This window comes from Serratia bockelmannii (assembly GCF_008011855.1).
Classification (GTDB): Bacteria; Pseudomonadota; Gammaproteobacteria; order Enterobacterales; family Enterobacteriaceae; genus Serratia; species Serratia bockelmannii.
This window is the reverse complement of record NZ_VOUX01000033.1, coordinates 1,133,453-1,190,551: the sequence shown is the minus strand read 5'-3', so window position 1 is coordinate 1,190,551 and position 57,099 is coordinate 1,133,453. Positions and strand designations below refer to the sequence as shown.

General features: G+C 57.9%; 55 protein-coding genes and 1 tRNA gene (2 of these 56 only partly in view). 30 read left to right on the top strand and 26 right to left on the bottom strand.

The features are described 5' to 3' along the window. Positions 1-225 carry the end of an ABC transporter ATP-binding protein gene (locus FOT55_RS22150; RefSeq protein WP_147824029.1) on the top strand. 564 nt of this gene lie to the left of the window's left edge, so only the last 225 of its 789 coding nucleotides appear in the window; its start codon lies beyond the left edge, outside the window; it ends in the stop codon at positions 223-225. Positions 226-258: 33 nt separating this feature from the next. Here the strand turns inward: FOT55_RS22150 and FOT55_RS22145 are convergent, their stop codons facing one another. From FOT55_RS22145 to puuR, 5 genes are all read right to left on the bottom strand, one after another. Next, positions 259-1,212 carry a siderophore ABC transporter substrate-binding protein gene (locus tag FOT55_RS22145; protein WP_147824028.1) on the bottom strand — a complete coding sequence of 318 codons (954 nt, stop codon included), beginning with the start codon at positions 1,210-1,212 and terminating at the stop codon, positions 259-261. A 55-nt stretch (positions 1,213-1,267) separates the two neighbouring features. Beyond that, a complete protein-coding gene (locus FOT55_RS22140; RefSeq protein WP_141967723.1) occupies positions 1,268-3,256 on the bottom strand; it encodes a ligand-gated channel protein in 1,989 nt (662 codons plus the stop codon). A gap of 244 nt (positions 3,257-3,500) precedes the next feature. Continuing rightward, positions 3,501-4,496, bottom strand: coding sequence for an ABC transporter permease (locus FOT55_RS22135; protein WP_147824027.1), 996 nt, complete (start codon positions 4,494-4,496; stop codon positions 3,501-3,503). Then, entirely contained in the window at positions 4,493-6,004 is a 1,512-nt protein-coding gene (locus FOT55_RS22130) for a sugar ABC transporter ATP-binding protein (RefSeq protein WP_147824026.1), read from the bottom strand. Before FOT55_RS22130 ends, FOT55_RS22135 begins: the two co-directional genes overlap by 4 nt. Positions 6,005-6,159: 155 nt before the next feature. After that, on the bottom strand, positions 6,160-6,717 hold the full coding sequence (puuR, locus tag FOT55_RS22125) for an HTH-type transcriptional regulator PuuR (protein ID WP_025303528.1): 558 nt from the start codon (positions 6,715-6,717) through the stop codon (positions 6,160-6,162). Between the two features lie 395 nt (positions 6,718-7,112). Between puuR and FOT55_RS22120 the strand changes: the two genes are divergently transcribed. Both FOT55_RS22120 and FOT55_RS22110 read left to right on the top strand, forming a co-directional pair. Further along, the gene (locus FOT55_RS22120) at positions 7,113-8,531 is read left to right on the top strand and encodes a glutamine synthetase family protein (RefSeq protein WP_060433627.1); all 1,419 of its coding nucleotides are present in this window, start codon (positions 7,113-7,115) and stop codon (positions 8,529-8,531) included. 535 nt (positions 8,532-9,066) lie between these two features. Next, positions 9,067-10,434 (top strand): APC family permease, encoded by a 1,368-nt coding sequence (locus FOT55_RS22110; RefSeq protein ID WP_025303526.1) that lies wholly within the window; start codon positions 9,067-9,069, stop codon positions 10,432-10,434. Between the two features lie 71 nt (positions 10,435-10,505). Here FOT55_RS22110 and sbcB read toward each other — a convergent pair whose 3' ends face one another. The 3 genes from sbcB to FOT55_RS22095 all read right to left on the bottom strand — a co-directional run bounded on the left by sbcB (position 10,506) and on the right by FOT55_RS22095 (position 12,473). Beyond that, positions 10,506-11,933 (bottom strand): exodeoxyribonuclease I, encoded by a 1,428-nt coding sequence (gene sbcB, locus FOT55_RS22105; protein WP_025303525.1) that lies wholly within the window; start codon positions 11,931-11,933, stop codon positions 10,506-10,508. Between the two features lie 90 nt (positions 11,934-12,023). After that, complete coding sequence (locus FOT55_RS22100) at positions 12,024-12,212, bottom strand: DNA polymerase III subunit theta (protein WP_025303524.1); 189 nt, start codon at positions 12,210-12,212, stop codon at positions 12,024-12,026. A gap of 54 nt (positions 12,213-12,266) precedes the next feature. After that, entirely contained in the window at positions 12,267-12,473 is a 207-nt protein-coding gene (locus FOT55_RS22095) for a hypothetical protein (protein WP_025303523.1), read from the bottom strand. A 258-nt stretch (positions 12,474-12,731) separates the two neighbouring features. On the opposite strand from FOT55_RS22095, the gene FOT55_RS22090 reads away from it, so the two are divergent. Then, positions 12,732-13,841, top strand: a complete 1,110-nt coding sequence (locus FOT55_RS22090; RefSeq protein WP_147824230.1) for an SDR family oxidoreductase — start codon at positions 12,732-12,734, stop codon at positions 13,839-13,841. A 34-nt stretch (positions 13,842-13,875) separates the two neighbouring features. On the opposite strand, the gene FOT55_RS22085 is transcribed toward FOT55_RS22090, so the two are convergent. Further along, a complete protein-coding gene (locus FOT55_RS22085; protein WP_033643785.1) occupies positions 13,876-14,622 on the bottom strand; it encodes a S24 family peptidase in 747 nt (248 codons plus the stop codon). Positions 14,623-14,797: 175 nt separating this feature from the next. On the opposite strand from FOT55_RS22085, the gene FOT55_RS22080 reads away from it, so the two are divergent. The 10 genes from FOT55_RS22080 (at position 14,798) to araD (ending at position 25,249) form a co-directional block, all read left to right on the top strand. Continuing rightward, positions 14,798-15,565: an N-acetylmuramoyl-L-alanine amidase gene (locus FOT55_RS22080; RefSeq protein WP_025303521.1), complete on the top strand. Its 768-nt coding sequence runs from the start codon at positions 14,798-14,800 to the stop codon at positions 15,563-15,565. Positions 15,566-15,659: 94 nt separating this feature from the next. Continuing rightward, positions 15,660-16,727 (top strand): FUSC family protein, encoded by a 1,068-nt coding sequence (locus tag FOT55_RS22075; RefSeq protein WP_089181126.1) that lies wholly within the window; start codon positions 15,660-15,662, stop codon positions 16,725-16,727. Between the two features lie 160 nt (positions 16,728-16,887). Next, entirely contained in the window at positions 16,888-17,205 is a 318-nt protein-coding gene (gene tmaR / locus FOT55_RS22070; RefSeq protein WP_004935612.1) for a PTS system regulator TmaR, read from the top strand. Between the two features lie 354 nt (positions 17,206-17,559). Then, complete coding sequence (locus tag FOT55_RS22065) at positions 17,560-18,627, top strand: zinc-binding dehydrogenase (protein WP_147824025.1); 1,068 nt, start codon at positions 17,560-17,562, stop codon at positions 18,625-18,627. A 135-nt stretch (positions 18,628-18,762) separates the two neighbouring features. Next, complete coding sequence (locus FOT55_RS22060; RefSeq protein WP_015378502.1) at positions 18,763-19,680, top strand: ABC transporter substrate-binding protein; 918 nt, start codon at positions 18,763-18,765, stop codon at positions 19,678-19,680. Between the two features lie 54 nt (positions 19,681-19,734). Beyond that, complete coding sequence (locus FOT55_RS22055; protein WP_147824024.1) at positions 19,735-21,225, top strand: sugar ABC transporter ATP-binding protein; 1,491 nt, start codon at positions 19,735-19,737, stop codon at positions 21,223-21,225. Then, positions 21,222-22,211, top strand: coding sequence for an ABC transporter permease (locus tag FOT55_RS22050; RefSeq protein ID WP_033655114.1), 990 nt, complete (start codon positions 21,222-21,224; stop codon positions 22,209-22,211). Before FOT55_RS22055 ends, FOT55_RS22050 begins: the two co-directional genes overlap by 4 nt. A gap of 8 nt (positions 22,212-22,219) precedes the next feature. Next, positions 22,220-23,707, top strand: a complete 1,488-nt coding sequence (locus FOT55_RS22045; RefSeq protein ID WP_147824023.1) for an FGGY-family carbohydrate kinase — start codon at positions 22,220-22,222, stop codon at positions 23,705-23,707. Further along, the gene (locus FOT55_RS22040) at positions 23,694-24,563 is read left to right on the top strand and encodes an L-ribulose-5-phosphate 3-epimerase (RefSeq protein WP_147824022.1); all 870 of its coding nucleotides are present in this window, start codon (positions 23,694-23,696) and stop codon (positions 24,561-24,563) included. The genes FOT55_RS22045 and FOT55_RS22040 overlap by 14 nt, the downstream gene beginning before the upstream one ends. Next, entirely contained in the window at positions 24,557-25,249 is a 693-nt protein-coding gene (gene araD, locus FOT55_RS22035) for an L-ribulose-5-phosphate 4-epimerase (RefSeq protein WP_033632583.1), read from the top strand. The genes FOT55_RS22040 and araD overlap by 7 nt, the downstream gene beginning before the upstream one ends. Positions 25,250-25,255: 6 nt before the next feature. Here the strand turns inward: araD and FOT55_RS22030 are convergent, their stop codons facing one another. After that, positions 25,256-26,260: a LacI family DNA-binding transcriptional regulator gene (locus tag FOT55_RS22030; RefSeq protein WP_147824021.1), complete on the bottom strand. Its 1,005-nt coding sequence runs from the start codon at positions 26,258-26,260 to the stop codon at positions 25,256-25,258. A gap of 495 nt (positions 26,261-26,755) precedes the next feature. On the opposite strand from FOT55_RS22030, the gene FOT55_RS22025 reads away from it, so the two are divergent. The 6 genes from FOT55_RS22025 to FOT55_RS22000 are packed head-to-tail and all read left to right on the top strand — an operon-like array spanning position 26,756 to position 31,436. Beyond that, positions 26,756-27,706, top strand: a complete 951-nt coding sequence (locus tag FOT55_RS22025; protein ID WP_147824020.1) for a CBASS oligonucleotide cyclase — start codon at positions 26,756-26,758, stop codon at positions 27,704-27,706. Beyond that, positions 27,703-28,194 carry an HORMA-1 domain-containing protein gene (locus FOT55_RS22020; protein ID WP_147824019.1) on the top strand — a complete coding sequence of 164 codons (492 nt, stop codon included), beginning with the start codon at positions 27,703-27,705 and terminating at the stop codon, positions 28,192-28,194. Before FOT55_RS22025 ends, FOT55_RS22020 begins: the two co-directional genes overlap by 4 nt. After that, complete coding sequence (locus tag FOT55_RS22015; protein WP_147824018.1) at positions 28,191-29,093, top strand: ATP-binding protein; 903 nt, start codon at positions 28,191-28,193, stop codon at positions 29,091-29,093. The genes FOT55_RS22020 and FOT55_RS22015 overlap by 4 nt, the downstream gene beginning before the upstream one ends. Before the next feature lies 1 nt (position 29,094). Continuing rightward, positions 29,095-30,261, top strand: coding sequence for a hypothetical protein (locus tag FOT55_RS22010; RefSeq protein WP_147824017.1), 1,167 nt, complete (start codon positions 29,095-29,097; stop codon positions 30,259-30,261). Then, positions 30,258-30,800, top strand: coding sequence for a 3'-5' exonuclease (locus FOT55_RS22005; RefSeq protein WP_147824016.1), 543 nt, complete (start codon positions 30,258-30,260; stop codon positions 30,798-30,800). The genes FOT55_RS22010 and FOT55_RS22005 overlap by 4 nt, the downstream gene beginning before the upstream one ends. 21 nt (positions 30,801-30,821) lie before the next feature. Beyond that, entirely contained in the window at positions 30,822-31,436 is a 615-nt protein-coding gene (locus FOT55_RS22000) for a hypothetical protein (protein WP_147824015.1), read from the top strand. A 312-nt stretch (positions 31,437-31,748) separates the two neighbouring features. On the opposite strand, the gene FOT55_RS21995 is transcribed toward FOT55_RS22000, so the two are convergent. The 9 genes from FOT55_RS21995 to FOT55_RS21955 all read right to left on the bottom strand — a co-directional run bounded on the left by FOT55_RS21995 (position 31,749) and on the right by FOT55_RS21955 (position 40,357). Next, positions 31,749-32,507, bottom strand: coding sequence for an ankyrin repeat domain-containing protein (locus tag FOT55_RS21995; protein WP_187181964.1), 759 nt, complete (start codon positions 32,505-32,507; stop codon positions 31,749-31,751). 408 nt (positions 32,508-32,915) lie between these two features. Next, positions 32,916-33,665: a glycosyltransferase family 2 protein gene (locus tag FOT55_RS21990; RefSeq protein ID WP_060433605.1), complete on the bottom strand. Its 750-nt coding sequence runs from the start codon at positions 33,663-33,665 to the stop codon at positions 32,916-32,918. 103 nt (positions 33,666-33,768) lie between these two features. Continuing rightward, positions 33,769-34,848 (bottom strand): LPS export ABC transporter permease LptG, encoded by a 1,080-nt coding sequence (gene lptG / locus FOT55_RS21985; protein WP_025303508.1) that lies wholly within the window; start codon positions 34,846-34,848, stop codon positions 33,769-33,771. Next, positions 34,845-35,915 (bottom strand): LPS export ABC transporter permease LptF, encoded by a 1,071-nt coding sequence (gene lptF / locus FOT55_RS21980; RefSeq protein WP_060433600.1) that lies wholly within the window; start codon positions 35,913-35,915, stop codon positions 34,845-34,847. Before lptF ends, lptG begins: the two co-directional genes overlap by 4 nt. Positions 35,916-35,943: 28 nt before the next feature. Further along, positions 35,944-36,510, bottom strand: a complete 567-nt coding sequence (locus FOT55_RS21975) for a YtfJ family protein (RefSeq protein ID WP_033651912.1) — start codon at positions 36,508-36,510, stop codon at positions 35,944-35,946. Between the two features lie 20 nt (positions 36,511-36,530). Continuing rightward, complete coding sequence (locus FOT55_RS21970; protein ID WP_025303505.1) at positions 36,531-37,400, bottom strand: hypothetical protein; 870 nt, start codon at positions 37,398-37,400, stop codon at positions 36,531-36,533. Next, on the bottom strand, positions 37,397-38,734 hold the full coding sequence (locus FOT55_RS21965) for a lipopolysaccharide biosynthesis protein (protein WP_004935553.1): 1,338 nt from the start codon (positions 38,732-38,734) through the stop codon (positions 37,397-37,399). Before FOT55_RS21965 ends, FOT55_RS21970 begins: the two co-directional genes overlap by 4 nt. Positions 38,735-38,806: 72 nt before the next feature. Beyond that, the gene (locus FOT55_RS21960; protein WP_025303504.1) at positions 38,807-39,601 is read right to left on the bottom strand and encodes a nucleoside/nucleotide kinase family protein; all 795 of its coding nucleotides are present in this window, start codon (positions 39,599-39,601) and stop codon (positions 38,807-38,809) included. A gap of 30 nt (positions 39,602-39,631) precedes the next feature. After that, positions 39,632-40,357 carry a nucleoside/nucleotide kinase family protein gene (locus tag FOT55_RS21955; protein WP_060433596.1) on the bottom strand — a complete coding sequence of 242 codons (726 nt, stop codon included), beginning with the start codon at positions 40,355-40,357 and terminating at the stop codon, positions 39,632-39,634. Positions 40,358-40,728: 371 nt separating this feature from the next. Here FOT55_RS21955 and FOT55_RS21950 point away from each other — a divergent pair, with 371 nt between their 5' ends. Continuing rightward, positions 40,729-41,460 carry a nucleoside/nucleotide kinase family protein gene (locus FOT55_RS21950; RefSeq protein ID WP_025303502.1) on the top strand — a complete coding sequence of 244 codons (732 nt, stop codon included), beginning with the start codon at positions 40,729-40,731 and terminating at the stop codon, positions 41,458-41,460. Between the two features lie 68 nt (positions 41,461-41,528). Here FOT55_RS21950 and spt read toward each other — a convergent pair whose 3' ends face one another. Genes spt through FOT55_RS21930 form a run of 4 tightly spaced genes read right to left on the bottom strand, consistent with a single transcriptional unit; the run spans position 41,529 to position 45,630 of the window. Then, complete coding sequence (gene spt / locus FOT55_RS21945) at positions 41,529-42,701, bottom strand: serine palmitoyltransferase (protein WP_147824014.1); 1,173 nt, start codon at positions 42,699-42,701, stop codon at positions 41,529-41,531. After that, positions 42,688-42,948, bottom strand: a complete 261-nt coding sequence (locus tag FOT55_RS21940; protein WP_015378483.1) for an acyl carrier protein — start codon at positions 42,946-42,948, stop codon at positions 42,688-42,690. Before FOT55_RS21940 ends, spt begins: the two co-directional genes overlap by 14 nt. 31 nt (positions 42,949-42,979) lie before the next feature. Further along, positions 42,980-43,894: an NAD-dependent epimerase/dehydratase family protein gene (locus tag FOT55_RS21935; protein ID WP_025303500.1), complete on the bottom strand. Its 915-nt coding sequence runs from the start codon at positions 43,892-43,894 to the stop codon at positions 42,980-42,982. After that, positions 43,891-45,630, bottom strand: a complete 1,740-nt coding sequence (locus FOT55_RS21930) for a fatty acyl-AMP ligase (RefSeq protein WP_038629655.1) — start codon at positions 45,628-45,630, stop codon at positions 43,891-43,893. The genes FOT55_RS21935 and FOT55_RS21930 overlap by 4 nt, the downstream gene beginning before the upstream one ends. Before the next feature lie 738 nt (positions 45,631-46,368). Between FOT55_RS21930 and FOT55_RS21925 the strand changes: the two genes are divergently transcribed. The 3 genes from FOT55_RS21925 (at position 46,369) to psrA (ending at position 49,081) form a co-directional block, all read left to right on the top strand. Further along, positions 46,369-47,493, top strand: a complete 1,125-nt coding sequence (locus tag FOT55_RS21925; RefSeq protein ID WP_147824013.1) for an N-acetyltransferase — start codon at positions 46,369-46,371, stop codon at positions 47,491-47,493. Between the two features lie 219 nt (positions 47,494-47,712). Then, positions 47,713-48,078: a diacylglycerol kinase gene (locus tag FOT55_RS21920; RefSeq protein WP_004935528.1), complete on the top strand. Its 366-nt coding sequence runs from the start codon at positions 47,713-47,715 to the stop codon at positions 48,076-48,078. A 103-nt stretch (positions 48,079-48,181) separates the two neighbouring features. Next, positions 48,182-49,081 carry an L-proline-binding transcription factor PsrA gene (psrA, locus tag FOT55_RS21915; RefSeq protein WP_046896395.1) on the top strand — a complete coding sequence of 300 codons (900 nt, stop codon included), beginning with the start codon at positions 48,182-48,184 and terminating at the stop codon, positions 49,079-49,081. Here the strand turns inward: psrA and FOT55_RS21910 are convergent. Beyond that, positions 49,056-49,862 carry a substrate-binding domain-containing protein gene (locus tag FOT55_RS21910; protein ID WP_147824012.1) on the bottom strand — a complete coding sequence of 269 codons (807 nt, stop codon included), beginning with the start codon at positions 49,860-49,862 and terminating at the stop codon, positions 49,056-49,058. The genes psrA and FOT55_RS21910 overlap by 26 nt on opposite strands. Before the next feature lie 26 nt (positions 49,863-49,888). Continuing rightward, complete coding sequence (tcuC, locus tag FOT55_RS21905; protein ID WP_147824011.1) at positions 49,889-51,184, bottom strand: MFS transporter; 1,296 nt, start codon at positions 51,182-51,184, stop codon at positions 49,889-49,891. Positions 51,185-51,622: 438 nt separating this feature from the next. Here tcuC and FOT55_RS21900 point away from each other — a divergent pair, with 438 nt between their 5' ends. The 3 genes from FOT55_RS21900 (at position 51,623) to FOT55_RS21890 (ending at position 53,916) form a co-directional block, all read left to right on the top strand. Then, positions 51,623-51,976 carry a type II toxin-antitoxin system RelE/ParE family toxin gene (locus tag FOT55_RS21900; RefSeq protein ID WP_025303493.1) on the top strand — a complete coding sequence of 118 codons (354 nt, stop codon included), beginning with the start codon at positions 51,623-51,625 and terminating at the stop codon, positions 51,974-51,976. 4 nt (positions 51,977-51,980) lie between these two features. Beyond that, on the top strand, positions 51,981-52,283 hold the full coding sequence (locus tag FOT55_RS21895; RefSeq protein WP_016927038.1) for a helix-turn-helix domain-containing protein: 303 nt from the start codon (positions 51,981-51,983) through the stop codon (positions 52,281-52,283). Positions 52,284-52,707: 424 nt separating this feature from the next. After that, positions 52,708-53,916 (top strand): aldose 1-epimerase family protein, encoded by a 1,209-nt coding sequence (locus FOT55_RS21890; protein ID WP_043143093.1) that lies wholly within the window; start codon positions 52,708-52,710, stop codon positions 53,914-53,916. Between the two features lie 73 nt (positions 53,917-53,989). Here FOT55_RS21890 and FOT55_RS21885 read toward each other — a convergent pair. Next, positions 53,990-54,065 (bottom strand) — tRNA-Asn (locus FOT55_RS21885). Between the two features lie 456 nt (positions 54,066-54,521). Here FOT55_RS21885 and FOT55_RS21880 point away from each other — a divergent pair. From FOT55_RS21880 to livM, 3 genes are all read left to right on the top strand, one after another. After that, entirely contained in the window at positions 54,522-55,640 is a 1,119-nt protein-coding gene (locus FOT55_RS21880; RefSeq protein WP_016927040.1) for a branched-chain amino acid ABC transporter substrate-binding protein, read from the top strand. Positions 55,641-55,765: 125 nt separating this feature from the next. Continuing rightward, a complete protein-coding gene (locus FOT55_RS21875; protein WP_147824010.1) occupies positions 55,766-56,680 on the top strand; it encodes an ABC transporter permease subunit in 915 nt (304 codons plus the stop codon). 10 nt (positions 56,681-56,690) lie between these two features. Continuing rightward, a protein-coding gene (gene livM, locus FOT55_RS21870; RefSeq protein ID WP_147824009.1) for a high-affinity branched-chain amino acid ABC transporter permease LivM crosses the window boundary here: on the top strand, positions 56,691-57,099 show its 5' end (the start). 878 nt of this gene lie beyond the right edge of the window; the window shows 409 of its 1,287 coding nt (coding positions 1-409); its start codon is at positions 56,691-56,693; its stop codon lies beyond the right edge, outside the window.

The following is a 57,099-nucleotide window of genomic DNA, read 5'->3' as shown; positions in this document are numbered from 1 at the left end:
ATCGTGACGGTGGTGGTGGTGCATGACATCAACATCGCGCTGCGTCACGGCGACCACGTGCTGATGCTGCAGGATGGCGATCTGATCGCCGATGGCGCGCCGGATCAGGTGATTACGCCGCAGAGCCTGGCGCGGGTCTACGGCGTGCGCGGGCGCATCGAGCGTTGCTCGCAGGGCACGCCGCAGGTGCTGATAGACGGTCTGGTGAACCAGCCGACGATTTAACCCAAGAAAAAGCCCGGCATCGCCGGGCTTTCTTTATCGCGCAGCGTGGTTTAGGGCCTCGCTCACGCGTTCGACGACGTGCTGGGCGGTGACGATGCCGCCGGACAGATACACCTCGGCTGCCGGCAGGTAGACCACCTGGCCTTTTTTCACCGCCGTGGTTTTCTTCAGCGCGGTGCCGGTGAGGATTTTCTGCGGTGCCACCGCGTTCGGCTGCCCGGTCGCGGCGTCTCTGTCGATGACGAACAGCCAGTCCGGATTCAGTTTGGCGACCTGCTCAGGTGTCAGCTTGTTGCCGCGCACGTCTTTTTCGTCGGACTGCAGCGCGGACGAGAAGCCGAGGGCGTCATAGACGAAGCTGAAACGGCTCTTGGGCGCGTAAGCGCTGATCTTGCCGCCGGAGAACAGCACCACCAGCCCACGCCCGGCCTGGGTGGCCTGTGGTTTGACTGCGGCGATCTGCGCATCCAGCTTATCGATCGCCGCCTGCGCCTGTTGCTGCTTATCGAACAGCTCGCCCAACTGCAGGGTGCGCTGTTTCAGGCTGCCCAACTGATCCTGCTGATCGACGGACATGTTCAGCGTCGGTGCCAGCGCGTTCAGCTCGTCATAAGCTTTGGACGCCCGGCCGGCGATCAGGATCAGGTCCGGCTTGGCGGCGCGCAGCACGGCCATATCCGGTTCGAACAGGGTGCCGGCATTGAGGTATTTGTCATCCTGATAGCGCTTCAGGCTATCCGGCAAGTTCTTGCGGTTGCCGGGCAGCGCCAGCGGTTCGACGCCCAGCAGCTGCAGCGTTTCCAACGACGCGTAATCCAGCACCACGATGCGCTGCGGGTGCTTCTTCACCTCGGTGCTGCCGTTCAGGTGCTGGACGTTGACGGTGGCCGGGGTAGCGGCTACCGGCGTATCGGTTTTGCTGTGGCAACCCGCCAGCGCCATTGCGGCCAGCAGGGCGATCATCAGGGGGGAGCGGCGTAATCTCATGGAGCTTCCTCACGGTGATGGAATGAAAAGGGCGCGCAGTGCGCGCCCAAGGGCATCAGAAGTTGTAGGTCATGCCGACGGTGTAACGGCGGCCGTCCAGCGTGGTACGGTAGTGATCGTAATCCACGGTTTTGTCGAGGATGTTGTAAACCCCGCCGGTCAGCTGCAGGTTTTTCGCCGCCTGGTAGCTCAGGCCCGCATCGACGAAGGTGTAGGATGGCGTGCTGGTCGCCATCGAGGTGCGGCTCAGATATTGTGAGGTTTTGCTGCGGAAGTTAACGCGCGACCACAGGCTGAGGTCCTGCGTGGCACGCCAGTCCAGCACGGTATTCAGCATGTGCTTAGGCATCTGGTTGAGCGCCTTGCCCTGGAACTCGCCGCTCTTCTGCTCGGAAGAGGTGTAGGTGTAGTTGGTGTTCCACTTCCAGTCTTTGTTGATCTGCCAGCCGAAGGTGGCCTCTACGCCGCGCATATTGGCTTTGTCGACGTTGACGCGATCGCTGATAAAGTCGTAGGACGTGCCGCCGATGGTGCAATCCGGCGTGTCTTCGCAGCGGCGCACTTCGGTGATTTTGTCTTTAAAGTCGGTGTTGAAGACCGTCACGCCGGCGTTAACGCCTTTCAGGCTATCCCACATCAGGCCGATTTCTTCGCTCAGGCTCTTCTCTGGCTGCAGATCCGGGTTGCCGACGATGATGCCTTTACGCACGCCGCCGCCGGTGACCTGCCCCCAGTTAGGGGAGGATTGGCGCAGATCCGGCGATTTGTAACCGGCGGAGACGCCGCCTTTCAGCGTCCACTGTTCGGTCAGGTGCCAGACACCGTACATGCGTGGGGTCCAGTGGCTGCCGAAGTTTTCATCACGGTCCATACGGATGCCGCTGGTCAGGCTAAAGTCGTTGGTCAGCGCCCATTCGTCTTCAGCGAACAATGCCCAGCTCCAGCGCGTCAGCTTGCTGAGACCTTGAGCCGATTCAAGCTGGTTGCCACCGTCGCCCAGTTTTTCATAGCGGTATTGGCCGCCGAGGTTCAGCATGTGGGAACCCAGCTCGAACTGGTTCTGGGTGTTGAAGATGGTGTTGTAGGCCTTCATATTACGGCCCGGGTTACCGGTTTCTTCGCGCTGCACGTAGCTTGTGGAGTTGCCGAAGTCGTAATAGCCGTTGTGGGTCAGCGCGTAGTTGGTGCGAGTGTATAGGCTTTCGCTGACCTCGGTTGGTGTGCACTTGCCTTTGCTGCAGCGCTCCGCCACTACCGATTTGCCCGGCGTGCTGTTGCGATCCTGCAGCGAGCGGCCGATTTCGAAATCGAATTCGTTTTTCTCGTCCGGCGTCAGGGTGAACACCGCGGTGCCGCTGCGCATGCGCTGTTCGTTGTAACCGTTGACGATTTTATCTTCCGCGCGGCGCGACAGCAGGCCGTTGACCCGCAGGCCGAGCAGGCCTTCAACCAGCGGGCCGGAGGCGTAGGCGTTGGTCTGGAACAGATCGCCGGAATCGCGGTTTTCCTGAACGGTGGCGTCACCGTGCAGCGAGCCTTTCCACTCGGTGCGTGAAGTCTTGCGGGTGATGACGTTGATCACGCCGCCCATGGCGTCGGAACCGTACAGCGAAGACATCGGCCCGCGCACCACTTCGATGCGTTCGATGGCTTCCAGCGGCGGCAGCCAGCCCTGTTCGATGCCGGCGTTGTCGCTGTTCGGGCGGGTGCTGCGGGTGTCGACGCGCTTGCCGTCCACCAGGATCAGCGTGTACTTGGAGGACATGCCGCGGATGCTGATGTCACTGCTGCTGGCGCCGCCAGTGACCACCACGCCCGGCACGTCTTTCAGTGCATCGGTCACGTCGCGATAGGCCTTATCTTCGATCTGCTGGCGCGGGATCACCGAGATGGACGCGGCGGAGTCCTGAATTTTTTGCTGGAAGCCGGAGGCGGTGACGACCATGGTGTCCTGGGTGTCGTTCTGCGGCGCGGCCAGCGCGGCGGTGGCGCTGAGTGAGGCGACAACCAGAGCGGCGAGCTTGCTGTAACGTGGCGTTTCCATGAGGTGAACCTTTCCTGGGTTGAAGTGAAAGTAATTAACCAATTGAATTTCTAATGAAATTATTCATCGTTCGCTGAGAAATACTTCGCTTCGTCAGCGTTGCGTGAGGGTATTGTAAGGATTTTTTACTGAATGTAAACGCTAATGATAATTCATATCATTTGTATGCTTGTTCTACTGACGAGAAAGGGTAACCGGATGAATTAAAGGGAAAAGCGGCGCAGCGGGCGTGCGCCGGGGAGGATCAGCGTTTCTGGATGTAGGTGATGGCCAGCGCCAGCGCCAGCACCAGGCCTTTGATAATATCCATGGCGTAGTAGGGCACCGACAGCATCACCAGGCCGTTTTGCAGCACGCCGAGGATCACTGCGCCGATCAGGGTGCCGAGCGCATTGGGTTTGCCGGAGCCCGCCAGCGAGAAACCGATATAGGCCGCCGCCACCGCGTCCATCAGATAGCCGCCGCCGGCATTGACCTGCGAAGAGCCGATACGTGACGCCAGCAAGATGCCGCCAAGCGCCGCCAGCCAGGAAGAAATGACGTAAGCGGCAACCCTGTAACGTACGGTGCGGATACCCGACAGACGCGCAGCCTCGGGGTTGCCGCCGATGGCGTACATCCGGCGGCCGTGCTTGGTCAACGAGAGGAACAGCTGTACCGCCACGGTGGCCGCCAACATGATCAGCACGATCACCGGCACCTGGCCGAGGGCGGAAAACACCTCTGGGATCAGGCCTTCCGCCATGTCGCCATTCGGCAGCACCATGTTTTGGGTGATGGAACCGCCGTAGCTGTAGGTCATCGCCACGCCCTGGATCACGAACAGGCTGGCCAGCGTCGCCAGCATGTCGGGAATTTTGAGCACCACGATCAGCAGGGCGTTGAACAGGCCGACCAGCGTGCACAGCAGCAGCGTTACCACGATGGCGCCGGTGGTGCCGAACCCGTGCCAGACGAACAGTGAAATCACCAGCGCGTTGGCCAGCGAGGCGGTCGAGCCGACCGACAGATCGAAACCGCCGACCGACAGCGAGATAGAGACGCCGATGGCGATCACCGTCACGATGGCGATCGAACGCAGGATATTGATGATGTTATTGGCATCGAGAAAGTTGTCCGACGCCAGGCCAAACAGGGCGATCAGTGCCGCGACGGTCAACAGCATGCCCCACTTGTAGAGGAAATCAAACAGCTGTTGGCGCCAGGGCAGCGCAGGCCGCAAGGCAAATTCTTTACTCACGCAGGGGTTCCTCCGGTGGAATAGAGCAATAAGGTTTCTTCGTCGATGTCGGCGGCGTTCAACTCCGCCACGATGCGGCCGTCCCACAGCACGCAGATGCGATCGCACAGGCCAATCAGCTCGGCGAACTCGCCGGAGGCGTAAATCACGCCTCTACCGGCGTGAGCCAGGCCGTCGATCAGGCTGAACAGCTCCTGCTTGGCCTTGATGTCCACGCCCTTGGTCGGCTCATCGAAGATCAGCACCTCGGCGTTGCCGCGCAGCCACTTGCCGATCGCCACTTTTTGCTGATTGCCGCCGGACAGGCGTGCCAGCCGCTGTTGCGGGCCGGAGGCGCGAATGTTCAGACGCTGCATGATCTCGCGCGCCCAGCGCAGCTCTTGCCGCCGGCTGAACAGGCTCCAGCGCGAGAAGCTGTCGTCGGCGCTGACGCTCAGGTTCATCGGGATCGCCTCATCGATGAAAATGCCCTCTTTGCGGCGCTCTTCCGGCACCAGCGCCAATCCTTGTTCGACCGACAGGTGCGGCGCGCGTGGCGCCCAGGGCTGCCCGCGCAGTTCGCCGCGCTCGAGCTGCACGGTGCTGGCGCCGAACAATGCCTTGCACAGTTCGGTTTTGCCCGCTCCGGCCAGCCCGGCGATGCCGAGGATCTCTCCTTCATGCAGCCGCAGCGAAACGTCGCGCAGCTTATAGCGATCGCGCAAGCCCTCCACCTGCAGCAGCTTACGCCCAGCGTGCGGCGGGCGCGGCGGCGGGAAAATGTCGTCCAGCCGATGGCCGAGCATTTTCTCGACGATCTGTTCGCCGCTCAGCCCGCGCATGGCGTCTTCGCTGACGCGCCGCCCGTCGCGCAGCACCGTCAGCCGATCGCAAATGTCGCTCAGTTCGTGGATGCGGTGAGAAATGAACACGATGCCGATGCCTTCGGATTGCAGGCGGCGCACCACGTTGAACAGGCGCTCGCTCTCGGCGCGATCGAGCGGCGCGGTCGGTTCATCGAGCACCAGAAAACGGCAGCGGTGCGACAGCGCGCGCGCCAGCAGCACCTGCTGTTTTTCCGCCAGCGTGCAGTCCGCCAGGCGTCTGCGCGGGTTGAGCGGCAGCGCCCATTGCTGCAGCAGCTGCGCGGCGCGGCGGTGCAGCTCCGCCCAGTTCAGCCAGTGGCCCGGCTCGTTCAGCCAGTCCAGCATGATGTTCTCCGCCACCGACAGCGTGGGGATCAGCGCGACGTCGACCTCTTGCTGTACCACGTGAATGCCGTGGCGGCGCGCCTGCAGCGGGGAATGAATTTCCACTGCCCGGCCGTCGATCAGGATCTCGCCGCGGTAGTGATCGTGGGCGCCGGAGAGGATCGCCATCAGCGTCGACTTGCCCGCGCCGTTGGCGCCGACCAGCGCATGGATTGAACCGCCCTGCAGCGTGAAGTCCACATCCTGCAGCGCGTTGAAGCCGGCGAAGGCGATCGAGATATTGCGCATCTCGAGGCGTGAAGGCGTTGCGGTTGACATAGGGTAGTAAGGCCGTTTAGATGTTTAGATGGCTGTTTTGCTCTGTTGTAACACAGATTGCGCCGTTGGCAACCAACAAAATGGCATAACGGCGATGAAAAACGTGGAGAGGCAGGGGCGCAACCCGCGTCAGGCTGCGCCGGTGCGAGAAGCGGTCAGAAGGTGGTAGGGGTGTGTGCGCTGACGATGCGGCAAATGCGCGCCGAGGTATTGCTGAAGCTGTGCGGAATGCCGGTGTTGATGGCGTAACTCTGACCGGCGGTCAGGCAGTAGCTCTGGCCGTTGATGGTTAGCACAATCTCGCCCTCCAGCAGGGTGCCTATCTCTTCGCCCTGGTGCTTGATCTTTTCACCGGTGGTGGTGCCGGGCTGGTAGGTTTCCAGCATCATCGCCAGGTTGCGCGTCGGGCTGCCGTTGTGCACCAGCTTCATCGACACCCCCTGGCTGCCGATCTCAATCAGGTCCTCGGCGTCGATCACCACGCGCGGTTCGTCGGCGGCTTCCGGTTCGGCAAAGAATTCAGACAGCGACAGGCCATACACCTTCAGCAGCTTTTGCAGCGTGCTGATGGCCGGGCTGACCTTGTCCTGTTCGATGGTGCTGATCGCACTGTGGGTTAACCCGGACAGTTCGGCGACCCGGCGCTGTGACAAACCCAATTGCTGACGGATCTGCGACAGGCGTTTGCCCGGTGCCAAGCTGACTTCGCTCATAGCGGTACTTCCTTCTGGTAAGGGCGACAGGCAGAAATGAAGATCGCTATCGGGTGCCTGTCTGGTCGATAACGATACTGCATGATATCGGTAGTTAGGGTGGGTTTGGAAAATATATTGCCCATGTTCACTCTTGGTGCGTTGGACAAAATAGTTGACGTGAAAATGGCAGTAAGGCCTTTTCGGTCAATATTTTATCAATTTAGCAGTCACTGGCGAATAATCAAACAGGATTGTAACATTTGCAAACCCATTCTGTTAATACTATGTTTCATATTGTGGATGTTATTTTGAGCGCCCGGCAGCGGCGCGGCCTGACGAGAAATCCAATCATGTGTTGAATCGAACGGTGGACGGGCGCCAACGCGCCTTCAGAGCATAATGGCGGGTGACGTATGCAAACCAATAGCGCAGCAGTTGAACATTTTGCACAGCATCATGAAGAGAGGCGAAGTAGCGCGTTCCAAAATGAGGTTGCTCATTATTTGGAACGCCATCCCGCCACGCAGTATGTCGATATCCTTCTCACCGATCTTAATGGTTCCTTCCGCGGCAAACGCATACCCGTCTCTGGGTTAAAAAAACTGGAAAAAGGCAGCTACTTCCCCGCGTCGGTGTTCGCCATGGACATCCTTGGCAACGTGGTGGAGGAGACCGGCCTTGGGCAGGAGCTCGGCGAACCGGACCGCATTTGCCTGCCGGTGCCCGGTTCGCTGACGCCGTCAGCCGCCGATCCGGAGCACATCGGCCAGGTGCTGCTCACCATGTTGGATGAAGATGGCACTCCCTTTGACGTTGAACCCCGCAATGTGCTGAACCGCGTGTGGCAGGCGCTGCGACAGCGCGGTTTGTTTCCGGTGGCAGCGGTAGAGCTGGAGTTTTATCTCATCGATAGGCTGCGCGACGCGGAAGGCGATCTGCAGCCGCCGTGTGCGCCCGGCACTCAGGAACGCAACACCCAAAGCCAGGTGTACTCCGTCGATAACCTGAACCATTTCGCCGAGGTGCTGAACGATATCGACGCGCTGGCGAAGCTGCAGGGGCTGCCGGCGGACGGCGCGGTGGCGGAGGCGTCGCCGGGGCAGTTCGAGGTCAACCTGCGTCATACCGACGACATCCTGCTGGCCTGCGACCACGCGCTGGCGCTGAAGCGGCTGGTGCGGCTGGTGGCCGAGAACCACGACATGCACGCCACCTTTATGGCCAAACCCTATGAGGATTACGCCGGTAGCGGCATGCACGTGCATGTCAGCATGCAGGATAGTGCGGGCAACAACCTGTTTGCCGACGCCAAAGGCGAGGATTCGCCGCTCTTGAAACAGGCATTGGCCGGGATGATCACCCTGATGCCGGCGTCGATGGCGCTGCTGGCGCCGAACGTCAACGCCTACCGGCGCTTCCAGCCGGGGATGTATGTGCCGATCCAGGCCGCCTGGGGCCACAACAACCGCACTGTGGCGCTGCGCATTCCCTGCGGCGAACCGGAGAACCACCGGGTGGAGTACCGCGTGGCCGGCGCCGATGCCAATCCTTATCTGGTGATGGCGGCGATCCTGGCCGGCATGCTGTACGGGCTGGACAACCTACTGCCGCTGCCTGAGCCGGTGACCGGCAACGGGCTGGAGCAGGAAGGGCTGCCGCTGCCGATCCGCCAGAGCGACGCGCTGTACGAGTTTGAACATCAGCACGCCCTGACGCACTATCTGGGCGAGCGTTTCACCCAGGTGTATCACGCCTGCAAGACCGACGAACTGCTGCAGTTTGAACGGCGGGTGACGGAAACCGAGATCGACTGGATGTTGAAAAATGCCTGAATGGGCGTATAAAGTAAGAGGTATGTGCGGGTGACTGGCCTGCCGGCAGCGGAATAATTCGCCTGCCGGGCTGGTTTTCCGTGCGATCGACAAAAAGAATTTGTATTTGAGGGTTTCCGGATCTTGTCATTCGGAGGCATTCTGGTGCAAAATATCTCAAATGCAGATAGCCGACGTTTTGAAAGCGTCGGTTATTTTTTTTGCATTATGTTTTACCAACGTAGCGTTTCATACACCAAGCGAGGCCGGACACCGATCCGGATAGATAAATAGTTTCGTGCACGATCAAACAAAACTTTATGGTCGTGACTCATGAGGATTAGAAAGATGGGGCAATTTTTCACTTTAGCGCCGGTGCCCGCCGGTTTCCGCTGTGGCCGCAGCGACTATGGAGCAGCCGAGGTTTCCTCGACCCGTTATCCAGCTTACAACCCCCTTCTTTTAGAATTAAGTCGCTCGTTGCGAAGTTTCCCCGCAACCTTAAGTCTTGGCGTGTCCGCCATCCGCAAGGCTCAAGGTAAGGGGGGGCTGAACAATGTCCGATAACACCATCAACGCCGCTCCGGCTCAGCGCACTCAACTGCGTAAAACCCTGACTTTAGTTCCGGTAGTGATGATGGGCTTGGCTTACCTGCAGCCAATGACCATTTTCGATACCTTCGGCATCGTATCCGGCTTGACCGATGGTCACGTCGCGACCGCGTACGCCTTCGCTCTGCTGGCGATCCTGTTTACCGCCCTGAGCTATGGTAAGCTGGTGAAGAAGTTCCCTTCCGCCGGTTCCGCTTACACCTACGCCCAGAAAGCCATCAGCCCGCACGTCGGCTTTATGGTGGGCTGGTCATCGCTGCTGGACTACCTGTTCATGCCGATGATCAACATTTTGCTGGCTAAGATTTACCTGGAAGCGATCTTCCCGGGCGTACCGTCCTGGATCTTCGTGGCGGTGCTGGTCGGCTTGATGACGATTTTCAACCTGCGCGGCATCAAGCTGGTGGCTAACCTGAACTCCATCATCGTGGTGGTGCAGGTGGCGATCATGATCGTGTTCCTCGGCCTGGTGATCAACGGCATTTACCACGGCGAAGGCGCCGGTACGCTGGTCAGCAGCCGCCCGTTCTGGTCCGATAACGCCCACGTGGTGCCGATGATTACCGGCGCGACCATCCTGTGCTTCTCGTTCCTGGGCTTCGACGGCATCAGCTCGCTGTCCGAAGAGACCAAAGACGCGGAAAAAGTGATCCCGAAAGCCATCTTCCTGACGGCGCTGATCGGCGGCATCATCTTTATCGTGGTGTCTTACTTCGTGCAGCTGTACTTCCCGGACATCTCGCGCTTCAAGGATCCGGACGCCTCACAGCCTGAAATCATGCTGTACGTGGCGGGCAAGTTCTTCCAGTCGGTGATCCTGGTGTTCTCCTGCGTGACGGTATTGGCGTCGGGCATGGCGGCGCACGCGGGCGTTTCGCGTCTGATGTACGTGATGGGCCGCGACGGCGTGTTCCCGACTCGCTTCTTCGGCTATGTGCATCCGAAGTGGCGTACCCCGGCGCTGAACGTGCTCCTGGTTGGCGCCATCGCGCTGTCCGCGGTGTCGTTTGACCTGGTGACCGCGACCGCGCTGATCAACTTCGGTGCGCTGGTGGCCTTCACCTTCGTCAACCTGTCGGTGATTTCGCAGTTCTATATTCGCGACAAGATGAACCGCACCGTGAAGGACACATTTAACTACCTGATCCTGCCGGTGATGGGCGCACTGACCGTTGGCGCGCTGTGGATCAACCTGGAAGCCAGCTCGATGACGCTGGGCCTGGTTTGGGCGGCCATCGGTTTGATCTACCTGGCCTTCGTCACCCGCAGCTTCCGTCTGCCGGTGCCGCAAGCGAGCGAAGACGCCGCCTAAGCGCGAGCCGTCTCCTCAGCCACAAAAAAGGCCGCTTTCGCGGCCTTTTCCTTTTCTGCTTGCTGCGGGGTTTATCCCACCAACTCTTTGCCGTAATCGAACAGCGCTTTCAACAGGGCGGTTTTCTCTTTGTCGCCTTCGTGCAGGTTATACAGCGATTCGAGCTGCAGCAGGTAACTCTGCACGCGCTCTGCGCTCAGCGCTTCCTGGCGGTGTTGCAGCCAGCGACGCTGCTCGGCGTCGTCCAGCGTATTCGGGTAGTTGCGCGCGCGGAAGCGGAACAGCAGCTCTTTCATGCGGCCGTCGCTGAAGGCCAGATCCAGCGCCGGCAGGTTCTGCGGCTTGGTCTGCTGGATAATCCTCATCGCCGCCTTGTCGGCGTCGCTAAAGAAACCGTCGTACAAGCGGGCGTCGACGTCGTCGGCGCCTTTGAACGGCTCGGCTTCGGCGAACAGCGCGACCACTTTCTCGCGCACTTCCGGATGCTGTTTCAGCAGCTGCAGATTTTGCAGACACGCCTGACGATCGATGCCCAGCCGCTCGGCGTTCTCCGGCAGCAGGGTTTTGGCCGGCGCCAGCACCGGGCATTTGTTGATGTGCACCAGCTTGATCGGCACCGGTGCCTGATCCGGCGCCAGATCGTCACGGCGGGTATACAGCCGTTCACGCAGCTGCTCGGCGCTCAGCGTCAACAGCGGCGTCATGTCGCCGGCCAGATCGCACATGATCACCGCGTTCTTGTTGTCCGGGTGCCAGGCCAGCGGCGACACCCAGCTGGTATTGCCGCGCGCCGCGCCGAACATGCCGGAGACGTGCACCAGCGGCGTCATGTCGGCGACGTCGATCAGGGCGTTCAGCTTGTGCTTGTTGCGGTGCTGCAGCAGGAAATCGAACAGCCGCGGCTGTGCCTGTTTGACCAGCTTGGCCATGGCGATAGTGGCGTAAACGTCCGACATCGCGTCGTGAGCCTGCGTGTGCTCGACGCCGTTGGCGCGCGTCAGATGTTCCAGGCGGAAGCTGGGGAAACCGTCTTCGTTTTCCGGCCAAACGATGCCGTCCGGGCGCAGAGCGTAGCAGGCGCGCATCACATCCAGCAGATCCCAGCGCGAGTTGCCGTTTTGCCAGCTGTAGGCGTAGGGATCGTAGAAGTTGCGATAGAAGATATTGCGGCTCACTTCGTCATCGAAGCGGATGTTGTTGTAACCGAGAATGCAGGTGCCGGCCACGCTGAAGGCCTGATGGATTTGGCGGGTGAACTCGGCCTCGTTAACCCCTTTAGCACGCGCCACCTGCGGCGTGATGCCGGTGATCATCACCGCCTCGGGTTCCGGCAGGTAGTCATCGGCCGGGGCGCAGTAGATGACCAGCGGCTCTTCGATAATGTTGAAATCCATATCGGTGCGCACGCCGGCGAACTGCGCCGGGCGGTCCAGCGACGGGCTCTTGCCGAAGGTCTCGTAATCGTGGATATAAAATGTGGCCGGTGCCTTGCTGCTCAAAATCGCGTCTCTTCAGTGGCGGATACAATATGCCTCTATTGTAACGGCGTAGGGAGCGATGCCAAGCGGCGGTTAGCGAAATGCGCGCAATTACGCACGGCGATAGAAATCCAGCCGCTGGTGAAAGTAGGGGAGCAGGTGGTCGGGGATCTGTCGTTCTGTTTCCGCCTGGGTCGAAGCGATGCCGTAGCGCTCGTTGTAGATCACGCTGATGGCCAGCAAATCGGCTTCTATTTTCTCGCGTTGCGCCTGCGGTAAGCTATCCAGCTTTCGAACCATCGTTATCTCCCTGTTAACCTTAGGGTATAATAGGATCGTTAGCGGGTCTTGTCCCTACCCATTCCGAGGGGAGGTGGACGCCTGCGCGCTTTGCTGCGAGCTGGGGGCCAGACTGTGGCGCGCGGCGAACTCGTTCTGCGCCTGGTGCGCATTGAGGCGATCTGCCCGGTTATACAGCGAACAGGCGCCGCTTATCACCGCCCCCCAAAACAGGGCGCACAGCAGTAAAACCCCCAACCAGATTTTTTGGTTATAGGTCATAGGTCCTCCACGGACGAGAAGAGAAATAACATTGACCGTTAAATTAAATCAGGCACTACATCAATGGTATTTAAACGGCAGAGATTAATCATCCAATCTACGCGCTTCTTTTGTTACTAAAGCCACGATGGATGTTTCAAAAGATTCCTTAAGATAATATTAAGAAAAGTGATTCTGGGCGCCGTAATTCTATTTAATATTTGTTTAAATACCCGCAGATACAATCTCCCACATTCAATACCAATGTGGGTGACAATGATGAAAACGCTACTGTTAACCGGCGCTACCGGCTTTCTCGGTGGTGCAGTTCTTGAAAAATTATTGATTGAAAATCAGTCTATTAATTATCTTTTACTGGTGCGCGCCGATGATGCGCAGCAAGGATTGGCTCGTATTCGCACGAATATGGAAAAGTTTAATATCGACGCGAATCTGCTGTCTAAAATTACGATAGAAAATATATTGTTGGGCGACCTTTCCGAGCCGGCCGAATTTTTAACTGACGCACGTATTAACAATGTCACGCACGTTATTAACTGTGCGGCCGTTGCTTCATTTGGTAATAACCCGCTCATTTGGAAGGTAAACGTAGAAGGCACCCAGGCCTTTGCCGAAAGAATGGCGCAGGTGCCGGGATTAAAACGCTTTCTGCATGTCGGTACCGCCATGTCCTGTTCCCCGGAACCGGGTTCGCTGGTGGCGGAGAGCGGCGAATTTGAGGAAGATGCCGAGCATCTGGTGGAATATACGCGTTCCAAATCCACCATCGAACAGCTGATGCGCCAACGCTGCCCGCAAATGCCGCTGACCATCGCTCGTCCGTCGATTGTCGTGGGCCACACCCGCCTGGGCTGCCAGCCTTCCAGCAGCATTTTCTGGGTGTTTGGCATGGCGCTGATGCTGCGCAAGTTTATGTGCTCGCTGCAGGACAATATCGACGTGATCCCGGTGGACTACTGTGCGGATGCGCTGGTGATGCTGATGAACAGCGAAACGCTGGAGAACGACGTTTATCACATCTCCGCCGGTGAAGAGCGCAGCGTCAGCTTTGCCGAAATCGACCGCGCCATGGCGGCAGCGCTGGAAAAAGCGCCGGTGGGCGATGAGTATGCGCAGGTGACGTATGACGCGTTGGTGAAAATGCGCCGTCAGCTGAAAGACATTTTCGGCCCGTGCAACGAGCGGCTGATGCTGAAGGCGATGCGCCTGTACGGCTCGTTCGCCATGCTCAACGTGCGTTTCAGCAACGAGAAGATCCTCAAGCTGGGCATGCCGAAACCGCCGCGCTTCACCGACTACATCGCCGGTTGCGTGCAGTCGACTCGCGGGTTGTCTATCCAGCAGCAGATGGTGGTGGACTTCAAATAACCGCCGGGCGCAGCGGGCGCCCGAGGTTGCTCTGCTACCAGGACGAAGAGGACCAGAAGACGCGGCCGAGCACCACCAGTTGCTCCTTGCGCTGCTGATAGCTGAGATGCTCGTCCTGGTACTCTTCACGGTTGAGGGAGCGGATGATGACGCCGCCGTCCGGCTGCTCGATCAGCACCTTCACCCGCAGCAAATTGCCGTGGCGGATGGCATAGGTCTTGCCCTCGCGGATGCGCGTGTCGTCGGTGTTGATGCCGACCACGTCGCCATCCTGCAGACGCGGTTCCATGCTGGAGCCGGAGATGCGGATAATGCGCGCGGCGTTGACCGCCACCCCCATCTTGTGCAGATAGTAACGGCGGAAGATCAGCGAAAACTCCTCGCGATCGACGATTTCGTAGCAGCCGTCGCCGGCGGAAAAATCGATATCCAGCAGCGGGATCTCCACAAACTCTTCCTTGTCCTGTTCGGTATCTTCCCATACCACCGGTTTTAAACGGGCGGGCTGGAAGTCCGACTCCGCCGCCACGTTGTCAAACGGGCGCACCAGCTGCTTTTCGTGAAACACGTCGAACCAGCCCTTGGGCAAATTCAGCTTGGCCTCGATCCGCCTGGCCAGATTGTCGCCAAGATTGCGGGAGGATTTTTCCCCGATGATTTGGCTCAGCGTTGGCGCGGAAGACTCAACCAGCGTGGCGAATTCATTCTGGTTGACGCCTTGCCGGGCGTAGCGGGCCATCAATTCGCGCAGATTGTTGCGCCTGATTTCTTTAGTTTCCATCGTGCAATGATCGCACTCTTTAGCAAAAAGGTAAATAACGATTTTGCTAAAAACACTTGCGCATGATTTAGCAATTAGCTAAAACAAAAAGGGTGAGCCAAGGGTTCACCTGTGCGGGGCGGCCTGTCATGATGAGGGGCCGCTCAGTGAAATCAAACGAGAGAGGGACTTTACGATGTACAAGATTGATTACAATAGCTACCGATCGGTCGCCAGCTTCGGCCACCGCGTGCGTTTTCTGGTGCTGCACTACACGGCGCAAAACTTCGCCGACTCGGTGAAGTCGTTGACCGGAAAATCGGTCAGCGCGCACTATCTGGTGCCGGATCCGACTGAGGCCACCTATCAGGCCGCCGGCTTCAGCGGCGTGCGCATTTTCAACCTGGTGGACGAGAACGAGCGCGCCTGGCATGCCGGCACCAGCCAGTGGGGCACCCGCAGCAATATCAACGACACCTCGATCGGCATCGAGATCGTTAACCTGGCGAGCGGCGACGGTGGAAACATCACCTTCCCGCCGTTCAATCCGCAGCAGATCGAGGCGGTCACCCAGCTGGCGCAGAACATCCTGCAGCGTTATCCGGACATCTCGCCGGTGAACGTGGTGGCGCACTCCGATATCGCGCCGGGCCGCAAGAGCGATCCGGGCCCGCAGTTCCCGTGGCAGCAGCTGTATCAGGCCGGCGTCGGCGCCTGGTATGACGAAGCGACCAAGCAGCAGCGCCAGCAGGAATACTGCAGCCAGGGCCTGCCGGCGCAGGCCGATTTGCTGAAACTGTTCGCCCAATATGGCTACGACACCTCGGCGGCGAACACCGCAGAAGGCTATCGCCAGCTGGTGCGCGCGTTCCAGCTGCACTTCCGTCAGCAGAAGTATGACGGCGTGATGGATGTTGAAACCGCCGCCGTTCTGCGCGCGCTGGTCGACAAGTACGCCGCCTGAGCCTGACCGCGAATGGGGGACGCCTCATTCGCCTTTTCCTCGCCGGGCTTCCTCCGCTAAAATAGCGGCCTGGCTGGTCTTTATCGGAGGCATCGTGCGCCTCGATCGAAAAATCTCTTCCCTTGAACTGCTGACCTATCGCCACTACCGCATCGTACACGGCGTGCGCATCGGGCTGGCGTTTATTCTGACCTTTCTGCTGATCCGCCTGCTGGCGGTGCCCGAAGGCACCTGGCCGCTGATCACCCTGGTGGTGGTGATGGGGCCGATCTCGTTTTGGGGCAACGTGCTGCAGCGGGCGCTGCAACGCATTGCCGGCACGGTGTTCGGCGCCGCGTCCGGCCTGATCGCCCTGTATCTGGAACTCTATTCGCTGCCGCTGATGCTGGCTTGGTGCGGCGTGGTGATGTTCGTCTGCGGTTACCTGACGCTCGGCAAACGGCCGTATATGGCGCTGCTGGTGGGGATCACGCTGGCGGTGGTATGCGGCGCGGGCGCCGGTGACATGCACACCGCGCTGTGGCGCAGCGGCGACGTGATCTTCGGTTCGCTGCTGGCGCTGCTGTTCACCAGCATCTACCCACAGCGCGCCTACATTCTGTGGCGCATGCAAATGGCGGACTGCCTGCAAACCGCCGCCCGCCTCTACGGCGCGTATTTTTCGCCGAACGTTATCGAGCGGCCGCGGCTGGAGCCGCAGCTCAAGGATCTGTTGAATCAGGTGGTGAAGCTGCGCAGCCTGATCGTGCCCGCCAGCAAGGAAACCCGCATCCCCAAAGCGGTGTTCGAGGCGGTGCAAACCCTCAGCCGCAATTTGGTGTGTACGCTGGAGCTGATGGCCGACGCCTACTGGGCCTCGCGCGAAACGCACTTCATCATGTTGAACGCCCGCACGCTGCGCAGTACCCAACTGCTGACGCTGAGCTCGCTGGAATCGCTGGCGGTGCTGATGCGCGAAGGGCCGCAGGCGCAGCGGCAGGCGGTGGCGGGGCAGTTGGCGGAGATCGCCGGCGAGCTGAAAACGCTGATGCAGGAGGTCAGCCTCGGCCAGCACGGCGAAGCGCCGATTTACGGCTACGTTTGGCTCAGCATGGAGCTGGCGCAGCAGCTGGAAGAGTTGGGGGATCTGCTCCAGGTTTGTACCGCCGCCGAGCGTGAATAGGGGGTCAGATCATGAAGGCGGCGCTTTGGGTTTTGGCCGCCGGGGCAAAGTGGGTAAGATAAGGCAATCACTGTTGTGCCGGACCGCCACAAACCTGTATCTTGGTGCCATGTGGCCGTAAGCAAATGAATCTGTGTATTACTAAAGCAAGGGTATAAAGATGGATAATGCAAATAAGCCGAGTTTCCAGGACGTGCTGGAGTTTGTGCGTATGTTCCGCCGCAAAAACAAACTGCAACGCGAGATCGTCGACAACGAAAAGAAAATTCGTGATAACCAGAAGCGCGTGCTGCTGCTCGACAACCTGAGCGAGTACATCAAACCCGGCATGAGCATTGAAGACATTCAGGGCATCATCGCCAACATGCGCAGCGACTACGAAGATCGCGTTGATGACTACATCATCAAAAATGCCGATCTGTCCAAAGAGCGCCGCGAGCTGTCCAAAAAGCTGAAGGCGATGGGCGAAGTGAAGTAACCCGCTTTATCGGGCCGGGTGCGATGCCTGGCCCGCATTCCTGCCAATCATCTTCTTCCCGCCGTTTCGATCATCTCCCGATCCTCATCGATCCTTTAAATGGGATCGCGATCCGCATTTGTAGCATTTTTAGCCGCAATGTTAACGAACTGTGATTTTGCTCAAACAATTATTTTTGCAGCTTTGGTTATATGTCGATCAATGTTCACGTTGTCATTTTGAGTTTTCGGGATGTGTGATGATTAATTCATTGAAATTTATCATGTTGTTTCGTTGCTTGTTTTTTGTTGGATAAAAATGACAACGTCAACATTAATAAAGTTAAAGCGTTTAACGAGTGTATTGGAGGAAGAGATGAACCAGTTGCCGGAAAAAATGCACGCGGTCGTTTGCCACGGCCCGCAGGATTATCGTTTCGAACAGGTGCCTACGCCGCTGCCGAAGGCGCGCGAGCTGGTGATCAAGGTGGAAGGCTGCGGCATCTGCGCCGGCGACTGCAAATGCAAGAACGGCGCGCAGATGTTTTGGGGAGAGAACCCGTGGGTCAAACCGCCGGTGGTGCCGGGGCATGAGTTCTACGGCCGCATCGCCGCGCTGGGCGAGGGCGTGGAAGGCAAATACCGGATCGGCGAGCGGGTGATCGCCGAGCAGATCGTGCCGTGCTGGGAGTGCCGCTACTGCAAATCCGGCAGTTACTGGATGTGTGAGACGCATAACATTTACGGCTTCCAGAAAGACGTGGCGGAGGGCGGCATGGCGGAATACATGCGTTTTTCCGAGAACGCCATCGTGCACAAGATCCCGGAAAGCCTGAGCCATGAAGACGCGGTACTGATCGAACCGATGGCCTGCGCCATTCACACCGTGGCGCGCGGCGACATCCAACTGGACGACGTGGTGGTGCTGGCCGGCGCCGGGCCGCTCGGGCTGTGCATGGTGCAGGTGGCGCGCCTGAAGACGCCGAAGAAACTGATCGTGATCGATGCCATCGACGAGCGGCTGGCGCTGGCGAAGGAATTCGGCGCCGACGTGGTGATCAACCCGCTGAAGGAAGACGCCGACCAGATCGTCAAATCGCTGACCGGCGGCTACGGCTGCGACGTCTACATCGAGGCCACCGGCGCGCCGATCGGCGTCACCCAGGGGCTGCAGATGATCCGCAAGCTGGGCCGCTTCGTGGAGTTCAGCGTGTTCGGTAAGGAAACCACCGTCGATTGGTCCATCATCGGCGATCGCAAGGAGCTGGACATTCGCGGCGCGCACCTGGCGCCCTACAGCTATGAAATCGCCATCGATCTGTTCGAGCGCGGGCTGGTGACTTCCAACGGCGTGGTTACCCACAGCTATTCATTGAACGACTGGGATGAAGCCTTCGCCCTGGCGGACTCGACCGACTCTATCAAGGTGATCCTGGTTCCCTGACCCTCCCGCCGTACCGCTGTTGCAGTCACGATCGCCGGCCCATCCGCAATGGGGGGCCGGCCGGTCGGCCAAACGTAAAGACATGCTGTTGCTCTGATAACCACAACAAGAAGCTTCCCTACAGGAGAATTGGCTATGTTTTCATTATTCAAAAAGACCCTGCCTTTTATCGTCGCCGGTGGAATGTTGGCGGCCAGCCATGGGGCGCTGGCCAAGCAAATCACTATCGGTATGTCGTTCCAGGAAATGAACAACGACTACTTCGTCACCATGAAGCAGGCGCTGGATCAGGCGGCGGCGGATATCGGCGCCAAGGTGTACGTGGCCGATGCGCGCCATGACGTCGCCAAACAGATCGGCGACGTGGAAGACATGCTGCAGAAGAAGGTGGATATCCTGCTGATCAACCCGACCGATTCGGTGGGGGTGCAGTCGGCGGTGATCTCCGCCCATAAGGCCGGCGCGGTGGTGGTAGCAATCGACGCGCAGGCGGAAGGGCCGCTGGATTCGTTCGTCGGCTCGGAAAACTACGACGCCGGCTTCCAGGCGGGTGAATACCTGGCGAAAGCGCTGGGCGGCAAAGGCAAGGTGGCGATCCTCGACGGCATCCCGGTGGTGCCGATCCTGGAGCGCGTGCGCGGCTTTGAAGCGGCGATGAAGAAATACCCCGACATCAAGATCGTCACCAAGCAAAACGGCAAGCAGGAGCGTGACACCGCGCTGACCGTGACCGAAAACATGCTGCAGTCGGCGCCGGATCTGGCGGGCATCTTCAGCGTCAACGACGTCGGCGCGCTCGGCGCCCTGGCGGCGATCGAAAGCAACGGCGCCAAGGTCAAGCTGGTGAGCGTCGACGGCCAGCCGGAAGCCATCAAAGAGATCCTCAAGCCGAATTCGCCGTTCATCGCCACTTCGGCGCAGTTCCCGCGCGACCAGCTGCGCATTGCGCTCGGCATTGCGCTGGCCCGCTACTGGGGCGCCACGGTGCCGAAAACCGTGCCGGTCAAAGTGAAGCTGATCGACCGCAGCAATGCGGCCGGCTTTAGCTGGTAACAGCAGCCGGGTTCGCCCCGCTGCGGCGGGGCGTTCGGTGCGGAGGGCAATACGGTGACACCTTTACTGGAACTGAAGCGAATAAAAAAGAGCTTTCCCGGCGTGAAGGCGCTGGACGGCATCGATCTGGCCATTCAACGCGGCGAGGTGCACGCCCTGCTGGGCGAAAACGGCGCCGGCAAATCGACGCTGGTGAAAATCATGTGTGGCATCTATCAGCCGGACGAGGGCGATATTTTTATCGACGGCGAGCAGCGCCGCTTTAACAACTATCGCCAGGCGATCGAGGCCGGGGTCGGCATTATTTTTCAGGAATTCTCGTTGATTCCCTACATGAGCGCCATCGACAACATCTTCCTCAACCGGGAGATCAGGAACCGCTGGGGCCTGCTGGATCGGCGGGCGATGCGGCGCAAGGCCGAGGCGATCTTCAAGCGGCTGACGGTGGCTATCGATCTCGATTGCCCGGTGGAGCAGCTGAGCGTGGCGCAGCAGCAGTTCGTTGAGATCGCCAAGGCGCTGTCGCTGGAGGCGCGGGTGCTGGTGCTGGATGAGCCGACCGCCACGCTGACGCCAGGCGAGGCCGAGCACCTGTTCAGCGTGATGAACGATCTGCGGCTGCTGGGCGTCGGCATGGTGTTTATCTCGCACCACCTGGACGAGATTTTCACCATCTGCGATCGCATCACTGTGCTGCGCGACGGCGCCTACATCGAAACGCTGGCCACCGGCGACACCAACGTGGAAGAGCTGGTGCGGCTGATGGTCGGGCGCAAAATCGAGAACGCCTTCCCGGTGAAACAGCACCCGGTCGATACCGCGACGGTGCTGCTGGAGGCGGAGATCCAGCGCGAGAAGCACGGCGCGACCGACCGTTTTCACCTGCACAAGGGCGAGATCCTCGGCTTCGCCGGGCTGGTGGGCTCCGGGCGCACCGAGACCGTTTCGGCGCTGATCGGCGCCAGCCGCTGCCACCGTAAACGTGTCCGCCTCGGCGGCCAACCGGCGGCGCTGCGCTCCCCAGCGCAGGCGCTGGCGCAGGGCATCGGCCTGCTGCCGGAGAGCCGCAAAACCGAGGGCCTGGTGCTGCCGTTCTCGGTGGCGCAGAACGTCACCCTCAACCGGCACCACCGGCGCGGCAAGATCTTCGTCAGCGCCCGCAAGGATCGCGACGTGGTGCAGCGGCTGATCCGCGCCGTGGGGGTGAAAACCCCGGACGCTGAGACCGCCGTCAGCACCCTGAGCGGCGGCAACCAGCAGAAGGTGGTGATCGCCCGCTGGCTCAACAACGACTGCAACATCCTGATCTTCGACGAGCCGACGCGCGGCATCGACGTGGGCGCCAAGGCCGAGATCTACCAGCTGATGCAGCAACTGACCCAGCAGGGCATCTCCATCATCATGATTTCCTCCGAACTGCCGGAGATCATCGGCGTGTGCGACCGCGTGCTGGTGTTTCGCGGCGGCCACATCGTCGCCGAGCTGACCGGCGACGACATCGAATCCAACCACATCATGCTTCACGCGACCGGGAGTGCCTTATGATCGGAATTGAACAACCCGCCGTGGCGCGCCGCGCCGCCGGCCCCAGCCTCGGCAAGCGCTGGGAAAAACTGCTGCATCACCCGGCGGTCTTGCCGTTTATCGGCTTTGTGATCCTGTTCGTGCTGATGAGCCTGTTGAACGACAGCTTCCTCAGCGTCAACAACCTGACCAACGTGGCGCGCCAGGTGTCGATCAACGCCATCATCGCGGTGGGCATGACCTGCGCCATCCTGACCGGCGGCATCGATCTCTCGGTGGGGCCGGTGATGGCGCTGGCCGGTTCGGTCGCCGCCGGGCTGATGCTGGCGGCGGTGCCCATTCCGCTGGCGATGGTGGCGGCGCTGGCGGTCGGCGCGCTGTTCGGCCTGGCCAACGGCGCCTGCATCGCCTACCTGCGCATGCCGCCGATCATCGTCACCCTGGCGTCGATGGGCATCGCCCGCGGCCTGGCGCTGCTCTATACCGGCGGCTACCCGATCTCCGGCCTGCCCGACGTTTTCTCCTTCTTCGGCCGCGGCACGGTGCTGGGCATTCAGGTGCCGATCCTGATCATGCTCGGCGTGTACGTGCTGGCCTGGCTGATGCTCAACCAGCTGCCGTTCGGCCGCTACGTCTACGCGATGGGTGGCAACGAAGAGGCGGCGCGCCTGAGCGGCATCCGCGTGCCGCGCTACAAGATGCTGGTGTACGTGATCAGCGGCCTGACCGCCGCGCTGGCCGGGCTGGTGCTGACCTCGCGCCTGATGAGCGGGCAGCCCAACGCCGGCGAAGGCTTCGAGCTGGACGCTATCGCCGCCGTAGTGCTGGGCGGGGCGGCGATCTCCGGCGGGCGCGGCGCCATCGTCGGCACGCTGGTGGGGGCGATGATGCTCGGGGTGCTCAACAACGGCCTCAATCTGATGAACGTGTCGCCGTATATCCAGAACGTGGTGAAGGGCGGCATCATCCTGGCCGCCATCTACCTCAGCTCTGTGCGGCGCAAATAGGAGGCGCGATGTCAGTCTTTCTTGGCATAGACGTCGGCGGCACGGTGATCAAGGCCGGGCTGTATCGGGCAAGCGGCGAAGAGCTGGCGATCGCCGAGCGCGACGGCGCGGCGATTGCCGCCCAGCCGGGCTTCAGCGAACGCAATATGGACGCGTTGTGGGATGACGTTTGCGCGGCGATCCGCCAGACGCTGCACGCGGCGGGGCTGGAGGCCGGCCAGGTGCGCGGCGTCAGCTTTTCGGCGCACGGCAAAGGGCTGTACGCCATCGACCGCCACGGCAAACCGGTCGGCAACGGCATCCTCTCTTCGGACAACCGCGCGGCGGCCACGGTGGCTGAGCTGCGCCGCGCCGGGGTGGACGCGCAGACCTACCCGTGCAGCCTGCAGCCGCTGTGGCCCAGCCACCCGGCGCTGCTGCTGCGCTGGCTGAAGCAGCGGCAGCCGGCGCAGTACGCCGCCGTCGATCGCATCCTGATGGCACACGACTACCTGCGCTTTCGCCTCACCGGCGAGGCGGCGGCCGAGGTGACCAACATCTCCGGCAGCAACCTGTTTAACCAGCACAGCGGCGCTTACGATCCGGCGCTGATGGTGGCCTTCGGCATCGAAGAGGCGCAGGAGAAGACCGCGCCGGTGATCGGCTCTGCGCAGCTGGCCGGGCGGGTGACGGCCGCTGCGGCGGCGCAGTGTGGCCTGCGCGCGGGCACTGCGGTGTACGGCGGCCTGTTCGACGTGGTGGGCGCGGCGCTCAGCTCCGGCGTGGCCGACGATCGCACGCTCAGCGCGGTGGCGGGCACCTGGTCGATCGCCACCTGCGTAACCGAGCGCATCATTCCCGCCGATTATCCCTACGCCTGGGGGCGCTACTGCATCGACGGCTGCTATTTCGCGCACGAAGGCAGCCCGACCTCGGCCGGCAACCTGGCCTGGTTCCTGCGCCAGTTCTGCGCCGACGACCGGCAGCGCTACGCCCAGTTCAACGCCTGGGTGGCCGAGCGCCGCGAGCAGCCGAGCGGGCTGCTGTTCCTGCCTTATCTGTACGGCTCCAACCTCGGCGGCAACACGCCGGGCGGGCTGATTGGCCTGAGCGCCCACCACGAGATGGCGGACGTGGTGCAGGCGATCTACCAGGGCATCGTGTTCTCGCACCTGATCCATCAGGAGCGCATGGTGCAGCTGAACTCGCGCATCGAGCGGGTGCGCATGACCGGCGGGCCGACGCAGTCCGAGGTCTGGATGCAGATGTACGCCGACGCCGGCAACCTGCCGCTCGAGGTGGTGGAAACGCGTCAAAGCGGCTGCCGCGCCGCCGCCCTGTGCGCCGCCGTCGGCGCCGGGGAGTACGCCGGGTTCGCCGAAGCGATCGCCGCCGCGCCGCCCAAGCTGCGTTGTTATTATCCCGCGACCGCCGCCCACCGGCGCCTGCGCGCCCAGCAGGCGCGCTATCTGGCGGTCGCTCAGGCTTTGAGTGAGGTGACTGATGCAAACGACTAACGCCGCCTGTCTGGGGCTGTATGAAAAGGCGCTGCCCGCCGATCTGAGCTGGCCGCAGCGGCTGGCCACCGCCGCCGAGCTGGGCTTTGAGTTCGTGGAGATGTCGATCGACGAGCAGCCGGCGCGCCAGCAGCGGCTGGACTGGGATCGCCGCCAGCGGCTGGCGTTTATCCAGGCGCGGCTCGACAGCGGGGTGACGGTGCCGAGCCTGTGCCTGTCGGCGCACCGGCGCGAGCCGTTCGGCAGCCATGACGCTGCCACCCGCGAGCGGGCGCGGGGGCTGATGAGCAAGGCGCTGGAACTGGCGACGGATCTCGGCATCCGCAACATCCAGCTGGCGGGCTACGACGTCTATTACGAACCCGCCGATCGCCACAGCCGCGAGCGTTTTATCGAGGGCATGCAGTGGGCGGCGGCGCAGGCCGCCAGGGCGCAGGTGATGCTGTCGGTGGAGGTGATGGACACGCCGTTCATCAACAGCATCAGCAAATGGCGCGACATCGCCCGTCACGTCAACAGCCCGTGGTTCACGGTGTATCCCGATCTCGGCAACCTCAGCGCCTGGGGCAACGACGTCGCCGCCGAGCTGGCGCTGGGCATCGGCAGCATCACCGCCGTGCACCTCAAAGACACCGTGGCGGTGGGGCCGGGCAGCGCCGGGCAGTTCCGCGACGTGCCGTTCGGCGAAGGCTGCGTGGATTTCGCCCACGCCTTTTCCGCGCTCAACGCGCTCGGCTATCGCGGCCCCTACCTGCTGGAGATGTGGGCGCGCGAAGACGGGCAGGATAAGCAACGCATCGCCCAGGCCAAGGCCTGGATCGAACAACGGATGATCGAGGGAGGCATCGCATGCTGAACGAACTCAAGCGGCAGGTGCTGGCCGCCAACCTCAGCCTGCCGGCATACGGGCTGGTGACCTTTACCTGGGGCAACGTCTCGGCGATCGACCGCCAGAGCGGGCTGGTGGTAATCAAGCCTTCGGGCATCGCCTACGAGGCGATGACGCTGGAGGATCTGGTGGTGGTGGATCTGGAGGGCAAGGTGCGCGAAGGGCACCGTAAGCCCTCATCCGACACCGCCACCCACCTGGCGCTGTACCGCGCCTTCGCCGATATCGGCGGCGTGGTGCACACCCACAGCCGCAACGCCACCATCTGGGCGCAGGCCGGGCAGCCGATCCCGGCGCTGGGCACCACCCACGCCGACTACTTTTACGGCGACATTCCCTGCACCCGGCCGATGAGCGAGGCGGAGATCGCCGGCGATTACGAGGGGGAAACCGGTAAGGTGATTATCGAGACCTTCAATCAGGCGGGGCGCGATCCGCAGCAGGTGCCGGGAGTGCTGGTCTATTCCCACGGCCCGTTCGCCTGGGGCAAGGACGCGGCGGATGCGGTGCACAACGCGGTGGTGCTGGAAGAGGTGGCGATCATGGCGATGGCGACGCGCCAGCTGGCGCCGGCCATCGCCCCGATGCAGCCGGAGCTATTGGACAAACATTTCCTGCGCAAGCACGGCAAACACGCCTACTACGGGCAATAGCGCCCGTCAGCGATTCAACAGCGAGCCGGTGAAGAACTCTCTGCGCACCGGCAGCTCGCCGCGCGGGCTGTGAATGGCGCTGAACAGCAGCTCCGCGGCGATCTCCCCCAGTTTCTGCGTATCGTGATACACCCCCGGAATGTGCAGGCCGTAAGCACCGGCGCGCGGCGGCTCGTCTATCGAGAAGAACTTCACCTGTTCATAAAGCCCCATCTCGTGGCAAATGGCGATGGCGCCCAGCGTGATGATGCCGTTCAGGCCGATGATGTAATCCGGGCGGTTCTCCGGCTGCGCCAGATAGGCGCGCACCTCGCTTTCCTGCGAGGTGAAATCATAGTCGCCGTTGATGATATGAATCTCACGCCCGCTGCCCTGCAGCGCCGCGACGATGCCTGCGGTGCGCGTTAAAGTAATTTCCGAATCCGCCGGGCCGCCGATGATCAAAAGTTTCTTCTCCGGCTGCTCCGCCAGATAGCGCCCGGCCAGCACGCCGATCTCGCGGTTATCGAGGAACACGCCGCTCAGCTGCTGATCGTAAAGATCGCGGTCGATCAGGATCAGCGGCACGCCGTACACCTCAGCCAGCTCGAGATAGGCGGGGCGGTAGCGCTTATCATCGCGCACCGCCGACAGCAGGATGCCGCGCGCCTTATAGCCGAACAGCGCCTGAATGGCGCGCATTTCCGCCTCTTCGCAGCCGTCGGTGTCGAACAGCATGATCTGGTAGCCCTGCTGACGCGCAATGCGCGACACGGTCTTGATCAGGCCGGAATAGAACGGGTTATACATGCTGCTGGTGACGATGCCGATAATCTGGCTGCTGCTGCTTTTCAGCCCCTGCGCGAAGGCGTTGGGCACATAGTTCAGCTCTTTGGCGATGGCGTGAATGCGCTCGCGGGTTTCCGGCTTGACCAGCTCGGGCTTATTGAAGGCGCGGGAAACGGTGATATTGGTCACCCTGGCGCGGCGGGCGATATCCACGATAGTGGCATTGGGATTGGCTTTCGACACCGTCTTTCCTTGCGTTATGCCTCAACAGATCCCTTATTGTAGGGAAAGGTCGGGGGCGGTGCTAGGGGGAGTAGTAGGAGTTGTGGGCAGGAAAATAACGAGATGAACACGAAATTAATAATTTCATTTATTTATTAATTACGAATTAAATAATTTTGTGTGGCTATATTTTGTTGGCGGGGAGTTTGGTAAGGCGTGTTTCATGGTCTAAGTTAGGCATTAATGACTGCTTTGTACCAACAGCGGAGATTGTTAACTCCTATATTGCATCAACCTGTCGGGAGCCGAACAGTTAGCTGTATTACATAGGTTCTGCCCTGGGGACCAGAAGGAAAAAAATACTCCTCCCCTGAGGCAAAATGGGCGAGCTTATTCATTCTGTCTTTTTTTCGCTGTCCCCCCTTGAAAACAAACGAAGCGGCACTATTTAGTCATTGACCTTCACAAAAAGTGGTCATCAGCCCCAGCCAGAGAAACGCCAAAAAAGGATCAAGCATGCCGCTCAGCAACACAGAACTCCGCTACTATGACAGTAATGTCCTGAGGCTTCCCTCGGATAAAAGAACTGAATACCATGCTCAGGTTGATCGGCTGATTGCTGAGCTAAAGAAATCCGTGAAAGAGCAGGATGAGATCAAAATAACCAAAGTTGTTAAAGCTGGTTCCTTTGCAAAATTTACAATTTTGCGTAAAACATATGAAGATCCTGTCGATGTAGATGTGGTTTTTTATATTTCCGGAAAGGATGTTACCCAGGAAACCCTCGGGAGTCTCAGCGAAAAAATCTTCAACGCTCTGCTAAAACTCTACCCCAACAAATCTGTTGAAGATTTCCAGCTTCAGCGAAAAGCGGCAACCGTGACCTTCGTAAAATCTGGGCTGAATGTTGACGTTGTTCCTGTGATAGAAGACACCGACAAAGCCGGGTATGGATGGCAATTCGACATCCATGAGGGGACAAAACTTCACACCTGCGCGCCGTGTCAAATAAAGTTTATTCGTGACAGAAAAGATACAGACAATGACTTCAGAACGCTTGTTCGACTGGCTAAAAAGTGGCGAAATCATGCCGGGTTAACACATCTGAAATCATTTACTATTGAGCTTATTCTGGCTTTTCTGCTTGATAAGAACGGTAAAGAAGGAAGTATTGAGAGCCGCTTCAGGCAGTTTCTGCTTTACATTGCTCAGTCAGGGCTTAAAGAGAAAATATTTTTTCCCGAGAACGGGAATGATATTCCTGATTTTTCAGATCCAGTTGTCATTATCGACCCGGTTTGCGTGACCAACAATGTTGCCAGTCGTCTGAGCGATGACGAAAGACTTGAGATTGTAGATGCTGCTGCCGAAGCTTGGGAGATAGCGCATCATGCTTCAGTAGAGGACGATTTGGCTATCTGGAAAGAGCTCTTCGGTCCACGTTTAAAAGTAAGGGAAGAGGCATGAGTCAGTCATTTTCTTCAACAGAATCCTACTCTGTGGCAGATGTTCAAAATGTAATGCGTCGAGTCACTGCCGACTTCATAATGATTGCCGAAAGTACAAAAGCCGTTGACGTTGAGCAAGTTAAAAAGTGGGCGCACGATGTAGAGCTTTTAGCATGCAACGGATATCTTAAACATATCGATTTGACACTCCTTAGTGACGGGAAGGAAATCCGGGCTATCCGTTATGTTGTGAATTCGGAAGCTGGCGGGCTGCAGACGAGCAGGCCCGGCGGCGTACTGTGGCCAACCGTACCGGCGCCTTTTCTGAGGATCGTTATATCCTATACAAGCGCCTATGATCAAACCGCCAGGGATAAACTTAAATCTAAACTCAGGATCGCTTGGTCACCCAGCACTGCTGACACATCGCACTCTTCCCTTAATTCTACAAAGGGACGTGACTATGAAAGCAATGGGTATGGCATAGAAAGAAAGGATTTTTCATGATAAATCAGCAAAATAAGATTTTTGACAGCGAGACACCGTTACCTGATGGTTCCCTTTTTTCACGACAGAAAACATTGCTGGGTTTCGAAAATCGATACAGTAAAATCCACAATCAGTTACGTTTACTGTTGAATCTGGGGAAACTGGAATCCTGGGGTGTGAAGTTTCATCAGAATAATTTACCCATCTGTAGCCTTGTATCAGACCAGTACCCGCTCGTTATTTTTCATGGGGATGTGGGTACTGGCAAAACTGCAACAGCTGAATGTATTGCAAACATGCTTGCCAAAGATGCTGGAGCGGAAGATTCCATTCTCTTTAAAATTAGTAACAGAGTCAGGGGGAGTGGCAAAGTCGGTGAGATGGGTACTCTCATAAACCAGGCATTTGCAGAGGTGATAAAGTCTGCTGGAAAAAATCGCCGTGGCATACTGATAATTGATGAAGGTGACTCACTTGCTTCATCGCGAACGCAAGAGCATAGCCATCATGAAGATAAGGTTGCGGTGAACACCCTCATTCAATGCATTGACGATCTTAGAAAATATCAGGGGCGTATCGTCGTATTCCTGTGTACTAACCGCTTATCAGTACTTGACGCAGCCCTTATCCGCCGTGCCGCTGTCGTGGAGGAGTTTTCTCGCCCCAGCGATGCAGAGCGACTGGCGCTATTTGATATGGATTTACAGGGGTTAGGTTTATCACCTCAGCAAAAAGGTGTCCTGGTTAAGGCTACAGGTCCGAATGAAGGAAAACCCGGATGGACGTTCTCCGACATTCGTACACGACTGTATCCGGCTGCACTGGCAAAAGCTTTTCCGGATAAGCCTTTATCATACGAGATTATCCTTCAGACAGCTCTCTCACTAAAATCATCACCTGTTATGGAGGATCGGTAACATGCCTGGTCACTTTTTGCTTGGAAGGCGAATTCATATTACGGGCAGCATTCCGGAGCAAATAGAGCTTGCATCTGGCGGAGAGGTGGACAAAGCCCGGGCGTTTGTTGCCAGCCTCGTTCGAGAGTTAGTCCGTCAGGGGGCAAATTTCGTCATTCCTGTTGATGCCGAAAAAATTCGCTCCAGTGACAACAAACCGATATGTTTTGACTGGTTAGTCTGGAATGAAGTCATAAAAAATCTTCATCACCGGCCTTCAGGGGCCCCGGGTCCGCTTATTATTGCAGTGAAACACCATAAAAATGAGGATCAAATTCCCGAAGAATATATTGAACAATGGGATGAATATCGGGGCACCTCACACGTCAGGATTGAAAGTGCAGCCCACTGGAACATGGCCAGTAAAAGGATGGAGATACAGTCCCGATCAGGCGATGTGCTCATTACCATCGGTGGGAGTGAGGGGGTGTTGTTTCTATCAAATCTTTATCATGATGCCGGTAAACCAGTTATCCCTCTCAATTTCAATATTGGGGCAAATAACACAGGTTCTCGTAAAATTTTTGAGTATGCTCTGGCAAGCTCGCATTCAGAGAGGCTCTTTAAAACAGAAGATGATCGTTCGTCTCATGACTGGATTAATTTGCTGGATTTTCCTAACCGAAAAAGTCCGCAAGAACGTGCTGAGACCGTCATACAGCTTCTGAAGAACCTTACGCCACCTACTGCATTTTTTGTCTGTTTAATGAATCGGACACATGAAGATTACATAGCGGTGAAGAACTACTTTGAATGTGTTATTACACCCGTTATGGAGAATGAACTGGGGTACCGTATGGTCATTGTTGATGGTAGCCAGGGTTATGAGCATGCGAACGTTAACCAGGAAGTCTTTGAACGACTTCACCGAAGCCGGGTGGTGATTGCAGATCTTACGGGTTCAAGGCCGAACTGCTTCCTTGAGCTGGGATATGCATTAGGGAGAGGGCATACCACAATGATACTGGCCAAGGAAGGGACTCAGTTACCGTTTGATATTCAGACTGTATCAGCCCACATGTGGAGCGATGAAGGTATGGTTGAAGACAAAAAGCGTGAATTTCTTGCACACTGGAATTCAATTAAATCCCGCTCGACAATAGTCTCAATGGATCCGTTAATGCCATGACAGTAAAAAAAGAAATTTTCATCTCTGTTGATATAGAAGCCTCGGGCCCGGTCCCCGGGAAATACAGTTTGCTCAGTATTGGAGCATGTCTGGTATCTGATACGGATGTGAACTTCTCATGCGAACTCAAACCAACAACATCCGAATTTATTCCTGCTGCACTCGAAATAACCGGACTTACCCTGGAAGAACTGGAGGACAGGGGGCTTCCGCCACAGGAGGCAATGCTGGCTTTTAAACAGTGGATAGACCAGGTGACGTCGTCAGATGATATACCTATCTTTGTTGGCCTGAATGCCCCCTTTGACTGGTCATTTATTAATTATTATTTTCATGTTTACCTTGGAGAAAATCCATTTGGCTTTAGCGCGCTTGATATTAAAGCATTATTTATGGGTCGATTGGCAACGTCATGGTTAGAAAGTAAATCATCTCATATGACGAAAGTACTCGATGTACCGATGACAGCTAATCATAACGCCCTTAAGGATGCAATATTTCAGGCCAATTTGTTCAGGTCGATTATAAAATTTAAATAACTTAAAGAGATTGAGGTTGTCATGCAGAACCAAGAACTGCTGGTTGAGCATTATCATAAAACTTATGATCTGACATTTTCTGTATGGGAAAGCAGAAATCAGTCGCTGCTTATTTTGCTAGCTGTTGTCGGCTTTTCGACACTACTAACTTTTAATGTTTCTGAAGCACAGCCATTACTTGTTGATATTATTGCGAAATTATGTGGAATTGCGAGTGACGATCGGATAAAGGAGCTCAAGAAAAGCTTTCCCTATGGTGTCATACAAAGCATATTCATAATAGTGGTTTTTTATCTTACAATAAACCTTTACCATAAAACCTGTTTTATAAGACGCAATTATCAGTACTTAAGTGGTCTTGAAACTGATATAAGATCAGCATTAAATCTACCGACTGGCAGCGTAAGCTTTACACGAGAAGGTAATTTTTATAATAAACACCGTACATTTTCTTCTTTCATGACAGGCCTGAGCTATGTCCTCATTCTAGGTGCATTACTGGTCTCCTTTCTCGGTATGCGTCTGTTAAATGACTTGCATGCGCAGGACTACTCTATCTTCATAACAGATGCATGTTTGACATTAGGTATATTTTATTTTTTTTCTATTTATGCTCATGCTTCATTAAAAAAGTGAACTGTATAAACTATACCAGAGGATATATTTAATCACTGCAACTTAGGTGGGCATTTTCCAAGTATTGAAAAAGGTGGTCATCTTATGAATGGCGATTACAGGCTCATGTCCGGAGGCCTTTGAACAGGCCCCGTCATGAGGACAGAATTTGTCTGCAGTTGTGGGGGCAGCCCAGATGGTGGATGTTGTGGCCCGACGCTAATAGAAACGTTACTTTGCGGAAAACGTATCTGGGCTAAGGGAATTTATGCCAGGTGTAATCTGACAGCTCTGTATAAATAACCGGCAGCTGTCAGATCTGCGTTGATGAAATTACTGCGTTTCCTTTGCCCCTTTCAAAAGCATGAGCTCGAGTATTTTCTTACACTGTTCATTGTATTCTGAGCCATCTTGGCTGTCTTTTATTTGCCGATTCACTGCTGTTAACAGCGAAAGATTGTTTATATTTACTGGGTTAGGATTCGCACCCCGATTGAGCAGTAGGGCCATGTGCTCAAAGGCTGAGCTAAAAAAAGCATCCATTAATAAGGTTTGTTGCAAGGAGTCTCTGATATTTATATCCGCGCCATAATCTAGCATTACCTTTAACGTTTCAGTGTTTTTAGCTTTGATTGTTTGGAATATAATGGGCTCATTGAATACCTTATCTTTTGCGTTTGGCGGTAAACCGCCGTCGAGCATGGCTTTGACCCAAATCCCCTTGTCGGCTTTCATGACGAATTCCGCTGGGCTGCTACCTCCTTCTGGTCTGGGTTGCAGCGGGTCTGCGCCAGTTTTTACCAAGTCGGTTATTATTTTCAGCCTTTCTGGCGTGTTTTTATCATAGATTGAGTTTAGCACCGACCAAAACAGCAGGGTCATGTCTGCCTTAACCGGTCGATTCAGTTCTTCCTTGCTGACAGAGGGAAGTTTCTCTTTCAGTTTCACTTCATCGCCATCATAAATCAGCTGTGCGATGTCCAGTTGACGGCTTTCAAAAAAATCCTGTGGTTCATATTCCATGTTTTTTTTGCATCCTTGCATCATGAGAACAGTAAACAGTAACGCCATTGCCATTATCAATTTTCTCATATTCTCTCCCTGATAGTGGTGATATCCTCGTCTTTCTGATCTTCAATCATCAGGTGAAATAATATCATCGGCGATATACAGCAGTTTCAAACTGGAAAACATAGTGTGTCTCTTCCTTTGCTTGCTGCGTCTTGGCCTGTTCAGGCGGGCGCTCGCACTCCTTGCACTCGATGGAACCCCGAGGGGCCTGTTATCGAACGGCAGTCAGCGGTAGCTAACGGCGCATAGGACACCAAATAAGGGATAATAACGGCTCAAGCTGATTTGTAAAGCCGGCCAACTATTAACCGGAAAGTTCTTGTTTTCCAAAGGCCGCTAAAGGGGGAGGGACTCCGCCACTCAAATCGATAAACCAATGCCAGGATCAGTAGCGGCCGGGATGTGTGTCTCTATCTGTCCTTAACGCTATCAATCTTTGCCATACCAGGATTTAAAATACTTTAGGAAACTGTAGGCCACGGCATAAAACCCAGTGACGGCGCCGACTTTGCCTTCTTTCCATGCGCCGCTCAGTACGTACCATTTGAAAAACGCGCCGATCGCGCTTACGACGCCACGAAATATCGAGGGCCTGATGTCTCTGTATTTGACTACCCTTGTCGTATAGCTATTGAGCTTATTGAGTATTTCATGGAGAGAATAAAAAGTATCGTGCTTAACATTGCCGGGAATGACCGACGTGTGAATATAGCCTTCAGCGGCATCATCTACCGGAGCATCATTGAACCTGACCTGTGTTCTATTGAACAGTCGAACGGGGTAGTCCGGTGAGGAGATGGGATAAATCGTTCTGACTGGCTGTCCGAGTACAAACCAATTCCTTTTTATTCTATAGGCTTGCTGTGGTGGCGGGTTTGCCTGCGATTTGAATGTTAAAATGGACGCTATGGTTTCGGCATCAAGGATTTCGTCGCTGTCCAGGCACAGTACCCAATCATGGTGAGATTGAGAAATCGCAAAGTTCATTTGTCGTCCATGCGTTTCGAAACGATGGTAAATAGGGTTTATGCCAAAGCTTTGGCAAATAGACAGCGTTTTATCTGTACTTCCGGAGTCCACCACAATCCACTCATCCGCAATGCCCATGAGTGGAGAAAGCACCTCGTGTAATAAACGAGAGGAGTTAAAAGTCAGTATACAAACAGCTATCTTTGCCATTAACTAACATCCTTAAAAATCGCTGAGCAGGTGAGCGCGTAATGTTTTCTCTGGAATGGAAATTGCGATTCTCTTCTTATCCCTTATCAACCTCGGAAAATGCCTAACCCCGCCGATCAAACCGATAAACCAGCGCCAGCGACAATGCCAGGAGTAAAAGCGGCGGGGCGAGGGCGGTGAAGGGCGCGTTGAGGGCGAACAGCAACCCCAGATTGAGGACGATCTGGTAAGCGATGTAGGTCAGCAGCCCGATGATGACGCCGAGCGCTAATCGGCTGCCCATGCCGGGCGCGCGCGGGGCGGTGAAGGTAAACGGGATGGCCAGCAAAATCATCGCCAGCACCAGCAGGGGCTGGCCGAGTTTTTTCCACAGCGCCAGGCGGTATTCGGTGCTGGGTTGCCCCGAGCCCTGCAGGTAATCGATATAGCGATCCAGCTGTTGGAGCGAGAAGCTGCCGGCCGGCAGGGTCAGCTCTTTCAGGCTCGGCACGGCGAACAGCGAGCGCCAGAGCAGGCTGTCTTGCCGCTGAATCGTCTCCTTTCTGCCTTGCCAGCTTTTTTGCATCACGTTGTGCAGCAGCCAGCTGCCGTCGGCGGCGGTGCTGGCGCTGTCGGCGTAAATGTAAGATTCCAGCGCGTGGTTGGCCTGATAGCGGAAGATCTCAATGCCGTGGGGCTGGTCGTTCTCATCGACGGTTTTGACCGTCACAAACTCGTTGCCGCGCCGCGCCCACAGCGGGTTAACGGTGACGTCGTTATCGTTCGACTGCGCCAGCGCGTTGTTCTTTATCTGCAGCGCGCGTTGCTGCAGCGGCGAAGCGGCCCATTCATCGAGGGCGCCGAGCGAGAGGTTCATCAGCAGCCCGGCGGCGAGCATCACCAGCGCGATGCGGAATATCGACATCCCGGCGGAGCGGATCGCCGTCAGCTCCAGGGTTTTAGACAGCTGCCCCAGCCCGACGATGCCGCCGAGCAGCGCGATAAACGGCCCCAGATCGACCAGGCTGCGCGGCAGGGTCATCACGGTCACCAGCAGCGCCTGCTGCCAGCGGTAGCCGCCCGGAGTGACGTCCTCCAGCTCGTTGATCAGCGTAAAGGTGGTGAACAGCGGGATGAGCAACCCGGCCGCGGCGGCGAAGCCGATGAACACGTTGCGCATTAGGTAGCGGCTAAAAATGGTCATCGGGAGGGTTTCCGCAGCAGTGATAAGTCGCGCGCCAGCAGCAGGGCGATGCCGACAGCCATCGCTATCGGCACCAGCCAAACGCCGGGGATCGGTGGCAGAGAGCCGTTGGCCACCAGCGTGCGGCAAATGTTGCCGCCATAGAAAATCACGGTAAACAGCACCGTCAGGGGCAACAGCGCGGCGTAGCGCCCCTGTCGCGGCTTGATGCGGCTAAAGGGGATCGCAAGCAGCACCATCAGCACGGTGGTCAGCCCGCGGCTCTCGCGCCATTGCAGTTCGGCGGCGTCGCCCGGATCGGCGGAACGCGCCAGCTCCGCCGGCGAGGCCGACTTGTGCCGGCTTTCGGCGCTGGGCACGAACGGTTTAAGCGCGATATCAAAGTTGTCGTAGTTCTGCCCGTTGTCGTCGGCGCCCTCACGATCAAGCACATAGGCGGTGCCGGTTTTCAGCCGCACGGCGGGGCTGGCGGGGGAGGCGTCGAGCACCTCCACCGACTGCGCGCGATACAGGTTGGTGTGATGGCCGCCGCGCACATAAATCAGGGCGTCCGTCAGGTGGTTGGCCGTTTTGTCGACGTGATTGGCGAGGATCATGCGGCCGTTGCCGCTGACGTTGAATTTGTCGGCCTGCAGGTGGCTCACGTCCAGCACCGATTGCGACTGTTGTTGCAGTTGATAAATATTGGCGTACGCCCAGGGTCTGCCATACAGCGACAGCAGCGTGACCGCTATCGCCAGCGGCACGGCGAGCAGCAGCACCGCCTTGTACAGACGCAGCGGGCTGGCGCCGGCGGCCAGCATGGCGGTGATCTCAGCATCGCTGTACATCTGGCTCAGCGCCACCGCCACCGAGACATACAGCGCGACGGGCAATATCATCTCCAGCGCGATCAGCGATTTATAGAAAACCACGTCGGCCACCACCCGCAGCGCCAGCGTGCCGTTGGCGGCGTCGGTCAGGTAGCGCTGGGCGGAGTAGCTGGCGAACATGAAGATCAGAAACCCGGCGATCATCATCACCAGGCGGCGGATCTCAACCGTGATATAGCGTTCAATCAAAGGCATGCGTCATCGGCTCCCGGCGGCGTGCGCTTCATGGCGTCTCCTGCGCGATCAGCGCGCGCAGCAGGGCGATCACCTGGTCAACTTCCTGCGGGGTGAGTGCGCCGTCCTTCGCCCACTGCACGCGCCCGGCCTTATCCAGCACTACGATGGTGGAGCTCTCCTCCGGCAGCCGCCAGGCCATGCGCCCCAGCCCGTCGCTGTCGACGATGAACTGCGCCCAGGGATAATGGCGCTTGTTTTTCTCGATCTTGCCGCGCACGAAGAAGCCGGAGCCCGGTATCGCGTCGTCGGTGTTGACGATGGTGGTCGGCTGGAAGCGATCGCCCGGCAGGTTCGCGTCCTTGACGGCGTTGATCAGCAGCGAGTTCTTCTTTTTGGCGGAGGTGCGCCCGGCGATGTACTGGATCACCCGCACCTTGCCCGCCAGTTTTGCGCTGTTCCACGGCCGGTAACTGAAATCGCCGTTGCGCAGCAGCAGCTCGCCGCGATCGGCGATGGCGATCGGCGCCACCGGCCGGCCCTGCACGAAGTTATGCGCCGGCGCCGCCAGCGGCGACAGCAGCAGCGCAAGGGCCAGCAAGCGAGGTAACGTCATCATGGCTACGGGCAACGCGCTTATCTGCCGGCCGCGACGGCCGACGGGGAAAACGACAGCGGAAAACGCGCCAGCAGCAGCTCCAGGCGCTGGCGGATGTCGATATCCAGGATCGCCGGCCGATCATAGATATCGCCGCCGGCCAGCTTGTCCGCCACCATCACGTCATGCCGGTCACCCATCAGGCCGTTAATCGCCGCCAGGAAGCGCGAGATCTGCCGGGCTTCGCGGTTGTCGGGATCGATCGATCTCAGCGTGTCGTAAAACGAGACCTGGCGGCTGACGATTTTGCGCACGTCATGGAACTGATGCCCGGTCAGCGCCGGGCCAGCGATCAGCGTTTGCAACTGGCGCATCTGCTCCTGGCGGTAGGTGATAAAGCCCTGTGCGCTTTCCAGGCGGGTGTGGCGCAGCGCATAACGCACGTATGACCACACCGGCTTGCTGAGCAGCAGCCGCAGCAGGTTGCCGTACAGCGTGAGGTTCTTCTGGTTGCCGTTGCGAAACGCGTCCTGAAAATGGCCGAGTACCACGGTGGTGGTGTGGAACAGGCGGTTGGCGCGGTGGGGGGCGCCGTACAGCTGCTGGGCGAAGCGCAGGTGCTTGTAGCGGGCGCGGATATATTTGTAGCGCATGCGGGTAGCCGCCGCCAACTGCGGGTCTTGCAGGAAACCGTTCACCAATTGCAGCAGCTCGCGGCGGGAAAAACCGTCTTCCCAAAACTGCAGGCACAGCGCGTAGTTGTCCCGAATGCTCTCGGGGGAGCATTCCAGATCGATCTGCTGCGGCAGGCTGATATTCGCCTCGACCAGGTCATCCTCTTCCACCGCGACAAACAGCGCCTGGGTGGTTTCGGCGGAGAACTTCTTCCAATTCGTGATAGCGGTCATTGATTACTCTCTTTGGGCACATTCAGCCCCAACATAAAGCGATTGCGGTAGGCGCCGATCGTCGGTATCAGGGATAACAGCACGTCTAAACATTGCCCCAGTAAATAAGCGAAGGCGGCGCCCTGCACGCCGAAGGCATACGCCATCGACACCAGCAGCGCAATGTAGGCCGCCGAGGCCGTCGCCTGCGCGATCAGGAAAGCGCGCTGCTTGCCTGCCATAAACAGTAAGGATTCCTGCGGGAAGCCCATCATGGAGACGATGATCGCGCCCAGCATGATTTGAATCAGGTCATAGGCTTCCAGGTATTGCTGCCCGAAGACCGCGGAAATGAGCGGTTTGCCCACCAGCAACATCAACACCGCGACGGCCAGGCCGATGCCGCCGGCCAGCAGCGAGGAGCGCAGGCCCAACAGCCACGGGGTCTTGGTGCGCGGATCCAGGCGCATGATCTCGGGATAGAAGCTTTTTTCCAGCAGCTTGGCCGGGGTGCCCGTCGCATCGAAGAAGGTCATGGCGATCTTGAACAGCCCGGCGGCGGCCGGCCCGAGCACCACGCCCACCAGCACGGTGGTGCAGGAGTTGCGCGCGGCCCAGATGGTATGGGCGATGTTGGTGGTCCAGACGAAGTTCCAGGCGCCCTCGATGCGGCGCGCGACGTTGAACAGGCGTGGCCTCAGCGCGCCGTGGATATCGCGGCGGCGCAGTTCGCGCGCGGTGAACCACCAAAACAGCGTGCCGCCGATCAGGTTAGAGGCGTACCAGGTGACGATAAAGCCGGGGAACCCCAGATCGAAATAATAGGAGATGACGCTGCCCACCGCCTGCAGGAACGGCTTGATCGCCTGCTGGATGGCGATGAGATCGAAGCGGTTGAAGGCGCGCAGCACGCCGGTCGGCGTGGACGAGGTCATCGACGGGATCAGGGTGCAGTACAGCATGGCGAGCCAGAAGCTTTCGCTGTCCAGCCCCAGGGCGTGAGACAAGAACGGCAGCATGATCATGCCGCCCAGCACGGCGATGACGCCGCTGGCGATATCCAGGCCAAAGGAGAAGGCGACGACGTCGCGGAAGCGCCCGGTATTTTGATGCTCCAGCGCCGGGGTGCCGAATTGCACCACAAACTGCCAGGTCTGGAATTTGATGAAATCGCTGACCGCTTTGGTGTAGGCCTGGATCACCACCAGCACGCCGAACATTTCAGGCGACATGCCTTTCCCGGCGCAGGAGAGCGCCAGCAGGCCGAGCAGCGCGCTGGCGACGCTGCCGGAGCCTAAATAGGCGGCATTACGTAAAATGGAGCGAAACGCGCCATCGGAAAACCACCGTTTCATAACCAAAACCAGCCGTTATCGTTGTTTTGCTGCATTTTTTTTTCCGCCGTCATGCGCTTGCCCTGTATGCGTTTAATAAACCTGAGTTTCTTCGCCGGCGTTTTCGCCGGGTTGCCCGATATCGCTCTGTGGGCGCTTCGCGGGATTCACTACGGCGGAAATGGCGTTGAGCGCGTTGCTCAGCACCTCGTCGTAAGGGGCTCTGGCGTCCAGCTCGATGATGCGCGCACCGTTGTACTGCAGGCGCACCATGGCGGCTATCTTGTCTTTCAGCTCTTCATAGCTGTGATCGGGCTTGCGGGAAAATGCCGTATCGACGTCGATATCAAGGCGAATGATCAGCGCCGGCCGATAGACGGCCATGTGTTGATATAAACGGCGTTCGCGCGCCGCCAGGCGGCTCAATAGCCAGCCTTTTGCGCGTTCCACGCCGATGCCGGGCCCATCGTAGTAAAAACCTGAAATTTCCGCCTGCGGGTAGCGATCGCTGACCACCAGCACGCCGCTCTGCGCCAGCCGTCGCACCTTGCGCAGGTTGGCGGCGCGCCACAGCGAAAAGCCGTACATGATCAGCGCCGCCCACAGCGCCGGCGGCCTGTTGCTCATGCGCTGGGTTTTATCGGATTTGGCCGCGAGGCGCCGTTCCAACCACACGCCGATGAACGGCAACTTCTTGATTTTGTCGCCGTCTTCGCCGGAGATCAGCCCCAAATAGCGGCGCTCCGTGGGGCGATGTTGCTGCAGGTTTTTCACCAGATCGGCGGTCAGCGTGGACTTGCCCGTGCCGTCGCTGCCCACCACGGCAATCAGCCCGGTAATGCAGGTGGGAGAGGTATCCTGTTCGGCGGTGAGTTTATTTTTTTTCATCTGTTTCGGTACGAAAAGGTTATTTGGCTGCTAGGCATTGGCGGCCCTCAGCGATATTTTAACGGCGCGCAGTGAGGCATCGAAAATACGGTTAGCCGGCTCGCGGCCGTCTAAATCCAATATGTTAGCGCCATTAAACGTCAGGTGCGGGATGACGGCGATCTTTTCACGCAACGCCGCCAGCGAGTGATCGGGTTTACGTGAATAGGCCGTTTGTTCGTCAATATCCAGCCGAATTAATAATAAGGGCTGATAAGACGCCATCCATTGGTACAGCTTTTGTTCGCGCTTTCTCAGCCAGCGGATCCAGCGATTGCCGCCGGCGGTTTTCGCCAGCTGCGGGCCATCGAAACGAAACCCCGCCACTTCGGCCTGCGGATAACGATCGGTGATCAGCAATGCGCCGCTGCGGCTTTTCTTCAGCATGCGACGGAATTTATAAACGCGCCAATAGGAGAGTAAAAAAATTACCAGCGCCGTGGCATTATCCGGCGGTGTGGAAGGGCGCTCATGCACGCGCTGCGATTTCTTCAGCAAATAACGCCCGAAGGGCGCGCCAATAATCGGCAGCGAACTGATCCATTCGCCGATGCGCCCGGAAGACTGGCCGAGATACAGCAGTTCGGCAGGTTCTTGTGCCGATAACGCGTTGACCAGGCTGGCAGCTAACGTGGATTTTCCCGAGCCGTCACAGCCGGTTATCGCTATTACGCGCACGGGCGAGCGATCAGATGAAGGTCTTATCTGCTGACTCACAATAATTGATCCAATGCGAAAAAAACTATTGTATTCCAATACGCCTTGGGTTCAAGATATTTATTGTGCTTTGCTGCGATAAAATAATGAGATTGGTATTCTTGTTCGCTATTTGAATTGATATTTATGGCGTCCGTTCTTGTTATTTTGTGCTAATTGTTCGTGCGCGCGCCGGTTTCGCTTTTTATGTTAATTTCCGGTAGGGCTCACGGTGAAAAAAGAGCAGAGGTTTTCAATTTTCGCTTAATATTTTGTGCTTTTTGGCGCCGCGCTACGGTAAATTTTTTCACGTAGCCGCCACGGCAATGATAAGCGACAGGTCGCTTCAAATATGGCACGCCGTTTCTGGTGTATTGAAAGAGAGTCTTATTATGAGTGCAAAATTTCCGCCGCTGATTGCGGTTATCGGCAGCGACGGATCGGGTAAGTCCACCGTTTGTGAACATCTGATCGCGTATATGAAACATTATGGCCCGGCGGTGCAAGTGCATCTGGGCAAACAGGCGGGCAACGTCGGCCGCGCGGCGGCGAAATTGCCGCTGCTCGGGCGCTCGGTGGGCAAGGCTATCGAGAGTAATACCAAAAAAGTCAAAACGAAAAAATCCCGCATCGGCCTGTTGCCGTCGGCGGTGATCATCGCTTTCGTGGGGCGGCGGCTGCTGCGTTTCCGCCGCATGCTGGCGTACCGTCGGCAAGGGTTCATCGTGTTGACCGACCGTTTTCCGCAGGCGCAAATCCCCGGCGCTTACGACGGTACGGTTTTTCCCGTCGACGTGGAAGGGAGCCGTTTTGTCCGTTGGCTGGCGGCGCGCGAGCGGGCGGCGTTCCAATGGATGGCGGGGCAAAAACCGGATCTGGTACTCAAGCTGAATGTCAGTCTGGACGTGGCCTGCGCGCGTAAACCCGATCACCGCAAAGCGGCGTTGGAGAAGAAGATCGCCGTCACGCCTTTATTGACGTTCGAAGGCGCCGACATCGTGGATCTCGATGCCGATCGGCCGATCGAGGAGGTGCTTTCGGCGGCGGAAAAAGCCATCGGGGAATTTATGGCGGCGCAGGGTTATCGCTATTCGGCTGATGGGGTATCAACGGCTGCGCACTGAGGTGCGCAGCGATTCGGCAGGGCGGCGATACCATTTTGGCACCGCCGCCGCGGCCGAGAGGGAAGGCTTTATTTTTTCAGCGCCGCAAAGGCGCGCACGATGGCGTCTATCTCTTCATCACTGTGCGCGGCATTGACGCTGCAGCGCAACAGGGTGACGCCCGCCGGCGCGGCCGGTGGCAGCACCAGGTTTACATACACCCCGTGGGCGATCAGCTCGCGCCAGAAACGCAATCCTTCTTCTTTTGAACCGATCATCACCGGCACCACCGGGCTGATGCGCGGCCCCAGGGTATACCCCAGTTCGGCGAGGCCGTGGTACAGACGGTGCGCGTTGCTCCACAGCTTTTCCCGCAGCTCGGGATGGCGCGCGATTTTTTGCAGCGCCGTGCGCACCGATGCGATGCTGGACGGCGACGGCGAAGCGGTAAAGATATACGGCCGGCTGCTGTAGCGCAGCACGTCCATCCCTTTGCCGCCGACGGCGAAACCGCCGATTGAAGCCAGGCTTTTGCTGAAGGTGCCCAGGATAATATCCACGTCTTGCTCGACGCCGAGCGCTTCGGCCAGGCCGCGGCCGCGCTCGCCCATCACGCCGAAGGAGTGCGCTTCGTCGACCAGCAGATAGCCGCCGAGCCGCCGCTTGATATCGACGATTTCCACCAGCGGGGCGACGTCGCCCAGCATGCTGTAGATGCCTTCCACGATAATGATCGCCTCGCGGGCGCGTTCGCCCAGGCGCACCATGCGGCGCTCCAGATCGGCGGCGTCATTGTGGCGGAAGCGAATAATCTCCGCGCCGCCGAGGGCGCAGGCGTCGTAAATGCTCGCGTGGCTGTCCGCGTCGATCAACACCACGGCGCCCGGTCCCGCCAGGGTGCTGATGACGCCCAGGTTGGCGGTATAGCCGGTGGAGAACACGATGGCGCTGGGGCGATCGAAGAATTCCGCCAGCTCCCGTTCCAGCGTCAGGTGCGATCCGTAACTGCCGTTCGCCATGCGCGAGCCGGTGGTGCCGGTGCCGAGCGCGGCCAGGGCCGCCTGGCCGGCGACGATCGCCTGCGCATCGAACGTCAGGCCAAGGTAATTATTGGTGCCGGCGAGGACAATCTTTTGATCGCCGATGCGCCCCTGGGTGGCGGAATAGACTTCGTCGATGCAGGTGCCGAACGGATTCAGACCGGACGTTTGAAATTGCTCACGGTCATTGGCGAGCCGCGCAAACTTATCATACAGTCCCATGGTTTTTCTCCAGATAAGGGCGCAGCGCGTCAAGCAGTTGCTCAGGCGTTCTGACATCAAGCAATATATTGATAGGAATGGAGATATCTAATTCATCTTCCAGCATCATCAGCAGATCCAAGACTCTGATGGATTCCAGGCCAAGATCATTGACGAGATCGCTATCAGGTTTTATTTCCACTCCGCCTTCGACGATACCTTGCAAACACGTCAGGATATAATCCATTACAGCATCGCGATTTAGCATAAGAACGTTGACACACCTCTAATTGGAATAATTAAAACAGCCCTTCGCGCAGTGCGCGCTCCAAACTTACCTGTGGAAACCAATTAATCTGTTGCGACAGCGCGTGATTACTGGCGGACCAGTCGTGATGCGTTAATTCGCGTATTTTGCTGCGCGTCAGCATCGGCTCTTGTTTGACCAGGCGGTTCCACACCACGCTGATATCCGCCAGGGCTTTCAGCAGCGGCAGCGGAATGCTCACCAGACGCACCGGCCCGTGACGCACGGCGGCGCCGATGTCGCGCAGGCGCAGCCAGTTATAGCCTTCGGCCACGCCGTCGCACAGTTCGTAAATATTCGGCTGCGCGGGTTCGGCCTGCACCCATTGGCTGACCGCCTTTGCCAAATCGCTCACGTGCAGAAAAGTGAGCTTGGCCTCAGGCGCGCCCAGCCGGGGCAGTACGCCGCGCAGCAGGCCGTTGAACAGCGGTTTCAGCTCTTTATCGCCCGGCCCGTAAACCGCCGTTGGGCGGAAAATCCCCAGCGCGATATCGCCGGAGGCGGCGATGAGTTGCTGCTCGGCGGCCTGTTTTGAATGGGCGTACCAGGACAGCGCCGGATGGCGGGCCGCCAGCGACGACATGAACAAGAAACGATTGCAGCGACCGTTTTGCCTGGCCGCCTGCATCAGGTTCAGGCTGCCGGTGACGTTGCAGCGGGTGAACACCGCTTCCGCATGCCCGCGCACCTGGCCCGCACAATGCACGACGTATTCTGCGCCGCGCACCAGCTCGGTGAGCGAGGGCCGATCTTCCAGCGCGCCGGGGATCCACTGCAGGTTGTCCGCAGCGGCTTTTCCGGCTTGCCGCGTCAGGGCGCGCACGTTAAACCCTTGCGCCAGCAGTTCCTGGACGATATGCCGACCGATAAAGCCGGTCGCGCCCGTCACTGCGACGGTGCCGCTCATTGCGCGAAACCGGCCAGCTGCGGCATTTGCGGATAGAGCGAAGCGCTCAGCCAGCGTTTTTTGGCCTCCGCACGGGCGGGTTTGCCCGATGACGTGCGGGGAATGCTGTGCGGCGGCAGCAGCTCGATGTCCACCGCAATGCCGAACTCGCTTTGAATGCGCGCGCTCAGCGAATGCACGATTTGTTCCCGGCGTTCTTCCGAACTGACTCGGCACTGGATTTGCAAAATGATCCTGGCCGCTTCGTCGTGTTCTTCAGTCACGAAGGCAATCGCATCGCCGGAACGGATTTCCGGTTCGGATTCCGCGACGTACTCGATATCCTGTGGCCAGATATTGCGGCCGCGAATGATGATCAAGTCCTTCTTGCGGCCGGTGACGTACAGATAGCCGTCCAGCAGGTAGCCCAGATCACCGGTATCCATCCACCCGGTCACCTGAATTTGCTTCTGAGATTCATCGTCGCAGAAATAGCCGTTCATCAGGCTGGGGCCGGAAATCGTGATATGGCCGACCTGGCGCTCCGGCAGCGGTTGCCCGGTTTCGCTGCGGATCTCGATGCGGTGGCCGGGCAGCGCACGGCCGCAGTTGACGAAGGTCGAGACGGCGCGGGTTTTTTTGCCCGGCGCGACCGCTTTACCCTCGTACTCCAAAATATCGCGGTCGACCGCGTTGGTTTGCGGGCCGGAGCAAGGATCGGAAAAGCTCACCGCCAGGGTGTTCTCGGCCAGGCCGTAACACGGCATGAAGGCTTTGCTGTCGAAGTTGATGCTGCTGAAGTGTTCGCCAAACTGGCCGAGCAGCTCGGCCGGGATCGGCTCGGCGCCTACGCCGGCAACCCGCCAGCTGGAAAGATCCAGATCGGCCAGCTCTTTGGCGTTGCTGCGGCGTAGACACAGATCGTAGCCGAACGGCGGGGCGACGGACACCGTGCCGCGATTCTTGGCGATCAGTTTCAGCCACTGCATCGGGCGCATGGCGAAATCTTGCGTGCGCAGATAATCGACGGACAGCTGGGTCGCTACCGGCGTCAGCAGGAAACCGACCAGGCCCATGTCGTGATAGAAGGGCAGCCATGAAACGCAGCGATCGCCCGCACGCAGCTTGATCCCGTCGCGGCTGATCGCGTTCAGGTTCGCCATGGCCGCCCGCTGGGTAATGATCACGCCGCGCGGAAAGCGGGTGCTGCCCGAGGTGTATTGGAGGTAGGCGATATCGTCGGGCGAAGGCGCGGGCAACGCGATCTCCGGCTCCGGCAAGGCGTTAAAATCCTCGTCGCTGAGGATGTGCATCGCCGACGTGTTTTCCGTGGCCGACGCGATGAGCGGTGTCCACTCTTCGCTGCTGATGATCGCCGCCGGGTTGCAACTGGCGATCAGCCCTTTCAGTTTGGCGGTGTAGGAGTCGCGCTGGCCCACGCCCATCGGGATCGCCAACGGTACCGCCACCAGGCCGGCATATTGGCACGCAAAAAAGGCTTCGACGAATCCCGCGCTGGTTTCGGCGATAAGCGCCACGCGATCGCCTTTCTTGAGCTTCAGGGACAATAAGCGCCGCGCGCCCGAGATCGCTTTTTGCTGCAGCGTGCGATATTCGAGAACGGTCACGAGTTGATTGCGACGGTCGTAAAAATTCATTCCCGTATTGCCCAGCGCCGCGTAATCCAACGCGTCCACTAAAGTGGGGAAGTCCGCATAGCGCATAGGAAGAGAATGAACGGAACTTGTTTCAGACATAGACAAACTTAGCCATAGATTAAAAATCACCAAAAGAGAAAAATCACTCTTGGCGAGGTAATTGATGTTTTACTATGAATAGGTTTTTGAATAAGTTTGTTATTCAACCATCTTCATTCCGCGAACAGCGTATATTGCCGTGCTTGAGCGGCACGCCGGTTATTAACCGGTCAGAGCGCGAGTAGCCCGTGCTATCAGCCTGAACGGCACCCCGGCGATATACGAGAGGCTATTGTAATATCCGGGTTTCGCCGTTCTTTAGTCTGCATCTGTCGGGCAGGAAATAACTGTCGGCTCATAGGTTATGACCTCATGCATGGCTATCTTGGAACTTAAACACTTCCTAAACAGTATGCCGCAAGAAATCCAAAAGTGAACGATTCATTTAAGGCTAATCTTAAAAAGAGCATTAAGTGGTAAAGATGGCGGCACACCTCCTGATTAAAGTCGGTACACTAAAGACGGCGAGTTTATTTTGCCATAACAGCACGAAATAATAAAAGAGCACCATTAGCGTAGCCTGGCTGCGCCGCTTTCTGTTTCCTTTTTTTATCAATTATGGACATCACAGGGTGAATGTAGAGCCAATAATGCGCTGATTCACAGGGGGTAATATTCGGTTTTTCTTATCATTGAACCGGAGGCAATACACAATCCAATAAAAGAGAACAGCATAAAAAATGCTAAAGGCGTTGTCGCGCGCTCATTTAATTATTTTATTAAAACGTAAGGCTATTTATGATCCGTATTGAGAAAGTTCTGGATAAACGCGAACTTAAAGAATTTATTGCTTTCCCCTCGCAACTGTTTCGCGATGATCCGAACTGGATTGAGCCGCTGCATGTCGAGCGCGAAGAGCACCTGTCAAAGAAGAATCCCGGCACCGACCATATTGAATGGCAGGCATGGGTGGCCAAAAAACAAGGCAAAGTCGTTGGGCGCATCACGGCGCAAATCGATTCTCTGCACCGGGAGCTGCATGGCGAGGATACCGGCCACTTCGGCATGATTGACGCCGTTGACGATCCCGCCGTTTTCAGCACCTTATTCACGGTCGCGGAAGAGTGGCTGAGATCGAAAGGCGCGCGTAAAATCACCGGGCCATTCAGCCTCAATATCAATCAGGAAAGCGGCCTGTTGGTCGAAGGGTTCGATACCCCGCCTTCCGCCCTGATGACGCACGCGAAACCCTACTACGCGGCCCAGATATCGCAACAGGGCTACAGCGAAGGGATTGATTTGCTTGCCTATTGGATGAAAAGAACCGATCTGCATTTTTCGCCGTCGCTGACCCGGATGATGGATCAGGTGCGCAAAAAGGTGACCGTGCGCCGCCTCAATCGCAAGCGCTTTCGCGAGGAGATGCAGGTGCTGCGCGAGGTGTTCAACTCCGGGTGGCAGCATAACTGGGGGTTTGTCCCGTTCACCGAGCATGAGTTCGCCACCATGGGGGATCAGCTGAAGTTTCTGGTGCCCGACGATATGATCCATATCGCCGAGGTGGATGGTGCCCCCTGTGCCTTTATTGTCGGCCTGCCAAACATCAACGAAGCGATTGCCGATCTGCAGGGGCGGTTATTGCCGTTCGGTTGGGCGAAGCTCTTGTGGCGGCTGAAAGTCAGCGGCGTGCGCACCGCGCGCGTGCCGTTGATGGGCGTGCGTCAGGAATATCAATTCAGCCGCATCGGGCCGATTATTGCGCTGTTGCTTATTGAGGCGCTGCGCGAGCCTTTCGCGAAGCGCAATATCGACGCGCTGGAAATGTCGTGGATCCTGGAAACCAATACCGGCATGCGGACGATTTTAGAACGCATCGGCGCAGTTCCCTATAAGCGCTACCGCTTGTTCGAGAAAACGCTTTAACCGGCTGATAACGCATCGCCTTTTCACGTTCTCAGAATAATAACCGCGGCAGGGTATTTTCGGGCGGTGCCGTTTCAGGGGCAGGGTGACGGCGCGTGAGGGAATGCATCGCCTCCTGGAAGAGAACAGTTAAGGTCCTTAATTAATAAACTCGTGATAAATTCACGCCGCGTTATTTATTCGCGAGTGATTGTCGCAGTCTTGACGAGAGCAGATTGTATGCCTGTGGAAAAGAAAAAAGGAATAAGCCGATTAACCTACAGCATAAGGAATTCCTGGGCCGGGTTTATTGACGCCGTGCTTACCGAAGATGCGTTCCGCCAATTATTGGTTATTAACGCCATTTTACTGGTTGTTACATTTGGTTTAGATATTACAAATATAGAGCGGCTGTTATTAATCACCTGCAGTTTTCTGCTATTGGTGGTTGAACTGCTTAATACGGCGATTGAAACCGTGGTCGATCGCATTTCGCTGGAATTACATCCGTTATCCAAACGCGCCAAAGATTTGGGCGGCGCAGCGCAGCTGGTGGCCGTGGTGATGACTATCATTATTTGGGGAATGGTGCTGCTGGGGCGATAGGGGCTTTGGTGGCTCAACCAGCAAGCCGGTTGCCGTGGCGATATAAGCGGTTATCATCGTTGTTTTGCGTCCTCTGCCATTTCAGCAAGGAGAGTTGGCCGTTATGCCCGTGAATTTTGATCTCAACGATCTTTATGCGTTTCGCGCGCTGGTGGAGTACGGCAATTTTCGGCTGGCCGCAGAGTCCATCTGCCTGTCGCAGTCGGCATTGAGCCGCAGGATTGAGAAGCTGGAAAACGCGCTGGGCATCAAATTGTTCGACCGCACCACCCGGCGCGTGACCTTGACGCTGTACGGGCAGGCCTTCGCCGAACGTTCGGAGCAGTTACTGATGAACGTCGAAGCGGTGATGGCCGATATCGATAAGGTCAGCCAGGAGCGGGTGGGGCTGGTCACCGTCGCCACGGTGCCATCGGCGGCCTACTATTTCATGCCCGACGTGATACGCCGTTTCCGGCTTCGCTATCCGCGCGTGCGCGTTAAGCTGATCGACGGCAGCGCAGGCAATGTCATCGAGGCGGTCACCGGCGGCCAGGCCGATTTCGGCATCTGCTTCGCCGGGCGGCTGCAGCCTAATCTTGAGTTTGTGCCGTTGGTGGGGGATGTCTACGTGGCCGCCTGCCGGCGCGACCATCCGCTCGCCGGTAAAAAGAGCCTCACCTGGCGGGAGTTTTATCAGCAGGATTACGTGTCGCTGGATAAAACCTCCGGCAATCGCAATCTGCTCGATCAGCGCCTGGAACACCTCGTGCCGGAACGCCCCAGCGTGTGTGAAACTCGCCATGTGACGACCATGCTGGGCATGGTTGAGGCGGGCATCGGCATTGCCGCCGTGCCCGCCATGTCGATGCCCGCTTCAGAGCATTCAGTGTTGACGTCGGTGCCGCTGGTTGATCCGGTGGTGAAACGCACCGTAGGCCTCATCAGACGCGGCGGCCGCATGCAGTCTTTCGTCGCCGCCGAGCTGGAAAAGCTGATTACTGAACAGTATCACTCTGCCTGACCGGCTGCGGCGCCGGCACGGTTCGCATGCCGGTCGCGCGAATGGTCGGCTGCGCCTGAGAGGAGGCGAGGAAGTCCAGCAGCGCTCTGCCTTCGCGGCGGTGCTCCGCCTTGGCGGTCACCGCGCCCGCGAAGCGGGTGATGTACTGCACGTTTTCCGGCAGCTCGCCGATAAAGGTCACGCCCGCCACGGGTAGCAATTCGCTGACCTGCTGGAAGCCCAGTGCGTATTTCCCCTGCGCCACTTCAGAGGCCACCGGAATGCGCTCAACCTTATGCGCTTTCCCTTTCACCTGTTCCTCGATACCCAGCTTTTTAAACAGTTGGCCGCTGACATAGCGGCCGCTGGCGCTGTCGGAATAGGCGAAAGAGTCCGCCTGCAGCAGGACCTTGCGCAGGTCGGCATCCGTTTTTACCACCGGCTTGGGCGCGCCCTGTTTGACCACCATTCCGATCGGCGAATCGGCCAGCTCCACGCGCGAACCTGGCTGGGTCCAGCGCTCTTTTTCCAGTTGGGTGAGCGCGTCGCCCACCATGATCAGCACATCGGCTTTCTCTCCGCGCACCAGCCGCGCGGGGATCGCCTGCGGCGTTTTGCCCATGGAGGGGCCGGACACCAGAATGATTTTATCGCCGCTTTGGGCTTCATATTCCGGGGCCAGTTTCTCCAGTGCGGCTTTGAAGCCGCCGGAGATCATCACGGTCACGTCTTTGGCCAGCGCCGCCGTACTGCAGGAGGCGCACACCAGCAGGGTGAGGATCGAACGAGTGAGTTTCTGCATGACATGATTCCTTTTGAGATGGCGGCTTAGCGTGCGGTTTGCAGCGGCATGGCGATGCGGCGGTACAGATACAGCGTCGCCAGCAGGGCGCACAGCGCGGCGAAGCTCATCCAGTAACCCGGTGAAGCCTTGTCGCCGGTGTATTCGATCAGCGCGGTGGAGACCACCGGCGTAAAGCCGCCGAACACCGCCGTCGCCAGGCTGTAGGCCAGCGAGAAGCCGGCGACCCGCACCTCCGTTGGCATGATCTCCGTCAAGGCCGGGATCATCGCGCCGTTGTAGAGGCCGTAAATGAAGGACAGCCACAGCAGCACGGCCAGCATCATGCTGAAGCTGGGGGCGGCGGCGAGCAGGCTGAGCGCCGGGTAGGCGGTGGCCAGGGTCAGCAGCGCCATGGCGACCAACACCGGTTTGCGGCCGAAGCGATCCGACAGCGCGCCGCCGATGGGCAGCCAGATGAAGTTGGAAATCGCGACCAGTAAGGTGACCAGCAAGCTGTCGGAGGCGCTGAGCAGCAGCACCTTTTTGCCGAAGGTCGGCGCATAGACGGTGATCAGGTAAAACGCGGTGGTGGTCATGGCGACCATCAGCATGCCGGCGATCACCACCGGCCAGTTTTTCAGCAGGGTTTTAAACACGTCGCGCATCGCCAGGTGGTGACGTCGGGCGGTAAATTCCTGCGTCTCTTCCAGCTTGCGGCGCAGGAGGAAGATAAAGGGAACGATCAGGCAGCCGAACAGGAAAGGCAGGCGCCAGCCCCATTCGCGAATGGCGCTTTCTTCCAGCGCCGCATTGAGCGCGAAGCCCATGGCCGCCGCCACCATGATAGCCACCTGCTGGCTGCCGGACTGCCAGCTGGTGTAGAAGCCCTTACGGCCCGGCGTGGCGATCTCGGCCAGATAGACGGACACGCCGCCCAGCTCCGCGCCCGCCGAGAAGCCTTGCAACAGGCGTCCGCACAGCACCAGCAGCGGCGCCCAAAGCCCGATGCTCTGGTAAGAGGGGATCAATACGATCAGGAAGGTGCCCGTAGCCATGATCGACAGGGTCACGATCAGCCCTTTGCGGCGGCCGACTTTATCGATGTAAGCGCCCAGCACGATGGCGCCAATGGGGCGCATCAGAAAACCGGCGCCGAATACCGCGAAGGTCATCATCAGCGAGGCAAATTCGCTGCTGGCCGGGAAAAAGGTGTGTGCGATGTAGGTAGCGTAAAAGCCGAACAGAAAGAAGTCGAACTGTTCCAGAAAGTTGCCGGAGGTGACGCGCAGGATCGCGCTGGCTCTGGCCCGGATGGTCATGGGTGAGGAAGAGGAATGCATCTTTATCTCCAGTTTGCGATTGGCGCCTGACGCCGCGCCTGTTGCTGAAGACTCGCTCAGGAAAATAAAGTAAATAAGCGCAATAAACGCATGGCGCGATGCGTTTGACGCATCAATCGGCGTTAACAATGTTGCCTAACCCGATGTAACGTGGCGTTAACAAGTTTGTCGCTCATTGCCCGCTGCGCAGAACGCCGAAAACGTTATGCGCTTTTTGTGACAGGGTTCATAAAGGGGCGGCGGGGAAGCGCCCCGTGCCTCTGAACGATTGTTCGATACCGTACGTAAAAAGATGAATACCTCGCACTGCGTTTGCAAAATACGTGGATGTACGTTCAGCCTTGCAGTATCCACGTATGCCTTTGCATGTTATCCCTGCGCCTCTCTGCTATAGCTTTACATCTATATAGTTACTGATCTATATTTTAGGGAGATCCCGTGTGGGAAATTAAAACAACGGATGCATTTGATCATTGGTACAGATCGCTCAGCGATGCCGATCGGGCCGGCGTACTTGCCGCATTGATGGTCCTGCGGGAAAAGGGGCCGGGGCTGCCCAGACCCTATGCCGATACGGTTAAAGGCTCACGTTACAGCAATATGAAAGAGTTGCGCATTCAGTGCCGAGGCGAACCGTTGCGGGCATTCTTCGCTTTCGATCCGTACCGTATTGGCATCGTGCTTTGCGCGGGCAATAAAGCTGGTAATGAAAAGCGTTTTTACGATCGGATGATCCAGGTTGCCGATCGGGAATTCACGAACTGGCTGAACACATTAAACGAGAAGGAGTGACGCGATGGGCAGAACGTTGGAACAGCTTATTGCGGATGAAAAGCCCGAGGTCGTGGCCAAAGCGCAGGCGCTGGCGGCGGACATCATGCTGAACATTCACCTTGCCGAGCTGCGTGAAAAAGTACAGAAAACGCAGGTTGAAATGGCGCAGGCGCTGGGGATCAGGCAGCCGACCGTTGCCGTGATGGAAAAACCGGGCCGCGATCTGAAACTGTCTTCGCTTAAACGCTATGTTGAGGCGGCCGGCGGCAAACTGCGCCTGGACATCGAACTGCCGGACGGCTCTCACTACGAGTTTGTGCTGTAAGCGCTAACGGCAGAAAGGCACAAAGCCCGCTCAGGTTTCCCCGAGCGGGCTTTGCGTACCTGGGATGCTTTGAAACAACCAGGCGGCCGTAAAAGCAAAGAGGCGCAAGACGGGCAGGCTGTCTGAGCGCTTTCGTTTGGGCCGGATAGCGTTAAACAAGCCACCCACACTCCCTTCGCGATGTCTTGCTTGCCCGGAGCCGTCTCCTTGCCTTTTAGCTGAAACGATACAAATTATATTGATAAGTAGCTCGTTTCATGTGCAAAAACTCAACGTCTTTCATTAAAACTGCGATGAAATTCGTATTTTTATCGCGCTATTTCGTCAAATACTCACCCGGTGAAGCTCATCACATTTCTTTAACCTGCTTAACAGTAGATTTTCCTTGTTTATAAAAAATCGATTCAGCTAAAGGGGAAGGGAAATGAAAAAGACATGGGTGATGGCGGTGTTTTCGGCCCTGATTTCAGGGCAGGCGGCGGCGCAGAGTTGGGTGCTGACCAGCGCTGAAGATGGTGTGGAGAAAGGAAACTGGAAGATTTCGAGTGAGGCGCTGAAGATTAAGGATAAAACGTTCAGCATTGAGCAGAAGGTGTTGCACGGCGGTAAGCAAGAAGGCAGCAAAGTCGTGATTATCCGCAGCGAGGATGGCCTGACCATCACGCTGAGTCCCACCCGCGGCATGAACCTCCTGCGGGCAGAAGGATTTGGCGCGAAAATGGGATGGGATTCCCCGGTCAAAGAGGTGGTCAACCCCGCCTTTATCAACCTGGAAAGCCGCAATGGGCTCGGCTGGCTGGAAGGTTTCAATGAGATGATGGTGCGTTGTGGCTATGAGTGGACCGGTCATCCGGTGACCGAAGGAGGGCAAATGTACACGTTGCACGGCAAAGCGGGCAATACGCCGGCCTCGCGGGTTGAGGTTGAGGTCGCGGATACGGCGCCGTATGAAATTCGTGTTCGCGGCCTGATCAAAGAGAGCACATTCAAAAAAGCCGATCTGCAAACCCTGACCGAATTGCGCTATGTGCCCGGCAGCAACAGTTTCCGCCTGCATGATGTGTTAACCAACCGGGCGGATTATCCCCATGACTACCAGATTATTTATCACAGCAATTTCGGCGCACCGATTCTGGAAAATGGCGCCCGCTTCCTGGCGCCGATGGCCAGCATCAGCCCGTTTAACGACTATGCCAAAGCCGGGCTGAAGACCTGGGCAACCTATGCCGGTCCAACCAAAGGGTTCGATGAAATGGTCTTTAACATTAAGCCATTATCGGATCCGAATCATCAGACACTGGCGGCGCTGGTCAATAACGCGGGCGACAAAGGGGTGGCGATTCAGTTCGATACCCGCCAGTTGCCCGTCCTGACGCTGTGGAAGAATACCGATACGTTAAAACAGGGGTATGTCACGGGGATTGAGCCGGGCACCAGCTATGCCTACCCGGTCACTATCGAGCGCGAACAAAAACGCGTTAAGCAGCTGCAGCCAGGCGCCAGTGCGCAGTTTGATCTGACCTATACCTTGCTGCACAGCAAAGCACAGGTGGCGGATCTGGAGCAGAAGATTGCGGATATTCAGGGCAAGGTAAAAATTGATGAGAATGACGCGCCGATAGCCAAAGAGTAACGCTGCCTGTCGATGCATTTAGCGTTAAAGCAAAAAGCCCGCTTAAGTTTCCTTAAGCGGGCTTCTCTAAATATGGCTCCTCTGACTGGACTCGAACCAGTGACATACGGATTAACAGTCCGCCGTTCTACCGACTGAACTACAGAGGAATCGTGTGAACGGGGCGAATAATAGCGGGGCGCCTGGGGTTTGTCAAAGCGCTAAACTGCAAAAAAAGTGCGTTTGCTGAGGGAATGAGCACCTTGCGCTGTTTTTCGGCATTTTCCATCGCTATGCGTTGATTTTTGCATCCCAAATCGTTTTGACGCCGCTTGCACACGCCTTTGCACGGCGATGGTGCAGGGCCGTTCTCCCTCCCATACTTCCTCTCGCGTTAGCCGTATTGCCCAGTCCCCGGCTAACGCCGCCACACGCCGCGCCGCAACTGATATGTAGGATGAATAAGCAAACAATATGTATTCGTCGTCACAATGGCTGGATTTTTGCTTACCCATTTTTGGGGAATGCGACTGCGCTCTCAAGAAAATTATTTTCCCCGTCTACACATAAAGTGACTGATCCGCGCCCCAGGGCGTTTCGCTACAACAGTGCTGAGGAAGATAACAATGTCATCGAAATTGATAAAAAGTCCGCTCGCTGCTTTGCTCATCGGTTGTTTAGGTACGGCGTTTTCCGCGCAGGCCGATATTGTCATCGGCGTCGCCGGGCCGTTCTCCGGGCCGAACGCCACTTACGGCGATCAGTATTGGCGCGGGGCTTCGCAGGCGGCGGCGGATATCAACGCCGCCGGCGGCATCAAAGGGGAAAAAATCAAGCTGGTGCAGGGGGATGACGCCTGCGAACCGAAACAGGCGGTCGCGGTCGCCAACCGGCTGGTGGATCAGGACAAGGTCTCGGCGGTGGTCGGCCACTTCTGCTCCTCTTCCACCATGCCCGCCTCCGAGGTGTATGACGAGGCCGGCATCATCGCCATTACCCCCGGCTCCACCAACCCGCAGATCACCGAGCGCGGCATGAAGACGATGTTCCGCATGTGCGGGCGCGACGATCAGCAGGGGGTGATCGCCACCAACTACATGCTGGATACCCTGAAGGCCAAACGCATCGCGGTGATCCACGATAAAGACACCTACGGCCAGGGGCTGGCGGACGCAGCGAAGGCGGCAATGAACAAGCGCGGGGTCAAGGAAGTGCTGTATGAGGGGCTGTCGCGCGGTGAGAAAGACTTCAACGCGCTGGTGACCAAGATCGCCTCGGTCAAGCCGGACGTGGTCTACTTCGGCGGCTGCCATCCGGAAGCCGGGCCGCTGGTGCGCCAGATGCGCGAGCAGGGCGTGACCGCCAAGTTCTTCTCCGGCGACTGCGTGGTGACCGAAGAGCTGGTGACCGCCGCCGGCGGGCCGCAGTACACCAACGGCGTGCTGATGACCTTCGGCAACGATCCGCGTCAGATCGCGGAAGGCAAGGCGGTGATCGCCAAGTTCCGCGCCAGCGGTTTTGAACCGGAAGGGTACACCCTCTACTCCTATGCCTCGATCCAGGCGATCGCCGCCGCCTTCAACGCCACCGGCGGCAAAGACAGCGCCAAGGCCGCCGAATGGCTGAAGTCGCACGATGTCGACACCGTGATGGGCAAAAAAGCCTGGGATCAGAAGGGCGACCTGAAGGTCTCGGACTACGTGGTCTATCAGTGGGATGACAAGGGCAAATATCACCAGCTTTGAACAACCCAATACTGACGTTGTGACTCTATGACAGACGGGCTCGCCGCCCTGGCGAGCCCGTTCCTCGATGACCTTTGGGCCGCGTCGGACTGCGTTGGCGGCCTTACCAGGCGAGACTGCTCATTATGGATGTATTCTTTCTGCAACAGCTGATCAACGGCCTGACCCTCGGTGCGGTGTATGGCCTAATCGCCATTGGCTACACCATGGTTTACGGCATTATCGGTATGATCAACTTCGCTCACGGCGAGGTGTACATGATCTCCGCCTACCTGTGCGCCATCGGTTTGGCGCTGCTGTCGTTCTTCGGGCTGCACTCGTTCCCGTTGCTGATCCTCGGCACGCTGGTGTTCACCATCGTTATCACCGGGGTGTACGGCTGGGTGATCGAGCGTATTGCCTACAAGCCGCTGCGCAACTCCACCCGCCTGGCGCCGCTGATCTCCGCCATCGGCATGTCGTTAATCCTGCAAAACTACGCGCAGATAAGCCAGGGGCCGCGCCAGCAGGGTATCCCTACGCTGCTGAGCGGCGTATTCCGCCTGGAGTTCGACGGCGGCGTGCTGCAGATCACCTACACCAAGGTGTTCATTCTGGTGGCGTCTCTGCTCGGCATGGCGATCCTCACCTACATCATTCAGCGTACCCGGCTGGGGCGCATCTGCCGCGCGACCCAGCAGGATCGCAAAATGGCCTCGATTCTCGGCATCAATACCGATCGGGTGATCTCGCTGGTGTTTGTGATCGGCGCCGCCATGGCCGGGCTGGCCGGGGTGCTGATCACCATGAACTACGGCACCTTCGATTTTTACGTCGGTTTTATCATCGGCATCAAGGCCTTCACCGCCGCGGTGCTGGGCGGCATTGGCTCGCTGCCGGGCGCCATGCTGGGCGGGTTGCTGCTCGGGGTGGCGGAGGCGCAGTTCGCCGGCATGGTGAACTCGGATTACAAGGACGTGTTCTCCTTCGGGTTGCTGGTGGCGATCCTGATCTTCCGTCCGCAGGGGCTGCTCGGCCGGCCGCTGATCGCCAAGGTTTAAGGAGAACGCCATGTCGCAATCCGTGATCAACGGCGGGCTGGACGTTAAACGCAGCCTGCTGGACGCCGTCTTGGCCGGGCTGATCGCCCTGATCGTGTTCGGGCCGATCGTCGGCATCGTGCTGAACGGCTACAGCTTCAACTTCGAACCGCACCGGCTGGTGTGGATTATCGTCGCGGTGATGGTCGGGCGGCTGCTGCTGAGCCTGTTCCTGCAAACCGCGCCGGGGCGCAGAATGCTGGCGCGCTTCGACGGCGGCAACGACGGCGTCTACGTACGGCCGCTGGGTTATAAATCCAACCTGCGCTGGATCTTGCCGCTGATGGCGGCGATCGCGCTGCTGTTTCCGTTCGTCGCCACCAAATACCTGCTGACGGTGGCGATCCTCGGCCTGATCTACGTGCTGCTCGGGCTGGGGC

Coding starts and splice junctions, on each gene's coding strand:
- FOT55_RS22145 (WP_147824028.1), bottom strand. CDS start 1,212: ATGAGATTACGCCGCTCCCCCCTGATGATCGCCCTGCTGGCCGCAATG.
- FOT55_RS22140 (WP_141967723.1), bottom strand. CDS start 3,256: ATGGAAACGCCACGTTACAGCAAGCTCGCCGCTCTGGTTGTCGCCTCA.
- FOT55_RS22130 (WP_147824026.1), bottom strand. CDS start 6,004: ATGTCAACCGCAACGCCTTCACGCCTCGAGATGCGCAATATCTCGATC.
- puuR (WP_025303528.1), bottom strand. CDS start 6,717: ATGAGCGAAGTCAGCTTGGCACCGGGCAAACGCCTGTCGCAGATCCGT.
- FOT55_RS22120 (WP_060433627.1), top strand. CDS start 7,113: ATGCAAACCAATAGCGCAGCAGTTGAACATTTTGCACAGCATCATGAA.
- FOT55_RS22110 (WP_025303526.1), top strand. CDS start 9,067: ATGTCCGATAACACCATCAACGCCGCTCCGGCTCAGCGCACTCAACTG.
- FOT55_RS22100 (WP_025303524.1), bottom strand. CDS start 12,212: ATGGTTCGAAAGCTGGATAGCTTACCGCAGGCGCAACGCGAGAAAATA.
- FOT55_RS22095 (WP_025303523.1), bottom strand. CDS start 12,473: ATGACCTATAACCAAAAAATCTGGTTGGGGGTTTTACTGCTGTGCGCC.
- FOT55_RS22090 (WP_147824230.1), top strand. CDS start 12,732: ATGAAAACGCTACTGTTAACCGGCGCTACCGGCTTTCTCGGTGGTGCA.
- FOT55_RS22085 (WP_033643785.1), bottom strand. CDS start 14,622: ATGGAAACTAAAGAAATCAGGCGCAACAATCTGCGCGAATTGATGGCC.
- FOT55_RS22080 (WP_025303521.1), top strand. CDS start 14,798: ATGTACAAGATTGATTACAATAGCTACCGATCGGTCGCCAGCTTCGGC.
- tmaR (WP_004935612.1), top strand. CDS start 16,888: ATGGATAATGCAAATAAGCCGAGTTTCCAGGACGTGCTGGAGTTTGTG.
- FOT55_RS22065 (WP_147824025.1), top strand. CDS start 17,560: ATGAACCAGTTGCCGGAAAAAATGCACGCGGTCGTTTGCCACGGCCCG.
- FOT55_RS22060 (WP_015378502.1), top strand. CDS start 18,763: ATGTTTTCATTATTCAAAAAGACCCTGCCTTTTATCGTCGCCGGTGGA.
- FOT55_RS22050 (WP_033655114.1), top strand. CDS start 21,222: ATGATCGGAATTGAACAACCCGCCGTGGCGCGCCGCGCCGCCGGCCCC.
- FOT55_RS22045 (WP_147824023.1), top strand. CDS start 22,220: ATGTCAGTCTTTCTTGGCATAGACGTCGGCGGCACGGTGATCAAGGCC.
- FOT55_RS22040 (WP_147824022.1), top strand. CDS start 23,694: ATGCAAACGACTAACGCCGCCTGTCTGGGGCTGTATGAAAAGGCGCTG.
- araD (WP_033632583.1), top strand. CDS start 24,557: ATGCTGAACGAACTCAAGCGGCAGGTGCTGGCCGCCAACCTCAGCCTG.
- FOT55_RS22025 (WP_147824020.1), top strand. CDS start 26,756: ATGCCGCTCAGCAACACAGAACTCCGCTACTATGACAGTAATGTCCTG.
- FOT55_RS22020 (WP_147824019.1), top strand. CDS start 27,703: ATGAGTCAGTCATTTTCTTCAACAGAATCCTACTCTGTGGCAGATGTT.
- FOT55_RS22015 (WP_147824018.1), top strand. CDS start 28,191: ATGATAAATCAGCAAAATAAGATTTTTGACAGCGAGACACCGTTACCT.
- FOT55_RS22010 (WP_147824017.1), top strand. CDS start 29,095: ATGCCTGGTCACTTTTTGCTTGGAAGGCGAATTCATATTACGGGCAGC.
- FOT55_RS22005 (WP_147824016.1), top strand. CDS start 30,258: ATGACAGTAAAAAAAGAAATTTTCATCTCTGTTGATATAGAAGCCTCG.
- FOT55_RS22000 (WP_147824015.1), top strand. CDS start 30,822: ATGCAGAACCAAGAACTGCTGGTTGAGCATTATCATAAAACTTATGAT.
- FOT55_RS21995 (WP_187181964.1), bottom strand. CDS start 32,507: ATGAGAAAATTGATAATGGCAATGGCGTTACTGTTTACTGTTCTCATG.
- FOT55_RS21990 (WP_060433605.1), bottom strand. CDS start 33,665: ATGGCAAAGATAGCTGTTTGTATACTGACTTTTAACTCCTCTCGTTTA.
- lptG (WP_025303508.1), bottom strand. CDS start 34,848: ATGACCATTTTTAGCCGCTACCTAATGCGCAACGTGTTCATCGGCTTC.
- lptF (WP_060433600.1), bottom strand. CDS start 35,915: ATGCCTTTGATTGAACGCTATATCACGGTTGAGATCCGCCGCCTGGTG.
- FOT55_RS21975 (WP_033651912.1), bottom strand. CDS start 36,510: ATGACGTTACCTCGCTTGCTGGCCCTTGCGCTGCTGCTGTCGCCGCTG.
- FOT55_RS21970 (WP_025303505.1), bottom strand. CDS start 37,400: ATGACCGCTATCACGAATTGGAAGAAGTTCTCCGCCGAAACCACCCAG.
- FOT55_RS21965 (WP_004935553.1), bottom strand. CDS start 38,734: ATGAAACGGTGGTTTTCCGATGGCGCGTTTCGCTCCATTTTACGTAAT.
- FOT55_RS21960 (WP_025303504.1), bottom strand. CDS start 39,601: ATGAAAAAAAATAAACTCACCGCCGAACAGGATACCTCTCCCACCTGC.
- FOT55_RS21950 (WP_025303502.1), top strand. CDS start 40,729: ATGAGTGCAAAATTTCCGCCGCTGATTGCGGTTATCGGCAGCGACGGA.
- spt (WP_147824014.1), bottom strand. CDS start 42,701: ATGGGACTGTATGATAAGTTTGCGCGGCTCGCCAATGACCGTGAGCAA.
- FOT55_RS21940 (WP_015378483.1), bottom strand. CDS start 42,948: ATGCTAAATCGCGATGCTGTAATGGATTATATCCTGACGTGTTTGCAA.
- FOT55_RS21935 (WP_025303500.1), bottom strand. CDS start 43,894: ATGAGCGGCACCGTCGCAGTGACGGGCGCGACCGGCTTTATCGGTCGG.
- FOT55_RS21930 (WP_038629655.1), bottom strand. CDS start 45,630: ATGTCTGAAACAAGTTCCGTTCATTCTCTTCCTATGCGCTATGCGGAC.
- FOT55_RS21925 (WP_147824013.1), top strand. CDS start 46,369: ATGATCCGTATTGAGAAAGTTCTGGATAAACGCGAACTTAAAGAATTT.
- FOT55_RS21920 (WP_004935528.1), top strand. CDS start 47,713: ATGCCTGTGGAAAAGAAAAAAGGAATAAGCCGATTAACCTACAGCATA.
- psrA (WP_046896395.1), top strand. CDS start 48,182: ATGCCCGTGAATTTTGATCTCAACGATCTTTATGCGTTTCGCGCGCTG.
- FOT55_RS21910 (WP_147824012.1), bottom strand. CDS start 49,862: ATGCAGAAACTCACTCGTTCGATCCTCACCCTGCTGGTGTGCGCCTCC.
- tcuC (WP_147824011.1), bottom strand. CDS start 51,184: ATGCATTCCTCTTCCTCACCCATGACCATCCGGGCCAGAGCCAGCGCG.
- FOT55_RS21895 (WP_016927038.1), top strand. CDS start 51,981: ATGGGCAGAACGTTGGAACAGCTTATTGCGGATGAAAAGCCCGAGGTC.
- FOT55_RS21890 (WP_043143093.1), top strand. CDS start 52,708: ATGAAAAAGACATGGGTGATGGCGGTGTTTTCGGCCCTGATTTCAGGG.
- FOT55_RS21880 (WP_016927040.1), top strand. CDS start 54,522: ATGTCATCGAAATTGATAAAAAGTCCGCTCGCTGCTTTGCTCATCGGT.
- FOT55_RS21875 (WP_147824010.1), top strand. CDS start 55,766: ATGGATGTATTCTTTCTGCAACAGCTGATCAACGGCCTGACCCTCGGT.